Annotated in this window: 48 protein-coding genes and 1 pseudogene (2 of these 49 cut by a window edge); 22 read left to right on the forward strand and 27 right to left on the reverse strand. The window is 65.4% G+C overall.

Annotated elements, in window-relative coordinates:
* Positions 1 to 221, forward strand: partial view of a winged helix-turn-helix transcriptional regulator gene (locus WOA58_RS15390; RefSeq protein ID WP_340605154.1) — the 3' portion only. Its footprint begins 535 nt before the window's first position; 221 of the gene's 756 nt are visible here — the last part of the coding sequence; its start codon lies off the left edge, out of view; the stop codon is at positions 219 to 221.
* Between the two features lie 18 nt (positions 222 to 239).
* On the opposite strand, the gene WOA58_RS15395 is transcribed toward WOA58_RS15390, so the two are convergent.
* Entirely contained in the window at positions 240 to 386 is a 147-nt protein-coding gene (locus tag WOA58_RS15395; RefSeq protein ID WP_340605155.1) for a hypothetical protein, read from the reverse strand.
* A 319-nt stretch (positions 387 to 705) separates the two neighbouring features.
* Here WOA58_RS15395 and WOA58_RS15400 point away from each other — a divergent pair, with 319 nt between their 5' ends.
* A complete protein-coding gene (locus WOA58_RS15400) occupies positions 706 to 3,027 on the forward strand; it encodes an amino acid permease (RefSeq protein ID WP_340605156.1) in 2,322 nt (773 codons plus the stop codon).
* An 88-nt stretch (positions 3,028 to 3,115) separates the two neighbouring features.
* Here the strand turns inward: WOA58_RS15400 and trkA are convergent, their stop codons facing one another.
* A complete protein-coding gene (gene trkA / locus WOA58_RS15405; RefSeq protein WP_340605157.1) occupies positions 3,116 to 4,450 on the reverse strand; it encodes a Trk system potassium transporter TrkA in 1,335 nt (444 codons plus the stop codon).
* A 165-nt stretch (positions 4,451 to 4,615) separates the two neighbouring features.
* On the opposite strand from trkA, the gene WOA58_RS15410 reads away from it, so the two are divergent.
* Positions 4,616 to 6,148 carry a TrkH family potassium uptake protein gene (locus WOA58_RS15410; protein WP_340605158.1) on the forward strand — a complete coding sequence of 511 codons (1,533 nt, stop codon included), beginning with the start codon at positions 4,616 to 4,618 and terminating at the stop codon, positions 6,146 to 6,148.
* A gap of 79 nt (positions 6,149 to 6,227) precedes the next feature.
* Here WOA58_RS15410 and WOA58_RS15415 read toward each other — a convergent pair whose 3' ends face one another.
* The 4 genes from WOA58_RS15415 to WOA58_RS15430 form a co-directional block, all read right to left on the reverse strand.
* Positions 6,228 to 7,775, reverse strand: a complete 1,548-nt coding sequence (locus WOA58_RS15415; RefSeq protein WP_340605159.1) for a TrkH family potassium uptake protein — start codon at positions 7,773 to 7,775, stop codon at positions 6,228 to 6,230.
* The gene (locus tag WOA58_RS15420; RefSeq protein ID WP_340605160.1) at positions 7,772 to 8,443 is read right to left on the reverse strand and encodes a potassium channel family protein; all 672 of its coding nucleotides are present in this window, start codon (positions 8,441 to 8,443) and stop codon (positions 7,772 to 7,774) included. The genes WOA58_RS15415 and WOA58_RS15420 overlap by 4 nt, the downstream gene beginning before the upstream one ends.
* 2 nt (positions 8,444 to 8,445) lie before the next feature.
* Entirely contained in the window at positions 8,446 to 8,964 is a 519-nt protein-coding gene (locus WOA58_RS15425) for a universal stress protein (RefSeq protein ID WP_340605161.1), read from the reverse strand.
* Positions 8,965 to 9,043: 79 nt separating this feature from the next.
* Positions 9,044 to 9,544 carry a hypothetical protein gene (locus tag WOA58_RS15430; protein ID WP_340605162.1) on the reverse strand — a complete coding sequence of 167 codons (501 nt, stop codon included), beginning with the start codon at positions 9,542 to 9,544 and terminating at the stop codon, positions 9,044 to 9,046.
* Between the two features lie 245 nt (positions 9,545 to 9,789).
* Here WOA58_RS15430 and WOA58_RS15435 point away from each other — a divergent pair, with 245 nt between their 5' ends.
* Positions 9,790 to 12,015, forward strand: coding sequence for an amino acid permease (locus WOA58_RS15435; protein WP_340605163.1), 2,226 nt, complete (start codon positions 9,790 to 9,792; stop codon positions 12,013 to 12,015).
* Between the two features lie 78 nt (positions 12,016 to 12,093).
* Here WOA58_RS15435 and WOA58_RS15440 read toward each other — a convergent pair whose 3' ends face one another.
* Positions 12,094 to 13,791 (reverse strand): potassium channel family protein, encoded by a 1,698-nt coding sequence (locus WOA58_RS15440; protein ID WP_340605164.1) that lies wholly within the window; start codon positions 13,789 to 13,791, stop codon positions 12,094 to 12,096.
* A 186-nt stretch (positions 13,792 to 13,977) separates the two neighbouring features.
* A complete protein-coding gene (locus WOA58_RS15445; RefSeq protein ID WP_340605165.1) occupies positions 13,978 to 14,313 on the reverse strand; it encodes a hypothetical protein in 336 nt (111 codons plus the stop codon).
* A 270-nt stretch (positions 14,314 to 14,583) separates the two neighbouring features.
* On the opposite strand from WOA58_RS15445, the gene WOA58_RS15450 reads away from it, so the two are divergent.
* The 3 genes from WOA58_RS15450 (at position 14,584) to WOA58_RS15460 (ending at position 17,405) form a co-directional block, all read left to right on the forward strand.
* On the forward strand, positions 14,584 to 14,988 hold the full coding sequence (locus tag WOA58_RS15450; RefSeq protein WP_340605166.1) for a DoxX family protein: 405 nt from the start codon (positions 14,584 to 14,586) through the stop codon (positions 14,986 to 14,988).
* Between the two features lie 99 nt (positions 14,989 to 15,087).
* A complete protein-coding gene (locus WOA58_RS15455) occupies positions 15,088 to 15,828 on the forward strand; it encodes a haloacid dehalogenase type II (protein WP_340605167.1) in 741 nt (246 codons plus the stop codon).
* A gap of 194 nt (positions 15,829 to 16,022) precedes the next feature.
* The gene (locus tag WOA58_RS15460; RefSeq protein WP_340605168.1) at positions 16,023 to 17,405 is read left to right on the forward strand and encodes an APC family permease; all 1,383 of its coding nucleotides are present in this window, start codon (positions 16,023 to 16,025) and stop codon (positions 17,403 to 17,405) included.
* 770 nt (positions 17,406 to 18,175) lie between these two features.
* Here the strand turns inward: WOA58_RS15460 and WOA58_RS15465 are convergent.
* The gene (locus WOA58_RS15465) at positions 18,176 to 18,568 is read right to left on the reverse strand and encodes a cupin domain-containing protein (protein WP_340605169.1); all 393 of its coding nucleotides are present in this window, start codon (positions 18,566 to 18,568) and stop codon (positions 18,176 to 18,178) included.
* A 211-nt stretch (positions 18,569 to 18,779) separates the two neighbouring features.
* Between WOA58_RS15465 and WOA58_RS15470 the strand changes: the two genes are divergently transcribed.
* On the forward strand, positions 18,780 to 18,926 hold the full coding sequence (locus tag WOA58_RS15470; protein ID WP_340605170.1) for a hypothetical protein: 147 nt from the start codon (positions 18,780 to 18,782) through the stop codon (positions 18,924 to 18,926).
* A 38-nt stretch (positions 18,927 to 18,964) separates the two neighbouring features.
* Here the strand turns inward: WOA58_RS15470 and WOA58_RS15475 are convergent.
* A pseudogene (locus WOA58_RS15475) lies at positions 18,965 to 19,366 on the reverse strand (P-II family nitrogen regulator); the annotation flags it as partial.
* A gap of 159 nt (positions 19,367 to 19,525) precedes the next feature.
* Between WOA58_RS15475 and WOA58_RS15480 the strand changes: the two are divergent.
* Positions 19,526 to 19,738, forward strand: coding sequence for a hypothetical protein (locus tag WOA58_RS15480; protein WP_340605172.1), 213 nt, complete (start codon positions 19,526 to 19,528; stop codon positions 19,736 to 19,738).
* A 189-nt stretch (positions 19,739 to 19,927) separates the two neighbouring features.
* Here the strand turns inward: WOA58_RS15480 and WOA58_RS15485 are convergent, their stop codons facing one another.
* From WOA58_RS15485 to WOA58_RS15500, 4 genes are all read right to left on the reverse strand, one after another.
* Positions 19,928 to 21,286 (reverse strand): cytochrome P450, encoded by a 1,359-nt coding sequence (locus WOA58_RS15485; RefSeq protein ID WP_340605173.1) that lies wholly within the window; start codon positions 21,284 to 21,286, stop codon positions 19,928 to 19,930.
* Between the two features lie 929 nt (positions 21,287 to 22,215).
* Positions 22,216 to 22,977, reverse strand: a complete 762-nt coding sequence (locus WOA58_RS15490) for an IclR family transcriptional regulator (protein WP_340605174.1) — start codon at positions 22,975 to 22,977, stop codon at positions 22,216 to 22,218.
* A gap of 186 nt (positions 22,978 to 23,163) precedes the next feature.
* Positions 23,164 to 24,033, reverse strand: coding sequence for a fumarylacetoacetate hydrolase family protein (locus WOA58_RS15495; RefSeq protein WP_340605175.1), 870 nt, complete (start codon positions 24,031 to 24,033; stop codon positions 23,164 to 23,166).
* Positions 24,034 to 24,191: 158 nt separating this feature from the next.
* On the reverse strand, positions 24,192 to 26,195 hold the full coding sequence (locus WOA58_RS15500; protein ID WP_340605176.1) for a beta-galactosidase: 2,004 nt from the start codon (positions 26,193 to 26,195) through the stop codon (positions 24,192 to 24,194).
* A 101-nt stretch (positions 26,196 to 26,296) separates the two neighbouring features.
* Between WOA58_RS15500 and WOA58_RS15505 the strand changes: the two genes are divergently transcribed.
* Both WOA58_RS15505 and WOA58_RS15510 read left to right on the forward strand, forming a co-directional pair.
* Complete coding sequence (locus WOA58_RS15505; RefSeq protein ID WP_340605177.1) at positions 26,297 to 26,488, forward strand: hypothetical protein; 192 nt, start codon at positions 26,297 to 26,299, stop codon at positions 26,486 to 26,488.
* 58 nt (positions 26,489 to 26,546) lie between these two features.
* A complete protein-coding gene (locus WOA58_RS15510) occupies positions 26,547 to 28,193 on the forward strand; it encodes a TCP-1/cpn60 chaperonin family protein (RefSeq protein ID WP_340605178.1) in 1,647 nt (548 codons plus the stop codon).
* Positions 28,194 to 28,201: 8 nt separating this feature from the next.
* Here WOA58_RS15510 and WOA58_RS15515 read toward each other — a convergent pair whose 3' ends face one another.
* The 6 genes from WOA58_RS15515 to WOA58_RS15540 form a co-directional block, all read right to left on the reverse strand.
* Complete coding sequence (locus tag WOA58_RS15515) at positions 28,202 to 28,891, reverse strand: hypothetical protein (RefSeq protein WP_340605179.1); 690 nt, start codon at positions 28,889 to 28,891, stop codon at positions 28,202 to 28,204.
* A 48-nt stretch (positions 28,892 to 28,939) separates the two neighbouring features.
* Positions 28,940 to 30,139: an ABC transporter ATP-binding protein gene (locus WOA58_RS15520; protein ID WP_340605180.1), complete on the reverse strand. Its 1,200-nt coding sequence runs from the start codon at positions 30,137 to 30,139 to the stop codon at positions 28,940 to 28,942.
* A 104-nt stretch (positions 30,140 to 30,243) separates the two neighbouring features.
* Complete coding sequence (locus tag WOA58_RS15525; protein ID WP_340605181.1) at positions 30,244 to 31,131, reverse strand: carbohydrate ABC transporter permease; 888 nt, start codon at positions 31,129 to 31,131, stop codon at positions 30,244 to 30,246.
* Positions 31,132 to 31,133: 2 nt separating this feature from the next.
* Complete coding sequence (locus WOA58_RS15530) at positions 31,134 to 32,063, reverse strand: carbohydrate ABC transporter permease (RefSeq protein ID WP_340605182.1); 930 nt, start codon at positions 32,061 to 32,063, stop codon at positions 31,134 to 31,136.
* Positions 32,064 to 32,084: 21 nt separating this feature from the next.
* Positions 32,085 to 33,653 carry a sugar ABC transporter substrate-binding protein gene (locus WOA58_RS15535; RefSeq protein WP_340605183.1) on the reverse strand — a complete coding sequence of 523 codons (1,569 nt, stop codon included), beginning with the start codon at positions 33,651 to 33,653 and terminating at the stop codon, positions 32,085 to 32,087.
* Between the two features lie 155 nt (positions 33,654 to 33,808).
* On the reverse strand, positions 33,809 to 35,368 hold the full coding sequence (locus tag WOA58_RS15540; RefSeq protein WP_340605184.1) for a sugar ABC transporter substrate-binding protein: 1,560 nt from the start codon (positions 35,366 to 35,368) through the stop codon (positions 33,809 to 33,811).
* 167 nt (positions 35,369 to 35,535) lie between these two features.
* Here WOA58_RS15540 and xacF point away from each other — a divergent pair, with 167 nt between their 5' ends.
* The 3 genes from xacF to WOA58_RS15555 all read left to right on the forward strand — a co-directional run bounded on the left by xacF (position 35,536) and on the right by WOA58_RS15555 (position 39,897).
* Complete coding sequence (xacF, locus tag WOA58_RS15545; RefSeq protein WP_340605185.1) at positions 35,536 to 36,984, forward strand: 2,5-dioxovalerate dehydrogenase; 1,449 nt, start codon at positions 35,536 to 35,538, stop codon at positions 36,982 to 36,984.
* A gap of 52 nt (positions 36,985 to 37,036) precedes the next feature.
* Positions 37,037 to 38,575: a glycoside hydrolase family 43 protein gene (locus tag WOA58_RS15550; protein ID WP_340605186.1), complete on the forward strand. Its 1,539-nt coding sequence runs from the start codon at positions 37,037 to 37,039 to the stop codon at positions 38,573 to 38,575.
* 86 nt (positions 38,576 to 38,661) lie between these two features.
* Positions 38,662 to 39,897 carry a mandelate racemase/muconate lactonizing enzyme family protein gene (locus WOA58_RS15555; RefSeq protein WP_340605187.1) on the forward strand — a complete coding sequence of 412 codons (1,236 nt, stop codon included), beginning with the start codon at positions 38,662 to 38,664 and terminating at the stop codon, positions 39,895 to 39,897.
* A gap of 77 nt (positions 39,898 to 39,974) precedes the next feature.
* On the opposite strand, the gene WOA58_RS15560 is transcribed toward WOA58_RS15555, so the two are convergent.
* The 3 genes from WOA58_RS15560 to WOA58_RS15570 form a co-directional block, all read right to left on the reverse strand.
* Entirely contained in the window at positions 39,975 to 40,640 is a 666-nt protein-coding gene (locus WOA58_RS15560) for a ThuA domain-containing protein (protein WP_340605188.1), read from the reverse strand.
* 77 nt (positions 40,641 to 40,717) lie between these two features.
* A complete protein-coding gene (locus tag WOA58_RS15565; protein WP_340605189.1) occupies positions 40,718 to 42,790 on the reverse strand; it encodes an alpha-glucuronidase family glycosyl hydrolase in 2,073 nt (690 codons plus the stop codon).
* Between the two features lie 60 nt (positions 42,791 to 42,850).
* Entirely contained in the window at positions 42,851 to 43,825 is a 975-nt protein-coding gene (locus tag WOA58_RS15570) for an endo-1,4-beta-xylanase (protein ID WP_340605190.1), read from the reverse strand.
* 91 nt (positions 43,826 to 43,916) lie between these two features.
* Between WOA58_RS15570 and WOA58_RS15575 the strand changes: the two genes are divergently transcribed.
* A complete protein-coding gene (locus tag WOA58_RS15575; protein ID WP_340605191.1) occupies positions 43,917 to 44,156 on the forward strand; it encodes a hypothetical protein in 240 nt (79 codons plus the stop codon).
* 62 nt (positions 44,157 to 44,218) lie between these two features.
* Positions 44,219 to 44,896, forward strand: coding sequence for an RraA family protein (locus WOA58_RS15580; protein WP_340605192.1), 678 nt, complete (start codon positions 44,219 to 44,221; stop codon positions 44,894 to 44,896).
* 10 nt (positions 44,897 to 44,906) lie between these two features.
* On the opposite strand, the gene WOA58_RS15585 is transcribed toward WOA58_RS15580, so the two are convergent.
* The gene (locus WOA58_RS15585) at positions 44,907 to 45,155 is read right to left on the reverse strand and encodes a hypothetical protein (protein WP_340605193.1); all 249 of its coding nucleotides are present in this window, start codon (positions 45,153 to 45,155) and stop codon (positions 44,907 to 44,909) included.
* Between the two features lie 134 nt (positions 45,156 to 45,289).
* Between WOA58_RS15585 and WOA58_RS15590 the strand changes: the two genes are divergently transcribed.
* Entirely contained in the window at positions 45,290 to 45,499 is a 210-nt protein-coding gene (locus WOA58_RS15590; RefSeq protein ID WP_340605194.1) for a hypothetical protein, read from the forward strand.
* 23 nt (positions 45,500 to 45,522) lie between these two features.
* Here the strand turns inward: WOA58_RS15590 and WOA58_RS15595 are convergent, their stop codons facing one another.
* Together WOA58_RS15595 and WOA58_RS15600 are read right to left on the reverse strand one after the other, a co-directional pair.
* Positions 45,523 to 46,689: an ABC transporter ATP-binding protein gene (locus WOA58_RS15595; protein WP_340605195.1), complete on the reverse strand. Its 1,167-nt coding sequence runs from the start codon at positions 46,687 to 46,689 to the stop codon at positions 45,523 to 45,525.
* Positions 46,686 to 47,747, reverse strand: coding sequence for an ABC transporter ATP-binding protein (locus WOA58_RS15600; RefSeq protein ID WP_340605197.1), 1,062 nt, complete (start codon positions 47,745 to 47,747; stop codon positions 46,686 to 46,688). The genes WOA58_RS15595 and WOA58_RS15600 overlap by 4 nt, the downstream gene beginning before the upstream one ends.
* A 605-nt stretch (positions 47,748 to 48,352) precedes the next feature.
* Between WOA58_RS15600 and WOA58_RS15605 the strand changes: the two genes are divergently transcribed.
* From WOA58_RS15605 to WOA58_RS15620, 4 genes are all read left to right on the forward strand, one after another.
* Positions 48,353 to 50,167, forward strand: a complete 1,815-nt coding sequence (locus WOA58_RS15605; protein WP_340605198.1) for an ABC transporter substrate-binding protein — start codon at positions 48,353 to 48,355, stop codon at positions 50,165 to 50,167.
* Between the two features lie 123 nt (positions 50,168 to 50,290).
* Positions 50,291 to 51,475: a mandelate racemase/muconate lactonizing enzyme family protein gene (locus WOA58_RS15610; RefSeq protein ID WP_340605199.1), complete on the forward strand. Its 1,185-nt coding sequence runs from the start codon at positions 50,291 to 50,293 to the stop codon at positions 51,473 to 51,475.
* A gap of 144 nt (positions 51,476 to 51,619) precedes the next feature.
* The gene (locus tag WOA58_RS15615) at positions 51,620 to 53,683 is read left to right on the forward strand and encodes an ABC transporter permease subunit (RefSeq protein WP_340605200.1); all 2,064 of its coding nucleotides are present in this window, start codon (positions 51,620 to 51,622) and stop codon (positions 53,681 to 53,683) included.
* A 77-nt stretch (positions 53,684 to 53,760) separates the two neighbouring features.
* The gene (locus tag WOA58_RS15620; RefSeq protein WP_340605201.1) at positions 53,761 to 54,843 is read left to right on the forward strand and encodes a Gfo/Idh/MocA family protein; all 1,083 of its coding nucleotides are present in this window, start codon (positions 53,761 to 53,763) and stop codon (positions 54,841 to 54,843) included.
* A gap of 14 nt (positions 54,844 to 54,857) precedes the next feature.
* Here WOA58_RS15620 and uxaC read toward each other — a convergent pair whose 3' ends face one another.
* Complete coding sequence (gene uxaC / locus WOA58_RS15625) at positions 54,858 to 56,219, reverse strand: glucuronate isomerase (RefSeq protein WP_340605202.1); 1,362 nt, start codon at positions 56,217 to 56,219, stop codon at positions 54,858 to 54,860.
* 146 nt (positions 56,220 to 56,365) lie between these two features.
* On the opposite strand from uxaC, the gene WOA58_RS15630 reads away from it, so the two are divergent.
* On the forward strand, positions 56,366 to 57,671 hold the 5' portion of the coding sequence (locus tag WOA58_RS15630) for an endo-1,4-beta-xylanase (RefSeq protein WP_340605203.1). 425 nt of this gene lie beyond the right edge of the window; only the first 1,306 of its 1,731 coding nucleotides appear in the window; the start codon lies at positions 56,366 to 56,368; its stop codon lies beyond the right edge, outside the window.

Here is a 57,671-nt window from a genome sequence, read left to right on the forward strand (position 1 = left end):
AGGACGAAGCACCCGTCACGGGCTCCACGGTCGCGGAGGCCGTCGAGGACGGGATCATCGACAATCAGATCCTGCTGATCGCGATCGAGCGTGAAGGTGACATCCTCACTCCACACGGCAACACGACCATTCAGGCCAAGGACGTCGTGACGCTGTTCTCACGTGGAGGGGTTGACGAACCGATGCTGACGGGGTTCCGGGGCGACAGCACGCCGGCCTGATCGGACGGGGCTCCCCGCTCAGACCGACCGATCGAGAACGCGAAAGGCGGCCCAGATCACCCAGACCCAGACGACGACCCCGACGACGACGAGCTCCTGGCGGATCAAGAGGTCGCCCGTGATCTGCAGCGTGAAGTATTCCAGGGCGCCATAGAGAGCTATCACCGCAAGAACGTCCCAGATGGAACGTGGGTCCCTGATGCGTGGATGTCTCATTGAACGGTCGTCTCGTTAGCTCCAAAGCGTGTGGTCTCACTCCGTTTCCCGACTCGCCTTCCCCGAGTACGCTACTTCCGGTCCCCGTAACCGGTTTACGGTTGCAACATACAAATAGGCATTTGCTATTCATACCGTAAAAGCACGAGGGTAATACTCAGCCAAGCCGAACTCTATCGGTGTATTTATCTGACTGTGCCCATCCCTTTCGAGTACGGCAGTCGAGTAATCCGATATCAGACGGGCCGTAGTAATCCGTGATACAACAATGAGTAGTAGTGATCAGGAACTCGCACGTGATCTTGGCTTCTTGGAGGCGTATACCCTCGGATTAGGGACGATGATCGGAGCGGGGATCTTCGTTCTCCCGGGGATCGTCGCCGAAAGCGCCGGTCCGGCGAGCATGGTTTCGTTCACGCTCGGCGGTGTCGTTGCGCTCCTGGCGGCCCTCTCGCTTTCGGAACTGGCGACCGGGATGCCGAAAGCCGGGGGTAGCTACTACTACGTGAACCACGCCCTCGGGAGTTTCTTCGGGACCATCGTCGGGTGGGGGATGTGGGCCGGCCTGATGTTCGCGACGGCCTTCTACATGCTCGGCTTCGGCCAGTACCTCACCAACCAGCCCTCCGATGCGCTCATCGTCGTCGCCGCGGGGCTGGTGATGGCCTCGCTCCTCGTCGCGGTCAACTACCGGGGGGTCAAGGAGACGGGCTCGCTCCAGAACGTCATCGTTCTCGTGCTCATCTGTCTGATCGGCGCGTTCATCGTCGTCGGTCTCGTCCGGATCAACACCGACCTGCTCACGCCCTTCGCACCGGCCGGCTGGGGCGCGGTCGGTGCGACCACCGGAACGGTGTTCGTGACGTTCATCGGCTTCGAGGTCATCGCGACCAGCGCCGAGGAGATCAAGGACCCCGGACGGAACCTCCCGCTGTCGATGATCGCCGCGGTCGTGACGCCGACGTTGCTCTACGTCCTCGTCATGCTCGTGAGCACGGGTCTCCTCCCGGTTCCGGACCTGGCCGGCTCGGACGTGCCCGTTGCGGACGTCGCCGCCGAGGCAGTGGGGGTGTTCGGTGCGCTCAGCGTCGCCGGTTACAGTCTGGAGCTGGCGACGGTCGGATCGGTCATCATGATCGCTGGCGCGATCCTCGCGACGGTCTCTTCGGCGAACGCCTCGATCCTGTCCGCGGCCCGCGTCAACTTCGCCATGGGCCGCGATCGCATCCTCACCAACTGGCTCAACCAGATCCACGAGCAGTACCGGACGCCGTATCGAGCCATCGTCGCGACCGGTGCGCTCATCCTCCTGTTGATCGCAAGCCCGTTGCCGATCGACACGCTCGCCGACGTCGCGAGTTTCATGTTCCTCATCACGTACGCGCTCGTCCACATCGCGGTGATCGTTCTGCGCCGGGCCGACCCCGACGAGTACGAGCCGGACTTCCGGATCCCAGCCGTCCTCTACCCGGTCGTTCCGATAGTGGGCTCCCTGGCCTGTCTCGTCATCATGGTCCAGATGGCGTGGGTCGTGCAGGCGATCGGCCTCGGGATCGTCGGTGCCGGCGTCCTCTGGTATCAGTTCTACGCCAAGGACAAGGCGATCGCGACGAGCCTGGTCGGGGAAGCTATCGCGGAGCAACCCAGCCGACCGCCGGCCGACGAGCAGCTCTATCGCGTGGTCGTTCCGGTCGCGAACCCGGAGACACAGCGCCATCTCCTTCGGCTGGCGGCGGCCAGTGCACGGGAAAGCGCGAACTCGGAGGGGATCGACCGCGCGGAGATCGTCGCGGTCAACATCACCGAGGTCCCACCCCAGACGTCGCTCGAACAGATCGAGTTCGAGGAGGAACGCGTCGAACGGCAGAGTGCCCTCCTCGAAGGGGCGAGGGACAGCGGCGAGGAGTTCGACGTCGGTATCCGAACCCGTGCGATCGCCGGCCGCGACATCGGCAGCACGATCCTCACCGTCATCGACGAGGAGGACGCCGACGAAGTCCTCCTCGGCTGGGATGCACACCGCTCCCGGCGTGAGCATCTCTTCGGCTCGAACCTCGATCCGATCATGGGGCGGGCGCCCTGTGAAGTGACGTTCGTGCAGTACGGAAGCGATCGGATCGGGGACGTCGTCGTGCTGGTCAGCGGCGGGCCCCACACTCCGGCCGCCGTCAGACGCGGTGCCGAGTTCGCGGCTAGCGAACCCGACGCGACGCTGACGCTGCTCAACATCCAGCGCCCTGCCGAAACGAACGAGGCTGCCGACGAGGACGCATCCGAACCGCTCGACCCGATCGCGGAAGGGGAGTCCGTCATCGAACGGATCGCAACGGAGGCGGGACTCTCCGCGGACGAGTATACGACCCGGGTCGAGGTGAACGAGGACATCGAAGCGGGGATCCTCGGGTCGGTCAACGATTACGAGACGATCTGTGTCGGGACGACGCGCGACGGCGTCATCTCACAGGCGATCTCGGGAGCGATTCCCGAACGGATCGGACGGGAGGCGACGGGTACGGTCGCGATGGTTCGCGGCGAGGAGACCTCCCCGCGGTCGATCCGGGAGGGACTCATCGAACGGCTGAGCTCCTGAGCCCACCGGACGCTTACAGTGCTGTCCGTCCGGCAACTACAGTCGAAAAGAAGGAACGGTGGCCCGCTATCGGCGGCTCGACGCCCCGTTATACGGCTTCCGTCACCGCATCGAGGACCTCCGTATCCACGAAAATCACCAAGTGATCACCCTGCCGGACTACTGTATCGCCGCGCGGCGTCACGAACTTGCCGTCTCTGGAGATCGCACCGATCACGACCCGTTGTGGGAGATCGGTCATGGCGTCGGCGATCTCTCGGTCGACCAGTACGGATTCACGCCCGATTCCTACCTCTACGACCTCCGCGCGGTCGTGTTCGAGCATCGCGATCTTCTTGGTTCGATCGTGCCGAGTAAACTGAATGATCTCTTCGGCCGCTTCCTCAAGCGGACTAATCGCGACGTCGATCCCGACCTGTTCGAAGAGGTCCGCGTAGTCCGTCGATTCAATGACAGCGACCGTCCGATCGACCCCGAGGTGGGTCGCCAGTATGCACATCAGCAGGTTCTGCTCGTCCCGACCCATCGTGGCGACCAGGAGGTCCGCCCTCCCGATGTGCTCGCGTTTGAGAAAGTCTAGATCAGTTGCGCTTCTCTCCAAGACCGTCGTTTTCGGAAGCGCCTCGGCGATCGCACGTGCCCGGGCGGGATCACGCTCGATCAGCTGAGGGCGATACCCATGCTCCTCGAAAATCCGGGCGGTCTGAAAGCCGATCTCGCTTCCACCCACGATGACTATGTTCTCGAGGGACTCTCCCGCCTTCTGTCCGATCTCCTCCGAGAAACGTCTGATGGCGTCCGGGGCGCCGATCGTGACGATCCTATCACCGGATCGTAAGACGGTGTCCCCCTTCGGAACGAGCAGATCATCGTCCCGAAAGACTGCTGCGAACCTGAGGGCGTCATATCGATCCACGTCCCGAATCGATCGACCATCAAGCGGGCTTGTAGACGAGATATCGAACTCCGCCATCCGAACCACGCCCCCTGCGAACGAATTGACGTCATGAGCGCTCGGTAGCCCGGAAACACGGAAGATCGACTCGGCCGTCAACAGGTCGGTACTTATCAGGAGGTCGACGCCGAACGCCCCTTCTAAGCGAGTCCACGTCCGCAGGAAGTTTCGATGTTTGACACGCCCGATGGTGAATATGTCCCCGATCGCTTTGGCGATGTTACAGACGACGATGTTCGCCTCGTCGATGTCGGTACAGGCGATCACCATCTCCGCTTCGGCGATTCTCGCCTCTTCGAGGATTTGAAGGTCGGTCCCATCCCCCTGAACCGCTAATACGTCCATTGAATACGTCAGATCCTCGACCTTCTCGCCGTCCCGATCCACGACGACGACCTGATGGACTTCCGCGAGATCGTCCGCGATTGCCCATCCGACTTCGCCGGCTCCAACGATGATCACGTGCATGTAGATCCCTCGCAGTTCATTGGAGCGTAATCGCACAGGAGAACTGAAGTGTATTCCGGAACCTGTAATCTCCTTATAACTCTACTGCGTACTACGTATCTCATAGCGGTGATTTATGAACGCCCGGAACGAATCGCCGCTACTGATGGAACGGAGGAGACGTACATGAGATGGCTCGTCGACTGGCGCTCGAGTGTTAGTCTTTTGGGGACCGTCATCAAGTACCTCGCCCTGTCGATGACGATCCCGCTCTTCATCGCGATGTTTTATCAGGAAGACGTCTGGGTGTTTCTCCTCTCGATCCTCGTTACTGTCGGGCTCGGTTTCACCCTGGAGCGGCTGGAACCCGAACCCGATCTAGGTCCTCGTGAGGCACTCGTAGTAGTCTCGTTGGCGTGGCTCGGGGCCGCAATCATCGGTACCATTCCGTATCTCCTTGCGGGCTATGGCACCGCATCGACGCTCGCTCATCCGGTCAATGCCTTTTTCGAGTCGACCAGTGGCTTCACGACGACGGGTGCGACCGTCATGGGCGAAATCAGTCTTGATCGTCACTCCCACGCGTTGCTCATGTGGCGCCAGCTCACCCAATGGCTCGGCGGAATGGGGATCATCGTCCTCATGATCGCTATTCTCCCGGAACTGTCCGTTAACGGCGCTCAGCTGATGAGTTCCGAGGCGCCCGGTCCCGAACTCCAGAAACTGACGCCGAAAATCGCGGAAACCGCTCGTGCCCTCTGGCTCGTGTATTTCGGATTCACCGTTCTCTATATTCTGCTCCTCTATGGACTGCATGTGGCAGGTCTGGCGCCGAACATGGACCTGTATAACGCTGTTGCCCACGGCTTTACGACCCTGCCGACAGGTGGTTTCTCCCCACAAGCTGATAGTATCGCTGCGTTCTCTGCGGCCGTTCAGTGGGTCGTAATCCCGTTTATGGTCGTTGCGGGAGTGAACTTTGCACTGTTCTGGCGTGTCCTTCAGGGCGAAGCCCGAGCCATCGTTCGGGACTCCGAGTTTCGGACGTATGCCGGCGCGATAGCCGTCTTGATCGCGGTTCTGTCAGTGGTCCTGTTCCGCGGTGCCGCCCCAGTACTCGAGATCGGTGGTGCCACCGAAGGGGTAACCGAGAACACCCTCCGGCAGGCGGCATTTCAGATCGGGTCGCTCATGAACTCTACAGGGTACGCAACGAGCGATTTCGCACACTGGGATACGAACGCTCAGATGATACTGCTCTTTACCATGTTTATCGGTGGATCCGCCGGTTCGACCGGTGGGGGGATCAAGGTCATTCGGTGGCTGATCATCCTCAAAACAGTCCGACGTGAGCTGTTTGTCGCCGCAAACCCTGACACCGTTCGACCCGTTCGATTGGCCAACCGTACTGTCGACGAGGACGCGATCAAGGGGATCTTCGCCTTCACGCTGATGTATCTCATGCTGTTTGCCGTTGCTGCGGTACTCCTCGCGCTCGATTCGGCCCGGATCGGCTACGACCTCACTGCTCTTGAGGCGATCAGCGCCTCGCTCGCGACTCTCGGAAACATCGGACCCGGGTTCGGATCGCTCGGCCCGTTCGGGAGCTATCTGGAGTTCTCCAACGTCTCGAAGCTGCTGATGGTCTTCCTCATGTGGGTCGGCCGTCTCGAGATCGTTCCCGTTCTCGCGCTCTTCGTCACGGGTCTGGAACGCTGATCTTCCCGGTAGAGATCGTAAGCGAGCAGTATCCCCGCTTGCCGTCTGTAGCGAGGTCTCGGGGATCCTATCGCGAAAGTCACCGATAGAGATCGAGGCTCCGGAAGACCGCACCCAGCAACACCGCAACCGGGATGATCTCCAACCGACCGATCCACATGTTGAAGATCAGCATCAGCTTCGCCGTGGCTGGCATCTCGGGCCCAGTGATACCTGCATCGAGCCCGACGTTGCTCTGTGCGCTCATGACGTCGAAGACGACGTACTCGAGCGGATGGTCCGGTGACAGCACCCACAGTAATACCGTGACCCCGACGATCAGGAACAGAATCCAGAGGACGAACACGACCGTCGCCTCCGTGTATTCCCGCTGGACTTCCGATTCGCTGAGCGTTCGCTTCCCCATCCGGAGGCGGCGGACCGCCGTTCGTGGCGCGAAGACGCCCTTGACCTGCCAGACGGTCCCTTTGATCAGGGTGAGGACGCGAACGAGCTTGAGCCCGCCGACCGTCGATCCGGCGGCGGCCCCGGTAAGCATCCCCAGACAGATCAGGAGCGTCGGACCCGCCGTCCAGGCGACGTCGGTCCCGTCCCCGATGGTCGCGGTGCCGAACCCGGTGTTCGACGTGGCGGAGACGAACTGGAACAGCGCGATCCGGAACGTCTCCTCGAGCGACCCGTACTGGCCGTTGAGCCAGAGGAGCACGGTCAACGCTATCGAACCGGCGCTAAACCAGATGAAGACCCACCGCGTCTGGATGTCCGCATAGAAGTTCCGTAGCTCACCCCTCAGGATCAGATAATGGACCGGGAACGCGATGCTTCCGGCCACCATGACGGGAACGACCGCGTATTCGATCACCGGGCTCCCGTAGTGGCCGATCGAGTCCGCATGGATCGAGAACCCGCCAGTAGCGATGCCGGTCATGGCGTGGTTGATCGCCCCCCAGAGGGGCATTCCCACGGCGAGAAACAGCGCGATCGATGCGAGCGTGAAGCCGAGGTAGATCGTCCAGATCTCCTTGACCGTCGAGACGATGCTCGGATGGATCTTCTCCGAGCGGGCCTCGCTTTCGAACAAGGTGAGCGACCCGCTGCCGGGTCGGGCGAGGATCGCGACGGTGAGAACGATCACCCCGACCCCACCGATCCACTCGGTGAAGGAACGCCACCAGTGTAGCGAGCGGGGCAGCTCGTCTTCGACTGCCGCCATAGTCAGCCCGGTGCTGGTGAACCCGCTGATGCTCTCGAAGATCCCGTTCACTGGGTTGCGGAAGACGTCGGTGGTCTCGTCGACCGGCGGCGTGTTCATCCAGGCGGGGAACGGATCGACGCTGATCGTCCAAGCGATGAGCACGAACGGCAGCCCACCGAGGACGCCGACCGTAGCCCAGGTGCTCGCCGCCGTAACCATCGCCTCGAGCTTGCCCGATGGGGACGCGTCGCTGTAGCGCCGGGCCAGAAGCACACCGATGCCAGCCATCAGAACGGCCGAGACGACGAAGGTGGGAACTGCGTAGAACTCACGGTTGGCGATGGCGACCACGACCGAGACGACCAGCATAAGCGAGACCACCTGCAGGATGCGGCCGACGTCCCGCCCGGCCGTCCGGTACTGGACCTTCATGGATAGTCGCCCGTGAACGCAGTGACGGCCCCGCGAAGCGTCGCGTCGTCCGTGAACACCGTGACCTGATCGTCCGCCTGGATGACGGTGTTGCCCTGTGGTGCTCGTACGTCCCCGTCACGACTGAGCGCGACGACGAGACACCCGTCGGGGAGGACGTCCCCTTCCTTGGCCGCGTTCAGGGACCTCCCGGCCATGTCGGCGTTCTCGGAGACAGTCAGTTCGATCAGCTCCGTTCCGTCCTCGAGCTCGATGAAGTCATGGACGTCCGGATACCGGACGGAGTGGTAGAGGTGATCCGCGATCAGTCGCTGCGGGGTCTCCATCAGGTTCACCCCGATCTTCTCGAAGACCGGCAGGTGTTCGGGATCGTGGACGACGCTGACGAGGCTCGGAACGCCGTGTTCCTGTGCCAGGAGCATCACCATGATGTTCACCGCGTCGATGTTCGTCGTGCTGATGACCGCGTCGGCACGATCGACGTCGGCGTCCCTGAGTGCCCCGTTGGTCGTCGCGTCGGTGTTGAGGACGAGACAGTCGTGGCGTCGACTAACCGCCTGCGCGCGTGCCTCGTCCCTCTCGATCACGACGACGTCGTTCCCGTCGTTGACCGCCATGTCGATCAGGTTGGACCCGATCTTCCCCGCGCCGACGATGATCAGGTACATCGTCAGCCCCGCACCTCCCGGCGGACCCCGCTGTCGGCCTCCGGTATGGCCACTACCGGGCATGGGCTCTCCGTGACGAGACGGTGCTCCTCGTCGCCCGAGAGAAGTCTCGTCAGCCGGTTCGTTCTGCGAGGCGTGAAGAGGATCGCCGTCGCATCGATCTCACTGACCGTTTCGAGAATCTCCTCGACGACGTCACTCCCGTACCGTAATCGTGTCTCGAACCCCGGGGCCGTCCCTAGCTGCTCCTCAGCGATGTCGAAGAGACGGTCGGCCTGTTCTCGACGAGCCGCGAGCGGCGCCTTGTCCATGAACGTGCTTCGAGTTTCGATGACGTGCACGACTACGAGCCGTTCCGTTACGTCGGAGAGGTAGGGCGTCATCGCTCGACAGGTGCTTGCCGTGTCCGCTTCGCTCGCAACGGGAACGATCAGCCGCTCGAAGAGCAGAGCGGTCGTTCGCTTTCCCTCCCTGTTCGAATGACGGTGCGTATGATCGTCCGGGTTAGTTTCTGATGGCATTGTATCGACAGCCCACTGTTCAGGATACAGTAATATAAGTACCTAGTATTACGGATTAAGCAATATCGATGGCCGTCCTTCACGTCCAGAGTCGACGATATCCGCTCCCGGAGGACGTCTCACGAGGCTGACTTCGAGACGGAACGCCGGCAAGGAGGGCTTGGATCGGGGATCCCCAGAGATAGATCCCGATCGCGGTAACGAGGAGACAGGACCCCGTCGCGGTGATAGCGACCCCGAGACATAGGTTGCGACGGTCGGAGTGGGATATCGGAACGGGAACGGTCGAGACGAGCTCCTCGTAGGACAGCTCCGATCGGTGCTCCCGAACGTACAGTACGAGGTTCGTGTACGAGACACCGATCGATATCAGGAGATAGCCGAGAAGGGAGATGGAGAGAACGACCACCGGATCGTCGAACCACGGATCCGAAACGAGGACAAGCGAATAGTCCAGTCCAACCGCGGTCACCTTCACTACCAGATAGCCGTTGAAAATAGCGATAACGTAAATCATACGCTGTATAGATCTGTTTACTTCATTTGTAAGGCTATTAATTTCGGAATAGTCAACAGCCATTGGAGTGCCATTATGACTAACCCCACTATACTGTTTCGACCGTTGGAACCGGAAACCGGACATGAGAACGACCGTACTCCTCCCGTACAGCGTTCTTCGTCGCTTCCGGTTCGGGATGATGGAACACGTGCTCGTCCTCCTCGTAGAAACGATCATAGCATGACTGTCCCCCGCCCGGGGCTACCGGGTGTGAGATCCCGACGTAACCACAACCCCCTTGAGGGAACAGTAATAACCGGGGGCACATGCCGAAGGATCTAGAACGGGACTTGGGCCTCTCTGCTGTCATCGCAATCAGCATGGGTGCGATGATCGGTAGCGGGATCTTCATTCTCCCGGGATTGGCGATGGCCGAGGCGGGTCCCTCGGTCGTTCTCGCGTTCCTGATCGCCGGTGTTCTCGTGATCCCTGCCGCGCTCGCGATCTCGGAGCTCGGAACCGCGATGCCCGAAGCGGGCGGCGACTACGTGTTCATCGAGCGTGGAATGGGACCGGGCGTCGGTACCGTGGCCGGGATCGGGACGTGGCTTACCCTTCTGTTCAAAGGTGCGCTCGCGCTCGTCGGCGGAATGTTCTATCTAGATCTCCTCTTTCAGCTCCCGAACCTGACGGCTACGGCGCTGGTCATCGCGTCGCTGCTCATCGGGATCAATCTGGTCGGGGTCAAACAGACCGGCCAGCTTCAGACGTATATGGTCGTCGTCATGGTCGTCATCCTCGCGGGATTCATCGCGATGACCATCACTCAGGTCGAGGGGGGAAGCTACGAGCCGTTCTTCGCCGACGGTTTCGGTGGTCTCACGAGCGCGATCGCGCTCGTCATCGTCTCCTACGCTGGGGTTACGAAGATCGCGAGCGTCGCCGAGGAGATCAAGAACCCGGCTCGAAACCTCCCGCTTGGCCTCCTCATCTCGCTCGTCATCACCACCTTCCTGTACGTCTTCATCGTGTTCGTTCTCGTCGGCATCGTCGATGCCGAGACGCTATCGGGGACCAACGTTCCGATGGCCGATGCGGTCGAACCGCTCTTCGGCTTCTGGAGCGTCGGGATCATCGTTCTGGCAGCGATCCTAGCGCTCGTCTCGACCGCGAACGCCGGCATACTCACTGCCTCTCGCTATCCGCTCGCGTTGAGTCGTGACGGTTTACTTCCCGAACAGTTCGAGTACGTCCATCCGCGGTTCCGCACACCCATCGTGTCCATCCTGCTCACCGGTGGCGTGATGCTGTTCATCATCGCAGTGCTCCCGGTCGAGGAGATCGCCAAGATGGCGAGTGCGTTCCAGATCCTCGTTTATGCGTTGGTCAACGTTGCACTCATCGCGTTTCGGGAGGGCGACCTCGAGTGGTACGATCCCGACTTCCTGACGCCGTTCTATCCTTGGATGCCCCTGTTCGGGGTCGTCTCCGGTTTCTACATCATCACGCAGATGGACCTGCTCCCCCTCATCGGAGCGATCGGCATCATCGTCTTCGGGACGGTCTGGTATTTCGTGTTCGTCAAGGACCGCGTCGATCGAGAAGGGCTTGCCGTCGATGCCGTTCGACGCGAGGCCGGGCGTCAGTTTCTCGACGAGACCGCGACACAACTGACTACCGCTGCCACCGGAAACGAGGTGCTCATCGCGCTACGTCGGGACGTGAGCCGCCTGGAGGAGGATCGTCTGCTGCGGATCGCCGCACCGATCGCCCGGTTCCGAGATAGCCGGCTTCGGGTCGTTCGCTTCGACGAGGTTCCCGATCAGTACCCGCTCGATCGAGCGACCGCCCAGTCCCCCGGCGACCTCGAGTTCGAGGAACGAACGGACGATCTGGCCGAGGAGCTCGATGTCCCCGTCGAAGTCGCCGAGGTCGTCAGTCACGACACCAAACAGGCCGTCGTCAATTACGCTGAACGCCGTGGCGTGGACCTCCTCCTCACTCGTGCGGATCCCGTGAGCCGTCTCCGGACGCTGTTCGGGCGCGACAGTGACTGGATCCTCGAACACGCTCCCTGTAACGTCGTCTTCGTCCAAGCGGGCAAACTGGATTCGCTCGACGAGATCGCGATCGTCACCGATCAGAGTCCGTTCAACGATCCGCTGAAAGTCGAGCTCGCGGACTCGATCGCGAGCATCGCCGGCGGGCGAATTCGGTTCCTGTTCGCAGCCGGTTCCGGGGCCTCGGATTCGTCCATTCGGACGATCGAAGCGTATCACGCCGAACTCGACGAGCAGTGCTCGGTACCGGTCGAGGGGACGATCGTTCAGTCGGACGCGAAACTCGATGCGCTGCTGGCGGAGCTTCGATCCGCGGACGTCGTGATACTCTCGACGACGACACATCGGCTCCTTCCCGACCTCCTCTTCCAACGTGATACGGATCGGGTCGCGACCCGCCTCGAACAGCCGGTGTTGCTCGTCCATTCACGGAAATCCCGCCGGGCGACGTTCCTCGAGCCGCTCGTCGAACGACTTCTCTTTCGTGACTAACCTGCGGTCTCGCTACTGGTGAGTTCTCTCGTGGGTGCCCGGGAACGGTTCGGCTCGCTACTCGCCGTCACCTCGGACCTAGTAGACTTCGGGAGACGCCTCGCGTTCGTGATCCCGTTCGCCGACGAACTCCAGGAACTTCTTCGTTGCCTCCTCGCTTCCTGCGGCGATGAGGATGTCACCCTCCTCGACGGTGAACTCCGCACCGATCTCGGTCACCAGCTCGTCGCCGCGTTCGGCGGCGACGACCGTACAGCCCGTCTCCCGTCGAAGATCGACCTCATGGAGGCTCCGGCCTACGATCGCCGGTGTCTCGGTTCGAACGAACTCCGTTTGGGGCGTCAGGATCTCTGTACTGTCGGCCAAGAGGGAGGCGAGTATCTCGCCGGTTACGGTCGGCAGCGACAGCACGAAGTCGGCCCCTGCGTTATAGAGCTTCCAGACGTTCTCCGAACGATCCGCGCGCGCGATGATCTCAGTTTCGGGTGCGGTCTCCTTGATCATGAGCGACGAGTAGATGGTGGGGCTGTCCTCGTCCATCGTCAGAACGACCGCGCGTGCGTTCTCGATATCGGCCTCCGCTAGTGTTTCAGGGTCATTGACGTTCCCGACGACGTCGACCCCCTCCTGGGCTTCGAGATCGATCGTCGTAACGTCGATTCCCTCGTCTCTCAGCGCCTTGACGACTGCCCGCCCGGTCGCACCGTAGCCGGCGACGACGACGCGTGTACAGTCGTCGTTGTGGGGCGGAAGCGGGCGGGCTTCGACCTGCTCAAGTGCACTGTGGTTCCCGGCCGCGAGCAGGATCGTGTTCTCCTCGATCCGCATCGCCGGATCGGGGGAGACGACGAATTTCCCGCCGACCCAGACGCCAAGAATGGTGATCCCGGTTCGATCGAAGATCGATGCGTTCTCGATCGTCCGTCCGACGAGCGGACTCGTTTCCTCGACCAACAGCTCCGTGATCTCGAGGTCGGTGTCGACGTCGATCACCTGTCTGAGTTTCTCCGAGAACGATCGCATCGACCGAATCGCGAGCGCCTCTCCGAGCTGTTGGCGGGCTTGGACGACCTCGTCCGCGCCAGCATAGCGATGGTACGGCGCATCGGCGTGGTCCCGCACGACGCTGACGATCTGTAAGTCGGGGTTGACACGCGCTGCCGACAGGATCACTGTCGGGTTGGTCTCGTCGTCGACGTCTGCAACGAGCGCTTGTGCTTCCGGTGCGTTGGCCGCACGGAGCGTTGCGACTCTCTCGGGGTCGCCTTGGATAGCGTTTATCTCCTGTTCCCGGAGGTCGGTGACTACGTTCGGATCCTCGTCGACGATCACGTACGGGACGTCGACCTCCTCGAGCTCCTTGCGAAGTACATCGTCCCGAGCGGTATACGAACAGATGATAACGTGATCCGAGAGGTCGCTCGATTGTGGCGGTCCCGATTGGACCGCTTGTCGGAGCATCGGAACGGCGAAGATCGGGAGGGCAAGGAACATGAGGAGAACGCCGGTTACGTTCATCGCGAGCATGAGGAAGTTCAACTGAACGCTCGACCATGGAGCGTGTCCGCCGAACCCGGCGGTAGTGAGTGCTTCGATCACCACCTGGACTGCTTTGTAGATGGGGACCGCTTCGTTTTCGAAGGTGCCCATCGCCCAGCGATAGACGACGGCGTACACGGCGACGATAGCAGTGACTACGGACAGTGCGAGTGCGATCCGTCGGCGCCAATTGCTCACCGACAACGACTGTATGGTCCGCTCCCACCAATCGCTCATAAATACGTAGTGGGGTATGACCAGTTAAGAACCTATCTTTCTCGGATAACACGAAACCCCCCGCCCACGATCCGCGTCGAGGGTCGTGGAAACGGCGATCCGCAGCGGGGACGACGCTCCGGGCAGTCCCCTCGCCATCGGGTTCGAGAGGGAGGTGACGCGGATCCGGCCACGTCGGGGGGACGGTCAGGCGCGGTCGAGTATCGGTTGGATTTCGGCACGGGCGAACTCCTCCAGCTGGTCTTCGGTGGCGGTGACCGAACTGGTCCCTTCCGGGACGGTGAGTACGACCCTGTAGATCGTCGCCTCATCGGGGGAGTGCGGTGAGAACGCTATCGCTTCGTCATCACCTAGTTGACATCCGGACAGGCTGGGCTCGGACAACGCTCGCTCGATACACTGTTGAAGCACGGCGAGCTTTCGAACGCTACAGGAGAGTTGTATTTCCGTATCAGAGTCACGTATCAGGATTCGGCAATCAGATCCCTCTTCAGCTGCTGTTTCGACTACGAACTCCCCCATAGATGGTAGCGACAAGGATAGATAATAAATCCGTCGAACGAACGGCCCGGAATAACGAGGGAGGTATCAGAGTAGCGGTCTCCGTCGAGGGTCCGTCGTTCGCAGCGGGATTGTCGTCAGTGCCTTCGAAGTAGTGGTCGCTGACGTCGATCGGTACGAGACCGGATCCATACCGGAGCCGCTTTCGATCGGTTCTCCGCGAAAGTCGTCCCCGGAGCGGGGGTCGGTGACGGCGAAACCGTTTCGGCGCCACGAGGAGTATTCGGTACGATGATCGAGGTCCTGCGCCGGCTCAAGCGCCCGGTGCTCTCCGTCATGGCCCCGGCGTACGTCGTCGCGGGCGTCCTGCATTTCGTCGTGCCGGAGCTGTACGTCCGGATCGTGCCGCCGGTCCTCCCGGCGCCGCTCGCGCTCGTCTATCTCTCCGGCCTCGCCGAGATCGCCGTCGGGATCGGGCTCCTGCTCCCTCGGACTCGACGGTACGCGGCGTGGGCGACGGTCGCGTTGCTCGTCGTGGTCTTCCCGGCGAACGTCTACATGGCGACCCACGGGGTCGTCGAGGGGATGCCGGGCGGCGGCGACCCCTCCGACCTCGTTCGCTGGGGCCGACTCCCGCTGCAGGGCGTGTTGGTCCTCCTGGCGCTCTGGTACACCCGACCGACCGGAACGGAATAGCGCAGCTCTCACGGGGTCGACCCTACGATCCCGTCCGTTTCCGTTCGGGGTGTCGCGGAATGCGACAGTTGTTAGTAGGGAACATGAGACTCGATGGGTATGAGTCGTTCTTCGGTCGTGGACGTGGAGGCGCTCGTGTTCGACGTCTTCGGGACGGTCGTGGACTGGCACGGCGGGGTCGTGCGCGACGGCCGGGCGCTCGGCGAGGAGAAGGGGCTCGACGTCGACTGGGCGGCGTTCGCCGAGGCGTGGCGCGAGGAGTATCAGCCGTCGCTGGCCCGCGTCCGACGTGGCGAGATTCCGTGGCGGAACCTCGATGCGCTCCACCGCGAGTCGCTCGATCGCCTCCTCGATCGATACGGGTTGGACGAGCTATCCGAGGCGGAGAGGACGCACCTCAACCGCGTCTGGCACCGGCTCGACCCGTGGCCGGATGCGATTCCGGGCCTCAACCGGCTCCGATCGGACTACGTCGTCGCCCCGCTGTCGAACGGCCATCTGCGGCTCCTCACGAACATGGCCAAGCGCGCCGGCATCCCGTGGGACGCGATCCTCTCGGCCGAGCTCTCGGGACACTACAAGCCCGACGAGGAGGCCTACCGCACCGCCGTCGAGCTGCTCGATCTCCAGCCCGAGGAGGTCGTGATGGTCGCGGCCCACGAGCGGGATCTGGACGCGAGCCGCGAGCTGGGGCTCCGAACGGCCTACGTCCACCGACCTCTGGAATGGGGTCCCGATCGGGCTTCGGAGGCCGAGATGCCCGAGCCGTCGGCGTACGACGTCGTGGCAACGGACCTCGTGGACCTCGCGAAACGGCTCGGCGCCGAGCCCCTGATCTAGCGCCCTCCCACCGGGGCCACGACCCGCCGACGAACGAACCAAACGGGTGGACGCCATCGTGAGAATCCGCCCCTCTAGTTAACAGTGGGTAGGTGTGGATTCCTTGTTTTAACGCTAGTTGCTGAAAATCGTCTATGAACACCAACGTTGAAAAATTAGGTAGTTTTATGTCCCGTGTTATCGACGTGCCGTTGATGGCCCAGTACAACATTATTGATTCTGAAATAGGGCTCGTCGGCGCCACCGTGCTCATCGTCGGCAACGTCATCGGGATCAGCGCGTTCGTTCTCCCCGGGCCGCTCGCCGGCGACACCGGTCCGAGCGTCGTCCTCGCGTTGCTGCTCGCGATGGTGCCCCTCTCCTTCGGCATCCTGATGTCGCTACAGCTGGGGAGCGCGATCCCGGCGGCCGGCGGCAGCTACGTCTACGCCTCGAGACTCGTCGGCCCGTTCTGGGGGTTCCTGCTGCCGTGGATCGTCATCCCCGGGGTCTGGGCGGGGATGCTCTTCATCGGCGTCGGCTTCGCGGAGTACGTCGGCTTCGTCTCGGCGACCCTCGCGTCGGTCCCGTCGATCCCCGAGACCGTGCTCGTCTACGCCCTGCTCGTCCCCTTTCTCGTCGTCAACCTGCTCGGGATACGGATGGCCGCCATCGTCCAGTTCCTCATGGTCGCGTGTATCATCGTCGGGATGCTCGTGTTCATCGTTCCCGGCGCGTTCCTCGTCGATCCTGGGAATTACCGCCCGCTGTTCCCCCGCGGCATCAGTCCCTTCGTCATCGCCGTCGTCTCGCTGTACTTCCCGCTGCGCGGGTTCCGCCTGGTCCTCGAGTTGGGCGAGGAGATGGAGGACCCGGCGCGGAACATCCCACGGGTCCTCGGACTGTCGGCGGCGATCTCGCTCTCGTTGCTCGTCGGCGTCGTCGCGGTGCTGGTCGGGACGACCGACTGGCGGCTCCTCGGCGGGATGGACGCGGCCGTGGCCCAGGTCTCGCTCGCCCACTTCCCGGCACCCCTGACCGCCCTCGTGCTGCTCGCGGCCGCGATGGGCGCGCTGACCTCGATCAACATGACCTACACCGCCTATTCGCGAGTCCTCATGCGGGCCGGCCGCGACGACATCATCCCGATGGCGATGGCGCGGGTCGATAGCCGAACCGGCTCCCCGTACGTCGCCATCACCGCCCTCGGCGTCCCCCCGTTGCTCGTCGCCCCGGTCGCCCCCGATACCGTCACTCTCTCGATCGCGCTGTCGATGACGATCCTGTTCGGCCTCGCCGTCGCCGGCGTCTCGCTGTGGAACCTCCCGAAGGTCTTCCCGGAGCGCTACGAACACTCGCTCTACAAGCTGCCGCCGTGGGCGCTCAAGCTGACCGCCATCGGAGCGGTCGGCTCCGCGGCGATCCTCTGGGTCCTGACCGCGACGCAGCTCCCGGTGATGGTCGCCGTGCTGCTCGGCTGGCTCGTCGTCGGCTATCTCTTCTACCGAATCCGAGTGAGCTGGTACGAGCGCAAGGGGATCGACCTCGAGACGCGGATGAAACGGCTCCACGAGAACGAACGGCTCGACGCCGACTGACCGTCGGCGCGCGAACCGGGCGGACCCCCTCCCCCGAGCGCCCGTCGGGGAATACCATCCGCCCGAGGGGTACGTACGAGTAAAAAACCGCAACGTATTCGTAATGGTTCTGCATAGCCTCTAGTACGACGCCGGTCACCCGAAAAAGGGACTGCGCTCATGGTCGGACGCACCCCTGCTGGCGTCGTATGGGTGCCTCTGACGTCTTTTCCCGTGTCCGGCCAGCGGGGTGTTCCCACACACGGGAGCCTCGCTCATTAGTGTTTCCGTCCCTCATTACCGTCGGACGGTCCGCACCACCGCGAGCCGCCGGTCGTTGCCATCCGCCCGTCTCCGACCCGCACCCTCGCGAACGTCGGGGAACAGGTGTTCGTTACATATTCCTGTTACAGGTAGTTATTACAGACGTCACTGTAGCCACAGGGGCTTGCCGTAGTAGGGCAACGGCGTCGACGCCACCGAGGGCGGCTCAGAAGGGCCCAGGGTCGCGCTCGTGCTCCTCGCTGCGCCGGTGGCGTGCGGTCGCTGTAGCCCTCCTGCCCGATCGGCACAACGGGTCGTCTCAGTAACGGCGTTCGCCGCCGTTGATCTTCTTCGCGGCCCATTTCTTCGTGTCCAGTGCGAACAGCCGGTAGCGCTGTGCTTTACTCATACGAGAGTAAATAGTTCGCCGGCGCGTAAAGCCGTTGTGGCCGGCCAGCCCGTCGACAGTTCGGGACCGTCCGCACGGGATCCGTGACGGGCCCGGAGGGGTGATCCGCGGCCAGGCGCTACGGGTCGGGGAACTCCTCCTGGTAGGCCGTCCCGTCGAGCCGGTCCTCCCGGAGCGGCCAGAAGGCGAGCAGCGTCGCGCTCTCCCCGTCGACCGCCCGCGACGTGTGGGGAACCTCCGGCGGGATCGCCAGCGTGTCGTACGGCTCGAGCTCGACGCGATCGCCGTCGACGAGGAAGTCGAGGCGTCCCTCGACGAGCATGTTGGTCTGCTCGTACGGGTGGGTATGTGGCTCGCCGTCCGCCTTCTCGGGGCCGATCCGGGAGAAGCCGATCGTCTGGTCGACGCCGCGGAAGACCACCTGCTCGAAGCCCGGCTCCTCCCGATAGGGGGCGACCTCCCGCAGGTTGTGGACGGCCGGGACCGCGGATCGGTCGTAATCGCGTGGCATGAGGATACGTCCCGACCAGTGGGGGATAAACGTGCTCGTTCCCGGCTGCCCCGCTTCGGACCGGAACCCAGCGTCCAACCGTCACGGTCGCTACAGCCCTCCGGACGGACGCCGCCACGCGCTTGCCCCTTCGGCAATCGACTGTGGCGTGGTATCGATTATCGGCATGATCAAGCAGAACGGTTAGGCGCCTCCGGCGGAACGATCCACCATGGTCAGACTCTCGACGATCGTGATCGCGCTCGCCATCGTTCTCGGGATCGGTCTCATCCCCATTCCGGTCGTCCCGGGTGTCGGGATCGTCGTCGGTCTCTCGGGGATCGTCCTCGGCATCGTCCTTCGAGTTCTCGGCTACTGACCGGGTCCGACGGGCTGTGGGACCACCGGCGGACGCGCTCAGACCGCGTCGGGACCGCGCTTGCCGGTTCTGATCTGTACCGCGTCCTCGACGGGGGTTACGAAGATCTTGCCGTCGCCCGGATCGCCGGTGTTCGCGCCCTCGCGGATCGCCTCGATGACCCTGTCGACCGGGATCTCCGCGACGACGCACTCGATCTTGACCTTCTGGTGGAGGTCGACGGTGTACTCCTCGCCGCGCCACTGGCCCTTCTGGGCGGGCTGGTTGCCACGCCCGGAGACGTTCGTCACCGTCAGCGAGGGCGCGCCCGCCTCCGCGAGCGTTCGCTTGACCTCGCCGAGGCGGTCGGGCCGGATGATCGCCGTGATCATCCTGATCTCCCCGTCGGCGTTCGTCCCGTCCTCGGCGTCCGATCGGCCGCCGTCGGTGAGGACGGCGGGGTCGTTCGTATCGGCGTTCCGAGCCATGAGTGATCACATAGAACGGCGGTATTTAGGGTTTGTCGTCGGCCGTGTGAACAACGCTCACGATTCGAGCGCCGTAGCGATCGAGGCGACCGGCGGGGAACGATTGACCCGTCCGGAGCGAGTAGCCGGCGTATGGTCGAGGTCACGTACGAGAACGCGGACGACGAGGTAGCGACGATCCGGGCCGAGGAAGCCAGGGTGAGCCCTCAGGAGCGCTACCTACAGGTGGTCGTCACCGAGGGCGAACGACAGCTCGACATCCCCACGCGGCGGGTGATCGCGGTCGAGCGGGACCCGACAGAGGAGGACGACGACTCCTGGACGGCAAGCGCCCAGTATCTCTGAGGCGCTCGCGACGGCAACCCGTATCGAACGGGGCCGACAGCCGGTCGCTCACGTCGACAGGGCGGGTCGCGCGGAAGCCGCCTCGATGCCGCCTCCATTTAAGACCTTCACGCAACAATGTAGTAAATCGGTCTTCGGAAGGCCGTAATCGGGATCGGCTCGGCTCCCGGACGCTTCGATCCCGGGCAGTCAGGACCGGTCAACCGCCCGAACCGTCGCGGAGACGCCGTCGGCCGGCCGGAGGGTCGGCGTGGGCCGCAGGTCACGCAGTTCGGCGCTCGCCACGTCGATCTCGAACGCCTGCGTGAGCCGGGCGACCGCCAGAACGGCTCCCGACAGCGCGAACCGCGAACCGATGCAGGCGTGTGGTCCCGTGCTGAACGGGAAGTACGCACCCACCGAGCTCGGCGAGCGACGCTCCCACCGACCCGGGTCGAACCGGTTCGGCGCGTCGAAATACCGCTCGTCCCGGTGGACCGACCACTGGGGGAGGATCACCGCGGACCCCTCCTCGACGCGGTAGTCGCCGAGCCGTACCTTCCGACTGGCCTGCCGGAACACCGCCCAGGCGGGCGGGTATAGGCGGAGGGCCTCGCGATAGACGTGCCCGGCGTACTCCAGCTCGCCGACGTGCTCGTATCGCGGCCGTTCGTCGCCCAGCACGGCGTCGGCCTCCTCGCGAACGCGCTCGCGCATCGAGGGATGGCGGGCGAGGAGGGCGAGCGTGTAGGTGAGGCTGAGGGCCGTGGTCTCGTGTCCGGCGATCAGGAACGTCGCGACCTCGTCGCGGATCTGGTTCTCCGAGTACGTGACGTCCGGGTCGTCCTCCGCCCGGAGCAGCAGCGCCAGCATGTCCCGCGGCGGCCCCTCTCGCTCGTCGCCCGCGTCCGCGAGCGACGCTCGGCGCTGCTCGATGATCCGATCACTGAGTTCCCGGATGCCCTCCGCGGCGCGCCGGAACTCCGGCGACGTCCGCTGTGGGAGCCAGCTCGGACGGACGCTCGTCGGCGAGAACTCGAGCTCGGCCCCGGCGATCCGCATCCAGTCGTGGAACTGCTCGGCGTTCTCGCGCCCGATGTCCTCCCCCAGGAGGATCTCCGAGGCGACGCGTATCGTCAGCGACGTCATCTCCTCGTGGAGATCCCGAGCCTCGGGGTCGTCGGCCGCGTGCCACTCGTCGACGAGCCCGTCGACCGTCTCGCCGACCGTGTTCGCGTACGCCGTGACCTGCTTGCCCCTGAACGCGGGCCCCATGATCGAGCGCTGCTGGCGCCACAGCGCCCCCTCGCTCTGGACGAGGCCCTGTTCCGCGATGAGCGCCGAGGGCTCCCGAGCGGGAACGCGGCTGAACGCCCCGGGACGCGCGAGGGCGTCGTGGATCAGGTCGGGGTCCGTCACGATGACCAACGGGGCACGGCCGGGGATCGGCACAGCGACGATCTCCTCGAAGCGGGCCTGCATCCCCTCGAGGAACCGGAACGGATCGGTGCCGAACCGGACCGCGTTGACGATCCCGGCACGGGGCGGGTGGGGAATCTCCTGTTGCATATGACGATATACGGTTACCCATGCTTGACTCTACCGCCGTTCCAGTCCGCCCCTGCTGGCGAGCCGAGCGACCCATCCGAGCCGTTCAGTCATCGACCCGGCAACCGGGAACCGAGTATCGGTCGGCCGACGAGCGGTTCGGCTCGCCCCGCCCGACCGGTTCCCGGATCGAACCGTCCGGTCGGCGCCGATCGAGTCGGTGCGAGACGTTCCGACCGCGTCCTAAATCATATTAGAAAGAATGTGAATACTATACGAGAACGGATATGTGACGAACCGCGGCTCTGGCATCAGGAGCGGGAACGGGAAGCGAACGGATGTGGTGTGTTCTCGTGGGCAGTAGGAACGGACGGTTCGGTCGTATAGTACGGATTTGGGACGGAAACGGTTCGAAGAGAAACGACCCCGGTCGTCCTACGTGCGTCGAGCCATGTGGGGTCGTTCCACTTTACGTATGTAAATATACTAACTCATATGTCATATGTGAGAGGGACGTTTTCAGAGTGACAGAACGGAAGTTGTGATGACTTGCCTAGTGTCCTGATATAGAGAACGGAAAATCTCCGGCGCCGAAATATAATTACAGACGTACCGTCGTAAGGAACTGATCCCTCGTTCTGGGCGAGCGGCCCGCCGCACGACGGTACGAACGCTCGACGGCCGCAGGACGCCGCTTCGGGCGGTTCTCGATCCGCTCGTGTCGCGACACGCGGTTCCCGGGGGAAACCGGCGGGAACGCCGTCCGCACATCGGTTCGAACTAATAAAGAATACTGTTCTCTATATCAGAAAAGACCTCGATCGTTTCGACACTGGAGTGGGACCGTCGAGTGTCGGCAGGCAGTACCGACGGTGGAGCCGTGGCCGCGGTACGTCGAACCGCTCGTCCCGCAGGAACGGTCTCTGGGGATCGAAGCCGTATCGAGCGGGCTACGAGTAGTTGTACTCCAGCTCGATGACGTTCGCCGTGCCCAGAACGGAGTTCGGGAGATCCTCGTGGAACCGCTCGTCGCCGACGCGGTGAAGGGGACAGGCGACGCTGATGGCACCGATGCTCCGGTCCTGGTCGTTGGTGATGGGGGCGGCGACACAGCACAGCCCCATGAGCCGCTCCTCGCGATCGGTCGCGTACTTGCGCTCACGGATGACCTCGAGTTCGTCGAAGAACTCCTCGCGGTCGGTGATGGTTCGGTCGGTCATCCCGGGCATGCCATGGGTGTCGAGGATCTCCTCGACCTCCTCGCGCGGACGGAAGGCGAGTATCGCCTTGCCGAGCCCCGTACAGTGCAACCTGACGCGCTTTCCCTCGTAGGTGTCGAGCTCGACCGCGTTCTCGCCCTTCGACTGATAGAGGTAGATCCCGGTCCCGTTCTGCTCGATGAGGAGGTTCGCGAGCTCCCCCGTCTCGTCCGCGAGGTTGTCGACCTCGTGCCGGGCGGCGTTGTAGATCCCCGTTCGGTTCCTGGCGTACGCCCCGAGACCCAGAAACGAAAGGCCGATCTGGTACTCGTCGCCCTTCTTCGAGAGGTACTCCTTGTTCACCAGCGTGTTCAGGTGGTTGTGCACCGCGCTCTTTCCGATGTCGACGCGCTCGGACACCTCGGATACCCCCGCACCGTCCAGCTCCTGGACGATCTCGATGATCTCGAACGCCCTGTCGACCGTTCGAACGGGGTGTTTCGGTTCTGCCATAGTAGTACATTATAATGAATGTGTATATATTTTTCTGTGGAGAACGGACGTGGCTACAGGAAGAACGACGCCGGTGTCAGCCAGTACGGCACCGTCGCTTGACGGGGTCGATCGTTTCCGGTACCGGTAGGAGGGAGGGACGTATCTCCGGGTTCTAGACGTGGCCCTGTGTCCGGGAGCCGCGTTTCAGACCTCGACGACGGAGTTGGTCAGGGTGCCGATGTCGTCGATCTCGATGTCGACGACGTCGCCCTCCTGGAGCGTGAACCCGTCGTCGGGGACGAGCGAGGTCCCCGTCAGCAGCACGGACATCTCGGGAACGGCGTTGTGTCTGGCGTAACACTCGACCAGCTCCGGGACCGTCCGGACCATTTCGGCGGTGCTGGTTGCCTCCTCGTAGAGCGTTCGACCGTCCCGGGAGATCTCCATACTCATCTCGAGATCGTGGGGATCGTCGATCGAATCGGCCGACCTGACGCAGGGGCCGATCGAACAACAGCGGTCGTAGACCTTCGCCTGGGGGAGATACAGCGGGTTCTCGCCCTCGATCGAGCGGCTGCTCATGTCGTTGCCGATCGTGTAGCCGACGATCTCGCCCTGATAGAGGACGACGGCCAGTTCGGGCTCGGGGACGTCCCAGTCGGAGTCCGATCGGATGCCGACCTGATCGTTCGGCCCGACGACCCGGCTGGGCGTGGCCTTGAAGAACACCTCGGGGCGGCTGCTGTCGTAGACGTTCAGATACATGTCGGGCATCGTGCTCTCTTCCTCGCGGGCCTGCTCGCTGATGCTGTAGGTGACGCCGGCCGCCCAGACCTCGTCGGCCGCAACGGGCGGCCGGTCAGTGCCCTCGACGGCGTCGGGATCGAGGGGGTCGAGCTCGCCGAGCAGCCGGTCGGTGACGTCGTCGATCGGAACGTCCGAGATCGAGGAGGCCGAAACGAGGTCGCCGAACCCACGAATACCCCGGTTGGCCGACGTGAGGTCGTACACGTCGCCGCCGGTTTCGACACAGAGCCGTCCGTCATCACCCGCCGCAAGCTGGTAATACCGCATACTGTTTCATGTTCACATCCTCACGTATAGATCTTTGGTATCGGTTACCGCGTTTCGTCGGGCGGACGTCGAGTCCCGGGCCCGAGCCCGAAACCGAAAACGCCCCTCCCGTTCGTAGCGGTCAAACGGCCGCTGGTCGGCGGAGATCGATGGGATCCTTACCGGTGCTCGACGCCGACGTCGGTCAACGGCGCGTCGACGACCGCGAGGCCATATCCGGGAACCGTTTCGGACCCCTGCAGCATCGACGCCCCGTCCGGAGGCTTGACGAGGAGTTCGCGATCGGAGAAGTTCGTGACCCAGGTGAGGCCGTCGCGCTCGACGACACGGACCCGCGGCGGAAGCGGTTCGGCCGTCGCCGGAACTCCCGCGTCCGCGAGCAGGTCGGAGACGATCGCGTCGGCGAGCGAATCGCCGGGCCAGACGCCACAGTAGCGGGCATGGCCGTCGCCGACGGCGTTGGCCGTGATCGCGGGATGACCCGCCGCTCGCCCGGTTCGGTACTCCCCGACGGCGAGCGCCGCGTCCGTGCTTAGTCGCTCGTTCCAGACGCGGTACTCGAACGGATCGCCATCGTACCGGAGCTCCCGCTCCATCTCCGGGTGTGGCGTCCCCCAGTCCTCGACCGTCGCGCCGACGAGCCCCGAGAGCGGACCCGGGGCCGGCTCGTTCAACAGCGCGTTCGCGCGGTCCTTGACGCCGGAGCGCATCGTCAGGAGGAGCTCGCCACCCCCCTCGACGTACGTCCCGAGCCGGGCCGCGACGTCGTCGTCGACGAGATGGAGCGTCGGCGCGACGACGGCCGCATAGGGTTCGAGGTCGCGGGTCGGCGGGACGACGTCGACGGCGACGCCGCGGGCCCGAAGCGCCCGGTAGTAGGTCTCGAGGTGGTCCCAGTAGTCGAACTCGGGGGCGTGTGGCTGGGCCTCCAGCGCCCACAGGTTGTCGTACTCGTGGAGGAGTGCGACGGAGGCCTCGTTGCCGTCGAGCCCGGGGAGGCTCCCGAGCTCGTCGGCGGCCCTGGCGGCCTCGTCGTGGCCCCGATCCGGAGTTCCGTCTGCCTTCAGCAACCCCGCGTGATACTGCTCCTGGCCGAACCGGCAGCGTCGCCACCGGAAGTACGAGACGACGTCCGCGCCGTGAGCCACGGCGTGGTGGGCCCACAGCCGCATCGCGCCGTCGGCCGGCTGGGTGGAATAGGGCGGCCAGTTCACGTCGCCGGGCTGCTGTTCCATCACCCAGAACGGCTCGTCGGTCACCGACCGGTAGAGGTCGTGGTTCAGCCCGATGACGTCCGGGTCGCCGACCAGCAGGTCCTCGACCGCCGGGTCGTCCCCTTCCCGCTGGGAGTGGCCGGTGGGATACGAGTCCCAGGAGGCGAAGTCGAGGCTCTCGCTCACGTCGTAGCTGTCCAGCGCGGAGAAGTGACCCATGAAGTTGTGCGTGACGAACCAGTCGTCGTTGGCCGCCCGCAGGAGCTCGACCTGGCGGTCGTTGTAGTCGACGACGCTATCGCTCGCGAAGCGGGCGTAATCGAGCAGCAGCGACGGGTGGTGCTCGGCGACGGTGTGTCGAGGCGGCTCCACCTGTTCGAAGTCGTTGTAGCGCTGGCTCCAGAACGCGGTCCCCCAGGCGTCGTTGAGCGCGTCGACGTCGCCGTAGCGCTCGCGGAGCCACTCGCTGAACGCCGCCGAGCAGTCCTCGCAGTAACACCGGACCGTCCCGTGGCAGCCGAACTCGTTGTCGGTCTGCCAGCCGGCGACGGCGGGATGGTCGGCGAAGCGCTCGGCCATTCGGGTGACGATCCGGTCGGTCTCCTCGGCGTACGCCGGCGAGTTGAAGCAGTAATGCCGGCGGCTGCCGAACTGCCGGGTCGTCCCGTCGGGCTCCTCCTGGAGCATCCCCGGGTGCTCGTCGACGAGCCATCGGGGCGGCGTCGCCGTCGGCGTGCACAACACGGCCTCCATGCCGCGTTCGTCGATGTGATCCAGCGCCGTCTCGAGCCAGCCGAACTCGAACTCGCCGCGCTTTGGCTCCAGTTCGGACCAGGAGAACTCCGCCATCCGGACGTGTTCGAGACCCAGGTCGGCCATCCGTCGAACGTCCGCTTCCCATCGCTCGCTCGGCCAATGCTCGGGGAAGTAACAGACACCGAGTGACATACACTACCAACCGTGCTGGCCCCCTTATTCGCTCCGGTTCTCCGTACCCGCCCGATCGATGGTGATCGTTTATTAGGCTGCGGGACGACCCGACGAACGTCATGACAGTTAGACAGCTCTCGTCACGGATGGTGGGCAAGATGGGCGCGATGCTGATCGCGTTCGTCGCCCTCGCGTACTTCGGCGTACAGTACATGCTGACGCAGGGGTGGGGGTTGGTGTTCGAGGTGGCCTACATACTGGTCCTGCTGATCGTCTTCGCGATCGTCGCCGATCGGCTGTTCATCCGCTGATCATGGACCGAGGGTTACTACCGAAGCCGCGAACGCCTGACCGCGGCCCGCTATAGCGATGCCGGGAAACGACGCGACCACGCCAGTCGGCTGGGAGCAGCTGTCGCCGGCCGAGACGAGACGAGGGATACGGCAGGCGGCACGGGAGATGGGTGGGCTGGTACGGAGCACGCTCGGCCCGCTGGGCGTCGACAAGATGGTCGTCCGCCGGATGCAGGACGACACCATCCGCACGTTCGTCAGCAACGACGGCGTGGCGATCCTCGAGGAGTTCGAGGGCGAGACCGACCACCCGATCGCGAACCGTTTCATCGCGCTCGCGGAGGACCACGAGGACGCGCTGGGCGACGGGACGACGACGACGACGCTGCTGACGAGCGAGCTGCTGGCGACGGGCATCGACCTGATCGAGGAGGGCGTCCCCCCGACGGCCGTCGTCGAGGGGTTCTCGATCGGCGCCCAGCGAACGCTCGAGGTCTGGGACGAGCTCGCGATCCCGGTCGCGGAGAGCGACCGTCCGACCGTCCGATCGGCCTTCGATCGGGCACGGCTCGAACGCATCGCCCGCGGCGGGATGACGAACGGTCGGGCCGGCGCCTGGCCGCTCGCGGGGCTCGCCGAGGACGTGGTCGACGCCGTCCTCCGCGTCTGGGAGCCCCGGCGGGGGACCGTCCATCTGGGCTACGTCGCGATCGAGACGTTCCCCGGCGGCGACGTGACCGATAGCGAACTGATTCCCGGAACCCTGCTGCCGTACGACCCGATGACGGCGGACGATCGCCTCCCGGTCGAGGGCGGGGTCCTCCTGATCGACGGCGACCTCCAGCCCCGCGAGCTCCGGTCGGGCTCGGTCGCGATCGACGGCGCCCGCGCGGGCGCCGTCGACGAGTTCGACACGGAGAGCGCGCGGATCGCCGAGGCGATCGCCCGATCGGGCGTCGAGGCGGCGTTCGTCACCGGCGACGCGAGCGCCGCCATCGGCGACCGGCTGGCCGAACGCGGCGTCGTCACCGTCCGGAACGTCAAGCGCTCGGACATCGACGTCCTCTCGCGGGTCACCGGCGCCACGAGCCGCGGCCCCGTCACGCCCAACAACCCCCCACTGGACGCCGAACTCGGCGTCGGCTCGGTCGGGTGGCGCGAGGCGACGGGCGGGAAGCGATGGCTCGAGGTCACCGCGCCCGCGGGGAGCGAGCCGCGGAGCGTCGGGCTGGTCGTCCGCGGCGGCACCGAGAGCTCGGCCGGCGAGGCCGAACGCCGCATCAAGGACGGGCTCAACGCGGTCCGTGCCGCGATCAAGCGACCGGCGGCCCTCCCCGGGGGCGGGGCGGCCGACCTCGCGGCGGCACGGGCGGTCCGGGAGCTGGCGCCGAAGTTCGACGGCCGCGAGCAGCTTGCGGTCGAGGGGTTCGCCGAGGCGATGGAGGTGGTCCCGCGGACGCTCGCGCGCAACGCGGGCCGCGACCCCATCGACTCGATGACCGATCTGCGGGTCCGCCACGACGCCGGTCGTTCGAGAGCCGGGATCGACGCCGACGGGCGGCTCGTCGACGACGTCGTCGCCGCGAGCGACGCGCTGAACGCCCACCTCGTCCGCACCGGCGGCCTGATCCGCGGCGTCGAGTTCGCGAACTCGCTGTTCACCGTCGACGGCGTCGTCTTCAACGACGGTCCGCCGGTCCCGTTCGGCGACGACGGGCAGTGAGGCGCTAATCAGAAGAGGAAGGCGGTGATCACGCCCGCGAGCGTCACCGGCAGGACGCTCGCGACGCTTCGCTTCTCGTCGATCTCGTAGAGCCGCTGGACGACCGGCAACATCAGGAAGCCCGTCAGCACCCAGGCGCCGGCCTTGAGCGCGCGGACGGCGTGCATCTGGGGGGTGTCGTAGACGAACGAGTACGCCGACAGCGCGAACTCGGCCGCGTCGCCGTCCTGTGTGGCCGCCTGCGCGGCCGCGCCGTCCGGGACCGCCACCGTCGAGATCAGGACCGATCCGATCACGAAGACGGGGACGAACAACACCGTCAGGTAGCCGCCGATCTTGAACGTGTCGAGCTCCATGACGTGGTCCTCCGAGAGATAGCCGGCGATGACGCCGATGAGGCCGAAGTAGACGAACCACGAGAACGCCACCACGAACGCGCCGAACAGGAAGTTGATGAGCAGCGCGGCCGGCCAGCCGGGAAAGAGGTAGCCTTCGGCGACGACGAAGGGCTCGCTCAGGTACTCGAACGCGCCGCGCGCAAGCGCGTGCAGCGCGAGGCCCGTCAGGGCCGGCAGCCATCCGTACCGGCGGACGACGCCAATCATCCCCTCGATGTCGTCGGACCGGCCGAGCTCGCGCCAGGGGCGGAGCACCGCCCACCCCGACGCCCGCCGGTCGTGATCCGCGTTCCGAGCCATACTCGGTGGACTCGCCAGCCGGTCAAAAAGTTGGCGTCCGAGCGGGCATCAGGCCGAGGGCGCCACCTCGCGACGCTCGTCGGCGTACGCGAGGCTGAGGCCGGAGTCGGCGTCGAAGAGGTGCGCCTGATCCAGGTTCAGGTCCAAGAAGACCTCGGCGGTGTCCTGGGGGATCGCCTCGGGCTCGATGAACGCCTTCCGTTCCTCGACCTCGACGTCCGGCGCCGCCTCCCCCTCCTCGTCGGGGTCCGGGATCCCCTCGTTGACGATCCCGTCGTCCTCGCCGATGTCGAAGTACAGCAGGTCGCGCGCGCCGAGGGGTTCGACGATGTCGACGCCGGCGCTGATCGTGCCCTCCGTGCGGGTCTCGCTGACGCTGATGTCTTCGGGCCGGACCCCCAGCTTCATCCGGTTGAAGCCGGCGGCCTCGATGCGTTCGGCACGCTCGGAATCGATCGGGAGGTCGATGTCGCCGACGAGCCGGCCGCCGTCGTCAGTGGGCTCGTACTCGATGTCGAAGACGTTCATCGACGGGCTCCCGATGAACTGCCCGACGAACAGGTTGCGCGGCCGGTTGTAGACCTCGCGCGGCGTCCCGACCTGCTGGAGCTCGCCGTGGTTGAGGATCGCGATCCGGTCGGACATCGTCATCGCCTCCTCCTGGTCGTGGGTGACGTAGATCGCCGTCGTCTCGAGCTCCTGCTGGATGCGCTGGAGTTCCGTGCGCATGTGTTTCCGGAGCTTCGCGTCGAGGTTCGAGAGCGGTTCGTCGAACAGGAACACGGCGGGTTGGCGGACGATCGCCCGTCCGGTCGCGACGCGCTGTTGCTGGCCGCCCGAGAGCTGCTTGGGCCGGTCGTCGAGCAGCTCCGGGATCCCCATCAGCTCGGCGGCCTCCTCGACGCGGTCGTAGATCTCGTCGTCCGGGAGGTCGGTCGAGCGCTTGAGCCCGAACGCCATGTTCTCGCGGACCGAGAGGTGGGGATAGAGCGCGTAGCTCTGGAACACCATCGCGATGTCGCGGTGGCGCGGCGGGAGCTTGTTGACCCGCTCGCCGCCGATCGAGATGGTCCCGCCGGTGATCTCCTCGAGACCCGCCACCATCCGCAGCAGCGTCGACTTCCCGGAGCCACTCGGTCCCACCAGGGTGAGGAATTCGCCGCCCTCTATCTCCAGATCGAAGTCCTCCACCGCCACGACGTCCCCGTCGTAGACCTTTCTCACTCCCTCGAACTCGATAGAGCTCATCGATCGTGACGTACGGAACCGGCACCTAATATTCTTTGGGTGTCGTTGTCGCGGGACGGACTATCAGATCCGACGACGAACGGCGCCACGGGGAGCGGGGCCGACTACGATTTGACGGCGCCCTCGGCGAGCCCCTTGACGATGTAGTTCTGTAGCAGGAAGAAGACGATCAGCATCGGGAGCGTCGCGCCGATGGCGCCGGCCATCAGCATGTCCCAGTTGAGCGCGAACTGGCCGACCCACTCGCCCATCCCGGGCGGGAGGGTCTGTTGCTGGGAGTCGTTGATCAACACCAATGCGAAGATGAACTCGTTCCAGGCCAGCACCCACGTGAAGATCGCGGTCGTCGCGATCGCGGGCGCCGACAGCGGGAGGATCACCCGAACGACGGCGCCGAGTCGGGTGCTGCCGTCGATCATCGCCGCCTCCTCGAGCGACTGGGGTAGGTTCTCGTAGAACCCGCGCAGCATCCAGATCGCGAACGGCAACGTGAACGCGACGTACGCGATCACGAGCCCGCTGAGCGAGTTGACCAACCCGAGGTCTTGGAAGACCAGGAACAGCGGGATCGCGAGCAGGACCGCGGGGAACATCTGGGTGATGAGCAGGAACGTCGCCATCGCCGTCCGGCCCTTGTACCGGAGCCGGCCGATGCTGTAGGCACCCAGCGTACAGACCCCGATGCTCAGCGCGGTCGCGCCGAGGCTGACGATCAGGCTGTTGCGGAACCAGTAGGGGAAGTCGGACTCGTACCAGACCCGGAAGTAGGCCGAGAAATCCGCGCCCGCGGCCCAGGCGGCGGGGTCGTCGATGAACGACTGGAACCCGATCTGGTTGACCGAGACGATGAACATCCACAGCACCGGCGAGAGGACGATCGCGATCAGCGACCACAGCAGGGCGTGAAAGCCCGCCCGCCTGGCGAGATCGGCCCGCCGCTCGGTCAGGAAGCCGGTCGATTCCTCCGACGTGGTGTGTGTGTCAGTTGCCATGGTCATTTCCCCCCGACGTCCTCACGGTAGAGGCGCAGGTAGATCAGGCCGTAGGTCAGCATCACCGCCAGCATCGCGACCGCGATCGCGCTGGCCAGTCCCATCTCGCCGAGGTGGAACGCCCGCTCGTAGATGTAGACCGGCAGCACCATCGACGAGTTGCCGGGCCCGCCGCCGGTCATCACGTAGATCAGCGTGAAGTGGTTGAGCGACCAGAGGCTCATCAGCAGCGTCATCACGACCGCGACCGGCTGGAGGAACGGCAGCGTGATGTGGCGAAACGAGTCGATCCGCGAGGAGCCGTCGACGTGGGCCGCCTCGTAGAGATCGCCCGGGATCCCCTTCATCCCCGCCAGGAAGGTGAGCATGAAGAACGGGAAGTTCCGCCAGACCCACGCGAGCATGATCGAGAACAGCGCGTAGCGCGAGCTCGCGATCCAGGGGAGCCCCTCGCTGATCCCGGCCAGCCTGAGGAAGCCGTTGAGCGGACCGAGCTCGAAGTTGTACAACAGCCGCCAGTTCAGCGCGATCGAGATGAACGGGATCGCCCAGGGCAGCAGCAGCAGCGTCGTCGCGATCGACCGACCCCGGAAGTCGCGGTTCAGCAGGATCGCGAAGCCGAGCCCGATGAGGGCCATGATCACGACCGACGCGAACGCCCACACCAGCGTGTTGCGCATGATGAGCCAGAACTCCGTCCAGCCGAGGATGAATGCGTAGTGGTCGAGCCCGACCCACTGGGGCTCGCCGATCCCGTCGTACTCGAAGAAGCTGAGATAGATCCCGCGCAGCAGCGGGTAGACGCTCACCAGCCCCAGAGCTATCAGCGAGGGCAGGAGGAACAGCCATCCCCAGACGCTCTCCTTCGAGAGCCAGTGGTAGTACTCGCGCGGGAGCTCGAAACCTCGTAGTTCTCCTATTTTAGTTGCCATTTTGGATGTGAACGGTCGGTGTCAGGGGGTCCAGATCTGCGGCGTGTCGCCGTCGCCCTCGATCCAGGGCTGCAGTTCCTCGGGTGCGTCGTCGAGTTCGGGCGGGTCCGTGCTCTGCTCGAGTTCGTAGTCGACGTCGCCGCTGATCGTCTCGCGCATGTCGTTGGCCAGGCTGAGGAGCGTCTCCTGGGGGTCCTGTTCGGCCCCGAGGATGCCCGAGATCGCGACCGAGTACGCGTCCGTGGCGCCCTCTATGTCGCCGAGGAACGGCGCGTTGCGCTCGGATCCGGTGACGCCGTAGCGGGCGACGTCTTCTGCCTGTTCGAGGCGCGAGGCGATCCACTCGTCGGGGATCTCGGTCTCGTTCTCGGTGAACGGCGGGATCTCCTCCTGGGCCTCGCGCACGGGGAGGAAGTTCGGCGTCGCCTCCGTGAAGTACTCCTCCATCGTCTCGGGTTCGGTCATGTACTCGATGAACGACATCGAGATGTCGTCGTCGACGTCGTGCTGTGTGTAGTCGGACTCGAACGCCGAGAGACAGCTCCCGCCCATGAATGCGGTGTTCGTTCCCATGGGACCCTCCGGGATCAGCGAGAGCTCGGTCGTCTCGACGGTCTCCTCTTCCTGGTTGACCATCTCGTTGGCGGCGTCGCCGGAGTTGATCATGAAGGCCGCGTTGCCCTCGCGGTAGAGCTGCTCGGCGTCGGTGCTGTCGGTCCCGGCCCAGCCGCCGGGAACGATGCCCCACTCCTCCTGGAGGCTCGCCATCCAGAGGTGGCTGAACAGCGACTCCGGGGAGTCCATCTCGACCGTCCACTCGTCCGCGTCCTCGTCGTAGCCGTAGAAGTCGCCGCCGGACTGGGCGGTCAGACCGTAGATCACCTGCCCGGTCCCCGTGTCCTGTGCCCCGCCCGAGACGAAGCCGGCCGAATCGGTCTCCGACTGGACGTCCGTCCCCATCTCGATCAGCTCCTCCCAGGTCTCGGGGGGGCTGTCGTGGCCGGCCTCCTCGAGGATGGCCATGTTCGTATAGAAGCTCCGCACCTCGATGAACCACGGGAACCCCCAGACCTCGTCCTCGTAGTCGCCCCAGTAGGAGGGGACCTCGTACCAGTCGTCGTACTGCTCGAACAGCTCCGTGTTCGGCCGGACGACCCCCGAGGCGCCGTAGTCGACGGCGTGCTCGTTGGCCATCTCGCTGACGTTGGGCGCGCTCTGGCCCTGGAGGGCGGCCGTCCACTCCTCGAAGACCTGGTCCCAGGTGACGACGTTGGTGGTGACGTTGACCTCCTCGTCGGCCCAGTCCTCGAAGCCTTCGGCGGTCTCCTGGATCGCCTGCGTCTCCTCGGGGATGTAGCCTCGCATCGTCCACCAGACGAAGTCGCCCTCGCCGGTTCCCTGGCTGTCGTCCCCGCCGATACAGCCCGCCAGCCCGGCGCTCGCGCCCGCGGCGGCCATCGTCCCCGCCGTCTCCATGAACCCCCGCCGCGAGTAGTCGTCGGGATCGGGCTCGGAACCCGAAGACGCCGGGTCCTCGTCGTGTCCGTCCTCCGCAGTCGTTCCTCCCCTTTCCGTGTCTCTATGTGTCATGGGTGACCTCGTCTCTGGTAGAGTATGTTCTGACATAAATAACCCTGTGGTTGAGGGGAGATACCGCTTCGAGAGCCAGTGGTAGTACTCGCGCGGGAGCTCGAAGTCGCGCACGTCTCGTTCAGTGGACGTTTGCCGATGATCGTGAGTGGCTTCTATGGGTTCCAGATCTGGGGTACTCCGTCGCCCTGAATCCAGGCTTGAAGCTCGTCGGGCGCGTCGTCGAGGTCCGGCAGGTCCGTGTTCTCCTCGAGTTCGTAATCCACCGCATCGCTGACGCCTTCGCGGACCCGGTTCGCCTGATCGACCACGGAATCACGGGGGTCCTCACCCCCACCGAGGATAGCCGAGATAGCGACCGAAAACCCGTCCGTTGCGCCCTCGACGTCGCCGAGGAACGGTGTGTTCTGCTCGAGGCCGGTGATCCCGTAGGCGGCGACGTCCTCGGCCTGTTCGAGCCGGGAGTCGATCCATTCGTCGGGGATCTCGGTGGAGTTCTCGGTAAACGGCGGGATCTCCTCCTGGGCCTCGCGCACGGGGAGGAAGTTCGGCGCCGCTTCCGGGAAATACTCCTCCATCGTCTCGGGCTCGGTCATGTACTCGATGAACGACATCGAGATGTCGTCGTCGACGTCGTGTTGCGTGTAGTCGGATTCGAACGCCGAGAGACAGCTCCCGCCCATGAAGGCGGTGTTCGTTCCCATGGGACCCTCCGGGATCAGCGAGAGTTCGGTTGCGTCGGCGATGTCCTCGTCTTCGTTGATCATCTCGTTTGCCGCGTCACCGGAGTTGATCATGAAGGCGGCGTTGCCCTCGCGATAGAGTTGTTCGGCGTCGGTACTGTCCATACCCGACCACCCACCCGGGGCGATGTCCCACTCCTCCTGGAAGCTCGCCATCCAGAGATGCGCGAACAGCGACGTCGGTGAGTCCATCTCGACCGACCACTCGTCTCCATCGCGACCGAAGAAGTCACCACCGGACTGGGCGGTTATACCGTAGACCACCTGCCCGGTTCCGGTGTCCTGTGCCCCACCGGAGACGAAACCGGTCTCTCCAGTGTCGTCCTCGACGTCCATCGCCATCTCGATCAGCTCCTCCCAGGTCTCGGGCGGACTGTCGTGGCCGGCCTCCTCGAGGAGAGCCATGTTCGAGTAGAAGCTTCGGATCTCCATGAACCACGGGAAGCCCCAGAACTCACCGTCGTAATCGCCCCAGTAGGAGGGGACCTCGTACCAGTCGTCGTACTGCTCGAACAGCTCCGTGTTCGGCTGTACAGCGCCAGCGGAACCATAATCGACCGCATGTGCGTTCGCCATCTCACTGACGTTGGGTGCGCTCTGGCCTTGGAGGGCGGCCGTCCACTCCTCGAAGACCTGGTCCCAGGTGACGACGTTGGTGGTGACGTTGACCTCCTCGTCGGCCCAGTCCTCGAAGCCTTCGGCGGTCTCCTGGATCGCCTGCGTCTCCTCGGGAATGTAGCCTCGCATCGTCCACCAGACGAAGTCGCCCTCGCCGGTTCCCTGGTTGTCGTCTCCGCCGATACAGCCCGCCAGCCCGGCGCTGGCACCCGCGGCGGCCATCGTCCCCGCCGTCTCCATGAACCCCCGCCGCGAGTAGTCGTCGGGATCGGGCTCGGAACCCGAAGACGCCGGCTCCTGATCGAATCCGTCCTCCGCAGCCGAGCCTCTCCTTGCCGTGTCTCTACGTGTCATGGTGGCCTCGCCTCTGGTAGAGTGTATTCTAACATAAATAACCCTGTGGCCAGGGACACTGCTGGACCCGTTCGGGGACCGTAACCCGAGGGGTCGTCTCGTATCGACCCGACACCGTTATCGGGTGAACCGAAACAATAGAGTGGGTGGGCATCGACGACACATGCGTGAGCGAGTCCAAGCAGAACTACATCGACGGAGAGTGGAGCGAAGCATCGACCGGGGAGACCTTCGAGACGACGGACCCGGCGGCACCCTCGGAGACCGTCGCCGAGTACCAGCAGTCGGGCGAGGAGGACGCCGAGGAGGCCGTCGCCGCGGCGGCCGCGGCCCAGGACGAGTGGGCGGCGACCCCCGGTCCCGAGCGCGGCGCGATCCTGCGCGAGACGGGGTCGATCCTCGAGAGCAGGAAAGACGAACTGACCGAGCTCATGACCCGTGAGGAGGGCAAAACTCACGCCGAAGCCGGCGGCGAGGTACAGCGGGCCATCGACATCTTCTATTACTTCGCCGAGAAGACCCGCGACCTCGGCGGGAACGTCAAAGCCGCGAGCGGGCGGCGGACGAACCTCTATACGGTGAACCAGCCCGTCGGCGTCGCCGCGCTGATCACGCCCTGGAACTACCCGATCGCCATCCCCGCCTGGAAGGTCGCGCCCGCGCTCGCGGCGGGCAACACGCTCGCCCTCAAGCCGGCGTCGGTCGCGGCCGGCACCGCCGTCGCGATCTTCGAGGCGCTCGACGAGGCGGGACTCCCCGACGGCGTCGCGAACATCGTCACCGGCCCCGGCAGCACGGTCGGCGACACGCTGATCTCCCACGACGACGTCGACGCCGTCTCCTTCACCGGCAGCAGCGAGGTCGGCGAGATGGTCTACTCGAAGGCCACCGACGACGGAAAGCGCGTCCAGACCGAGCTGGGCGGGAAGAACCCGACGGTCGTCTCCGACACCGCGGACGTCGAGGAGGCCGCCGAGATCGTCGCCGGCGGGGCCTTCGGCGTCACCGGCCAGGCCTGTACCGCCGGCTCGCGCGCCATCGTCCACACCGACGTCCACGACGAGTTCGTCGAGCGCGTCGTCGAGGAGGCCGAGGCCCTCGAGGTCGGCCCCGGTGACGAGTACGACATGGGACCGCAGGTCACCGAGAGCGAGCTCGAGAGCAGTCTCGAGTACATCGATATCGCCGGCGACGAGGGCGCCACCCTCGAGACGGGCGGCGGCCGCCCCGAGGGCGAGCGCTTCGAGGAGGGTTACTACGTCGAACCGACCGTCTTCAGCGACGTCGAACCCCATGACCGCCTCGCCCAGGAGGAGGTCTTCGGTCCCGTGCTGGCCGTGCTCGAGGTCGAGGACTTCGAGGACGGGCTGCATGTGGCCAACGACGTCGACTACGGGCTCGCGGCGAGCATCCTCACGAACGACCACACCGAGGCCGAACGGTTCGTCGACGAGATCGAGGCGGGCGTCGCGAAGGTCAACACCGCGACGACCGGCCTCGAGCTCCACGTCCCCTTCGGCGGGTTCAAGCGCTCCTCGAGCGAGACGTGGCGCGAGCAGGGCGACGCGGGCCTCGACTTCTACACGATCGAGAAGACCGTCTACGACAGCTTCTAAACTACCCATCCGGTCCCGAAGTTTTAGGACCGGCGGGGTGAATCGAGGAGTCATGCAGTACGAGAACCCGGTGCTTCCGGGCACGCATCCCGATCCGACGGTCTGTCGCGTCGGCGACGACTACTACCTCGCGACGAGCTCCTTCGAGTATTTCCCGGGCGTTCCGCTGTATCACAGCAACGACCTCGTCTCCTGGGAGCACATCGGCCACGCGCTCGACCGCGAGAGCCAGCTCGATCTCGAGGATATCGAGTCCTCCGACGGCATCTACGCGCCGACGCTTCGCCACCATGAGGGGACCTTCTACCTCGTCACCACGCTCGTCGGCGGCGAGGGCAACTTCGTCGTCACCGCCGACGATCCCGCGGGCGAGTGGTCCGATCCCGTTTCCCTCGACGCGCCGGGGTTCGATCCCGACCTGTTCTTCGAGGGCGACACCGCCTACCTCTCGTACGCCGCCGGGCCGACGCTGCCCGAAACGACGATCAAGAACGCAACGGTCGACCTCGAAACGGGGGACGTGGGCGAGCCCCAAGAGCTGTGGGAGGGGATCGAGGGGACGTTCTGCGAGGCCCCGCACCTCTACGAGGTCGACGGGACCTACTACCTCCTCACGGCGGAAGGAGGCACGCACGTCAACCACATGGTCGTCGCGGCACGGGCCGACGATCCGATGGGACCGTTCGAGCCCTGTCCCCGGAACCCGATCCTCTCGCATCGCGGCCACCCGATGCGCTCGATCGACGCGACGGGCCACGGCGACCTGGTCGACGCCCCCGACGGTTCGTGGTGGCTCGTCTTCCTCGGGATCCGCCAGCGGGGCGGCCACCCCGGCTGGCACCATCTCGGCCGAGAGACGTTCCTCGCGCCCGTGGAATGGGACGGGGGATGGCCCGTCGTCAACGGCGGCGACCCGGTCGAGATCGAGACGACGGTCGACTCCCTTCCCGGCGAAGGGACACCGAGACCGTCGGCGCCGGCCCGCGCCACCCGCGAGGCGTTCGACGGCGAGCGCCTCGACGGCGCGTTCGAGTACCGCCGCAACCCCGATGCCGACGCCTATTCGCTCGACGGTGAGGAACTGACCCTTCGCCCCCGAACGACGTCCCTCGACGAACCGGGCGCGACGTTCGTCGGCCGTCGGCAGGCACAGTTCGACTGTCGGGTCGAGGCCGATATCGCGTTCGACCCCGATCCCGGTGAGGAGGCCGGCCTTGCGCTGATCGCGGACGAACGGCACCACTACGAGATCGGGATTGCCGGCCGCGAGGGGAACCCGATCGCGTTCGTCCGATTGCGCGTCGGCGACCTGTGTGACGTCGTCGCCGAGCGGCCGGTAGAGGGCACGGACCACCGGCTCGCTGTCGACGCGACGGCCGAGGCGTATCGCTTCCGTATCGGGACCGACGACGAGGGAACGGAGGAGCTCGCGTCGGCGGCGACGCGGTATCTCGCCACGGAGGTCACGGGCTGTTTCACGGGCGTCTACGTCGGACCCTACGCCACGGGCAGCTCGGACGCCCGATCCGACGACCGGGAGGGCGAGAGGGCGGCGCGTTTCGAGCGGTTCGCCTACGAACCGTCCGAGTGAGGGACGCGGGTCGCGGTGGTCCGAGCGGGTCCGGGGCGTCCCTCGATAACAAACGTGAAATACCTTGCTGTAGATATCCCGTTCGTATGCCGAACTACCGGGAACTCCACGATCCCAACGCAGAGTATACGATGCGGGACCTCTCGGCCGAGACGATGCAGCTCGACGCCGACCGCGGCCCCCGAAACGTCGAGATCACCGACGTCCAGACGACGATGGTCGACGGCAACTACCCCTGGATCCTCGTCCGGGTCTACACGGACGCGGGGATCGTCGGCACCGGCGAGTGCTACTGGGGCGGCGGCGACGCCGCGATCATCGAACGGATGGCCCCCTTCGTCATCGGCGAGAACCCGATGGACATCGATCGCCTCTACGAACACCTGATCCAGAAGATGTCGGGCGAGGGCTCGATCTCGGGCAAGACCATCTCGGCGATCTCCGGGATCGAGATCGCGCTGCACGACATCACGGGCAAGATCCTCGACGTGCCCGCCTACCAGCTCGTCGGCGGGAAGTACCGCGACGACGTTCGGGTCTACTGTGACCTCCACACCGAGAACGAGGCCGACCCGCAGGCCTGCGCCGACGAGGGCGAGCGCGTCGTCGAGGAGCTGGGCTACGACGCCATCAAGTTCGATCTGGACGTCCCCTCGGGCCACGAGAAGGACCGCGCGAACCGCCACCTGCGCGCCCCGGAGATCGACCACAAGGTCGAGATCGTCGAGGCGGTCACCGAGCGCGTCGGCGACCGCGCGGACGTCGCCTTCGACTGCCACTGGTCCTTTTCGGCGGGCTCCGCGAAGCGGCTCGTGACCGCGCTCGAGGAGTACGACGTCTGGTGGCTCGAGGACCCCGTTCCCCCGGAGAACCACGACGTCCAGCGCGAGATCACCCAGTTCACCTCGACGCCGATCACCGTCGGCGAGAACGAGTACCGGACCCACGGCCAACGCCGCCTGCTCGAGGAGCAGGCCGTCGACATCCTCGCGCCCGACCTCCCGCGGGTCGGGGGAATGCGCGAGACGATGAAGATCGCGATCCTCGCGGACCTCTACTACGTTCCGATCGCGATGCACAACGTCTCCTCGCCGATCGGGACGATGGCGAGCGCGCAGGTCGCCGCCGCCATCCCCAACTCGCTGGCGCTGGAGTACCACTCCTACGAGCTCGGCTGGTGGGAGGACCTCGTCGAGGAGGACGGCCTCATCGAGGACGGCCGCATGGAAGTCCCCGAGAAGCCGGGGCTCGGGCTCACGCTCGACCTCGACGCCGTCGAGGAGCACATGGTCGAGGGCGAGGAACTCTTCGACGAGGCGTAAGCAAAGCAAAGCTCGCTGAGCTCTGCTCAGCGGTGTTCGACGAAGCGTTCGTCCCGGTCCGCGCGGGCTGCCGTCTGTTACTGCGGTTCCATCCCCGCGGCCCATTCGACGCCGTTCACCAGCAACGAGCGAAAGCCGTCGGTCTCGAAGACCTCCTCGGTGTGGCCCAGCGAGAGGTAGTAGACCCGTCCCTCTCCATAGCGCTTCGTCCACGCCACCGGGTACTCCGCTAAGTCGGGGTGGTCCATCCGGGCGAGGACGGAGACGTCGTCGTCGCACTCCACCTGGTAGGGCTCGTCGAAGACCGTGAAGTCGTCGACGCCGGCGGTGATCGGGTGGTCGTCGACGATCCCGACGCCGAACTCGCTCTGTTCGGGATGGTCGAGGAAGTGACCGCTGAGCAGCTCGCGCAGCTCCGGAAGGGGCTCCTCGCGGGTGTCGAGGACGTCGTCGGGGTCGTCCGACGCAGTGCTCGTGAGGTCCGCGGCGCAGTGGACCCCGACGTAGCCGTTGCCCTCACGAACGAACGCGAGGAGCCCCTCGCGCTGTTCGTCCGACAGCGTGCTGTCGGTCAGGTAGTCGAGGACGACGTCGTATTCGTCGAGGTCCGAGAGGGCGTCCTTGTCGGTCGTGAGCGTGAGTTCGATCGTGTTCCCGAGGACCTCCTCGAAACGCGGTCCGACCTCCTCGAAGTCGTGGAACGGGAACGCTGTCTCGCCGATCGCGAGCACGCGTAGTGACATGCCTCTTCGATCGACGTGCCTTCACAAAAATGCAGGGTATACGGGAAGGCTCTGCTCGGGGTGGGAGAGCGGCCGCGTCAGTCGAGCGGGACCCGCCCGCGTTCGTCGGCGACCCCCGAATGCTCGTGGAAGAACGTGACGAGCGTGTCTCGCCACCGCTCTGCCTGCAGGACGTGCTCGTCGAACCGCTCGGCGACGTGGCGGTGGCGCCGGTCGTCGATGTCCCCCTCGAGCGAGCTCCATCGATCGTGAAGCCTCCGTACCTCCTCGACGCCGGCGAAGCAGTTGTCGTAGAGCCGTTGGATCACGGTCGTCCCGTCGGCGAGCTCGTGCTCCCAGGGGAGGCGATGGAAGAACAACAGCAGCTCCTCCGGGCAGTCCTCGGGGGAGGCGTAGCGCTCGGCGACCGGCTCGCGGTACTGCTCGACGTAGCCGCTCCCCTCGCTCGTGCGGTCGATCCCGATTCCCTCCCCGTCGGCGACGTGGTACTCGGGCCACTCGCCGGGCGAGGGGTCGTAGTGGTTCTCGAGGGCGGCCTCGCCGTTGTACATCATGTGCATCAACCCGATGCCGCCGGTGTGATAGTCGATCGAGGCCTCCCACGAATCGAGCAGGATCTCGCTCACTGTCTCGACGGTCGTCGGATCGTCGCCGAAGCTCTGTCTGATCCACTCGTCGGTGACCGTTTCCGAGTCGAGGTCGGGATCCCAGCAGAGCCGCCCGTAGCCGTAGAGGTTCGCTCCCGCGAGGTGGTGGCCGAACCAGTTGGGGTCGTCACCGACGACGCCGACGCCGGCGATCCCCTGGCCCTCGGTCCCGCCGAGGACGTCCTTGACGGGCGAGCCGTTCCCATCGGTATCGAACTCGAGGACCTCCTTCCACTGGGGGACGAGATAGCACGCGTGAACGCCCTGGCCGGTGTACTCGCCGGTAATCTGGAGCTCACAGCCCATCGCCGTCTCGGGCATCGCGCCGAACAGCGTCGAGACCGGCTCGCGGGGCTGGAAGTCTATGGGCCCGTTCTTGATCTGGACGGTGACGTTCTCGTGGAACTCGCCGTCGAGCGGTTCGAACGTCTCGTAGGCCTGCACCGCCCGGTCCTCGTGCTCCGAGTAGACGAACGCGCGCCACCAGACGCGCCCGCCGTGGGGGGCGAGCGCGCGGGCGATGACGTTCGCGCCCTCGGCGTGGTCCCGGTCGTAGTCGTAGGGTCCCGTCTGGCCCTCCGAGTCCGCCTTGACGACGAACCCGCCGAAGTCGGGGATCCGGTCGTAGACTTCCTCCGCCTTCCCGGCCCACCACTCCTCGACGGCGGGGTCGAGGGGATCGGCCGTCTCTAATCCTCCAATGAGCATCGGGGAGGCGTAGTTCACCGACAGGTAGGTCTTGATCCCATACTGGCGGAACACGGACGCGAGCGCGGCGACCTTCTCCAGGTTCTCGGATTCGAGCAGCTGCCAGCCCGCCTGCCCGGAGACGACCTCGTTGGCGCCCTCTCGCCCGGGGATCTTCGTGTTGACGTTGTTGACCGAGACGCCGTTGATCCCGACCGAAGCGAGAAGCCGCGCGTAGTCGTAATAGCGCTCCTTCAGGTCGGGCAGGCGCTCCCAGTCGAAGAGCGTCCGGCCGGCATAGCCGCGCTCGACCGACCCGCGGAACGGGTCGTCCCAGTGGTTGATCATCCGCGTCTCGTTGGCGGGCTCCTCGACGACGTCGAGGTCAATGATCGGCTCGCCGGTCGCCATCAGCCGGAGCAGGTGGAAGGTGCCGTAGACCAGTCCTCGATCCCGTGGCGCCGTGAGGACGGTACAGTCGCTCCCCTCCCACTCGACCGATCGGATCAGGTAGCCCTCGTCATGGAGCCCGCGGACCTCGTCGGGATCGACCGACTCGCTGATCGGGCGCATCTCGTCGGGAAGCCCGATCGCGAGGAAGCCATCGACCGACCGGGGCGGGTGCTGCCAGAGGTGTGGCTCCCGCCCGAGCAGCCCGCCCAGCCCGCGTCGGAGCTCCTCGCGGACGGCGCCCAGTTCGGGGGCGCCCTCGGAGACGTAGGCGTGGGTGCAGTGTCTCCGATAGGCATTCGATAGTTCCTCGTCCTCGACCGGCTCGTAACGCAGCCAGCAGTCGTCGTAGTCCTCGACCGGCATGACCCGTCGTTGACCGGCGTCGATCAAAGTCCTGCCGGTCGGTCGATTAGGAGGCCTCGATCAGTCCTCCACGAGCGCCTCCCGGACGGCGTGATATGCGGGCTTGGGGTCGCAGCCGTCGTCGAACAGTAACGGATCGCCCGTGAACCGCTCGGGGAAGTCCTTGAAGCCCCGCAGCCAGGAGGTCGCGTCGTTGACGCCCCACTGGACGAGGGTATCACACCCCGCCTCGAGACAGGCCTCGGTGATCGCCCGGTAGTACTCGGCCTGCTGCTCCAGAGCGTCCTCGGGCCGTTCGTCGGCCGGAAACGCGACGTCCATCTCGGTGATCTGCACGTCGAGGCCGAGCTCGCGGAATCGCCGAACGTTCTCCGCGACCGAGTCGGGGTCGGGCCACTCCCCGAGCGCGTGACACTGGAGGCCGACGCCGTCGATCGGGACGCCCCGATCGAGCAGGTCCGAGAGGAGGTCGTGGATGGCGTCGGACTTCCCGTTGACCGCGTCGGCGCCGTAGTCGTTGTAGTAGAGGTCGGCGTCAGTGACCTCGCGGGCCCACCGGAACGCCTTATCGAGGTACTCCTCACCCATCGCGTCGGCCCACACCGTCTCCCGGAGCGTGCCGTCGTCGGCGACCGCCTCGTTGACGACGTCCCAGGCGTCGATCTTCGCGCGATACCGCCCCGCCACCGTATGAACGTGGTCCCGGAGGAACGTTTCGAGCTGTTCGTCGGTGTAGTCCCACGCCTGGAACCAGTCGGGCTTCTGGTTGTGCCAGACGAGGGTGTGCCCGCGGACGTACATGTCGTGGGCGCGCCCGAAGTCGACGATCGCGTCGGCGTCGGTGAAGTCGTAGGTCTTCCGCGAGGGGCGGAGCGGCCCCATCTTCAGGGCGTTCTCGGGCGTGATCGCGTTGAACTCGTTTCTCGCGGCCTTCCAGTAGCTCGGGTCGCTCCGGAGCGACCGGGCGTTCAGCGCGGCGCCGATCCGGAAGCCGCGGTCGTCGGCCGTCTCTCTAAGGGACGAATGGGTCGACATCGCTCTACCGAACACACGATTACGGAATAAATCTGTAGGTACCGGCGGCTCGGGGCGTAACGCCTGTATAGCTGGCTTTCGAAGCCGGGGTATGGATTCCGCGCAGCGACAACGACGCCTCGCCCGCCGGGCGCTCTGGGGGTCGGTCGTCATCGGTCTCGGCGTCATCGGCTACTTCGGCCTGCAGGGGGAGTTCGTCACGGCGACCGTGGTCGGCGCGCTGCTGATCGGCGGGGGCTACTTCGAGTATCGCCGTCGGCTGCGCGACCTCGAGATGATCGACGGCGACGCCGAGGAGGACCCCTTCGAGCGCCGCGAGCGCTTTCGCTGACGGAGCTCGGGCGACCCGAGCGGTACGCTTATGGCTCGACCCCGAGTCTGTTCGCCGGTAGCATGACAACGGAACTCACGGCAGAGCAGCGCGATCGCCTGACGCAGCTCCACAGCGCGCTGATCAACGACATCACCGACGAGATGGGCATCGACGACAACGTGATCCCCGGGACGCGGATCCGGCCCGTCTGGGGCCGCGAGCCGGTCGTCGGGACCGCCTGCCCCTCCCAGCGCGTCGAGATCGGCTACGAGGAGGAGGGGTCGGACGACCCCCGGGACTCCGAGTTCTTCCAGTACCTCGAGAGCGTCGAGGAGGGGGACTTCGTCGTGATGGCCGCACCCCCGGAGACCGAGGTCGGCCTCTGGGGGGAACTGCTGAGCACGATCGTCCAGGAGAACGGCGCCGTGGGCGCGCTGATCGACGGGCCGACCCGCGACTCGCGGCTGATCGAGGAGCACGCCTTCCCCGTCTGGTCGGACGGCCACAGCTCGATCGAATCGTTCGGCCGCGTGAGCTTCCGGGAGTACGACGTCCCCGTTTCCGTCCACGGCGTGACGATCCGTCCGGGCGACGTCCTCTTCGCCGACTACGAGTCGATCGTGGTCCTCGATCCCGGGATCGTCGAGGAGGTACTCGAACGGGGCGAGGAGGAACTCGAGACCGAGAACGCCGTCCGGGAGGACATCAGATCGGGCGACAGCGTCTTCGAGGTCTGGGACCGGTACGGCACACTCTGATCGACCGTTCTCAGTCCATCCCCGAACGCCCGATGCGCCACTCCTGGAGCTTCTGGGTGCTGTAGGTGAGCGTGATGATCGCACCGTAGCCGATGGTACAGATGATCATCGCGACCATCGCGTACAGCGCCAGGAACCCGGCGGCCTGGTAGGAGCCGAGCGACTGGGCGAGCGCCGAGAGCCCCAACAACCCCGCCGCGATCGGGACGAGCGCCAGCAGGTACGGGTGCTCGAACCGTTGCATATAGACGTCCAGCATGGAACAGTGGTCTCGGTCCACCTATATCAATCATGTGGTCCAGTCGGGAACCGATCGCCCGTCCCGTAGAGAGGGCGAAACCGCCGCTCGATGGACCGTCGTCTTTATTGACTCAGGTATGGTACTCGTGGGCAATGGCCCGTCGTCCCTCGAGTCTCAGCCACCAGATCTGGCTGTCGATCCTCGCCGTCAGTATCGCGATGCTGCTGTTGCTCGGCTGGTCGTTCCTCCATCTCGAGCCCGGGACGCCCTCCTACGTGATCGGGCAGGTGAGCGCCGTCGTCGTCGTCGTCACCATTCTCGGTACGCTGCTCGCGCTGACCTCCGACTGGGTTCCGTTCTGAAGTCGTAGAAGGAACGGAACGCGTCAGCTCCGCGCCTCGTCGGTAGCCGTCGTCCCGTCGGCCGTCGTCGCCTCCTCGGCGTCGTCCGTAATCTCCGGGCTGCGCCAGTACTCGTGGTCCTCGAGTTCGCGGAAGCACTTCGTCCGGTGGTGCTCGCCCTCCTCGGTCTCGTAGAGCTCCGGGGCCTCCTGGCGGCAGGCCTCGCGCGCCTCCGGACAGCGCGTGTGGAACCGACAGCCCGACGGCGGGTTGGTCGCGTCGGGGATGTCGATCTTCCGGACCGGCGGCGACTCGCGCATGGCCTCCTCGGCCTGCTCGGGGTCGAGTATGGGCGTCGCCCACCGCAGCACCTTCGTGTAAGGGTGTTGGGGGTCGTGGATGATCTCGTCGGCGGTCCCGATCTCGACGATCTCCCCGAGATACATCACGGCGATCCTCCCGCCCGACTTCCCCGCCAGATACCGGGCGTTCGCGAGGTCGTGGCTAATGAAGACGAACGAGGTGTCGAAGACCTCCTGCATCTCGAGGAACAGGTCCATCACGCCGATCCGCAGCGAGACGTCCAGCGCGCTGACGGCCTCGTCGGCCAGGATCACGTCGGGTTCGACCAGCAGCGCGCGGATGAGCGCTACCCGCTGTTGCTCGCCGCCCGAGAGCTGGTGGACGTAGCGCTCGGCGTAGTCCTCGGGCGGGCTGATACCCGTCCGTTTGAGCATGTTGAGGATCCGGTTTCGCCGTTCCTCGTAGTTGAGATGCGGGCTCCAGCGCTTCAGCGGCACCGCGAGGTTGTCGAGCACCGACCGATAGGGGTTGAGCGCGGCGCCGGGATCCTGGTGGATGATCTGCAGCGAGCGGCGGATCTCCTCGAAGGTGATGTCGGCGTCCGATTTCCCTTCCCTGATGTCCCAGATGTCGTTGCCGCGGTACTCGATCGACCCGCCCGTGGGCCGCTGGAGGCCCACTGCGGCCTTCCCGAGGGTCGTCTTCCCACAGCCGCTCTCGCCGACCAGGGCGATCACGTCGTTCTCGTCGATATCGAGCGAGATGTCGTCGACCGCCCGGACGGTCGGCTCCGCCTCGATCCCTATCCGGTCGCCGAGCCAGGAGGGGACCATCGCGTTCATCATCGAGGTGTCCTCGAAGTGGACCTCCAGGTCCGAGATCGAGACGAGGGAGTCGTCGGCGCTCATCGCTCCCCACCCCCGAAGGAGAGGGGGACCGCCTCGTCGGCCTGTTCGTGGTAGTGACAGCGCACCTCGTGTTCGCCATCGACGTGGTAGAAGCCGGGATCGTCCGCCACGCAGCGCTCGTCGCCCAGCGGGCATCGCGGGTGATACGAACAGCCCTTCGGATGGTTGACCGGGTCCGGGCTCTCGCCCTCGATCTGTCTCATATCGTCGAGCGGCGTCTCGAGGTTGGGCGTGGACTTGAGCAACGCGCGCGTGTAGGGGTGAGAGGCGTTCCCGAGGATGTCGTTCGCCTCCCCGATCTCGATGAACTCGAAGGCGTACATCACCGCCATCCGGTCGGCGAACCCGGAGACGATCGGCAGGTCGTGGCTGATGAACACCATCGTGAGGTCGTACTTGTCCCTGATGTCGTAGAGCAGGTTGAGGATCGAGCGCTGCATCAGCAGGTCCAGCGCCGCGGTCGGCTCGTCCATCACCAGGACCTCGGGCTCGAGGATCAGGCTGAGGGCGATCAGCGCGCGCTGTTTCTGCCCGCCGGAGAGCTCGTGGGGGAACGACCGGAGCATTCGGTCGGGGTCGAGGTGGAGGTCCGTGAACAGCTGCTCGGCCCGTTCGAGCCCCTCGTCCTTGTCCCAGCCGTGGGCGTCGAGCGTTTCCTCGAAATGCTCGCGGATGTTCATCGTCGGGTTGAACGCGCTCATCGCGCCCTGGAACACCATCGAGACCCGTTCCCAGCGGAACTCGCGCAGCTCCCAGGGCTTGAGGTCGAGGAGGTCGAACGGCTCGCCGTCCTCCGGATGGTACGTGATCTCCCCGTCGACGATCCCCGGCTCGACGACGGCGTCGAGAAGCGAGTCCGCGAACATCGACTTGCCGCTGCCGCTCTCGCCGACGACGCCGAGGGTCTCGCCGCGATAGATGTCGAGGTTGACGTCCTTCAGGACGTGCGAGGCGCCCTGATCCATCTCGAACCGGACGTCCGTGTCCCGGATCGTGATGATCGGGTCGTCCGTCGATCGTGTGGCGGCCGGCGAGACGTCGATCGCTTCGTGTGACATCGTCGGTTACCCTCCGTGCCGCTCGCTCGGCTCGAACGGCCCTGCTCGGGACCACCGCGGTACACCTGTGTGAGTCATTCACTATAGCATCGAGACCAACATCATAAATAACCTTCTATCCGTGCGGTCGGGTTCGAGCCCCGATCGACGCCCTTCTCACAGAACCTGATTCCATCCTGGAGAATAGAGTTCTATGTTAGTGAAGCGTTTTCCCCGTCGTAGAACTTCGTTCTCCGACATCGGCCACGTTTTATTACAAAAGTATGCTTGTAATGAGAGTGAAGGTGTCGGGGATCGGCGATCGAGTTCTCGGGGCTCGTAGGGGTTTCCAGCGGGATCGAGGTACGAAACGGCCGGAGGACCGCTGTGACGGACGGAGCGTTCATCCTCTCGAAACCGAGTTCTCTCCTCCAGAACGGAGCCAGTAGCCGACCGAATCCATCAGGTGGCACCATGGCCGAGATCCGGTGAACCACACGGTTGGTCCCGGCTCCGGAGTGACCTGTCGGGAACGGGTGCCGATGCCCGCTCGCGTTTTCCGGCCTATCAGTTCCTTGGTCCCCTTCCCGATACATTTATTATGTATTATCACTCCTCTGTAGAGGATGCCAGAGAACCACAGGCGGCCGGTAGCCGTCTCTCGGAGAAAGGTACTAGCACTGACAGGAGTTGCGGGCGTCGGTGCGGTCGCCGGCTGCCTCGGGGGCGACGACGACGATAGCGACCTTCTCAATGGGGAGTTGGACACCGTCGACGTGGACTACGACGAGAACTACGAGGAGGAGATGAACGAAGCGGTTCCCTCCGGGGCGGTCAACCCGTTCAACGCGGAGTACATCTTCAACCCGTATCACACCTCCTGGAACCAGGGCGACGCCCAGGAGACCTCCTTCGAGTACCTCGCCGTCTACAGCACCGAGGAGGGTGAGTTCCTCCCGCGGGTCGCCGAGGACTGGGAGATCGACGAGGAGACGGCCGCCACGCGCGTCGAGATCAGCGACGAGTACGGCTGGTCCGACGGCTCGCCGGTCACCGCGGCCGACTTTGTGACCGCCCTCAAGCTCCAGGCGTATCTCGACCAGGGGATCGAGACCTACGTCGATCCGGACGACATCGTCGTCGACGGCGACTACGCGTTCGAACTCCAGCCCCGCGAGGGGTACCAGAACGTCGAGGAGGAGCTGTGGCTGAACCAGTGGGCCGAGACGATACTGGACGTCTCGGAGGCCCAGTACGGCGAGTTCGTCGAGCGCTTCGAGGACGCCGAGGACGACGACGAGATCGAGTCGATCCAACAGGACGTCGTCTCCTTCGAGCCCGAGTGGGACGAGGCGCTCTTCTCGGGTCCGTTCGTCTTCGTCGAGGCAAACGAGGAGTACGCCGATCAGGTCCCGAACCCCGAACACCCGATCGCACGGGACTGGGAGTTCTACCTCCGTCACGGACAGGCAGAGGAGGAAGCCGGTCTGCGCGCCGGCGAGGTCGACTGGGAGCACAACGACCCGACGCTCCAGGATCTGCCCGAGAAGTACGACGTGCCGCCGGTCTCGTTCTCCGGGCAGTCCTTCGCGCTGCTGTTCGGTCCCGAGGACGAATACATCAGCAGCTCGCCGCAGGTACGACAGGCGATCGCACACGCCGTCGACTTCGAGAGGCTCGTCGACGAGTTCTCCCCCGACACGCCGGTCGACCCGTACTCCTGTGGCATCGACGCCGGCTACGTCGAGTTCTTCGTCGAGGAGGACGTCCTAGAGGCGATGACGAACTACGTGCCCCAGGAGACCGACCTGGCGGCCGAGCTCCTCGAGGACGAGGGGTTCACGCTGGACGACGGGCAGTGGTACACGCCCGACGACGAGCCCTGGGAGCTCAACTTCCCGGTCGGCGACTGGTTCCCGGACCAGGCCGAGATGATCTACAACAACCTCGACCAGTTCGGCGTCGGGATCGACTACTACGTCGACGAGATGCCGACCTGGCAGGCCGAGGTCGAGGACGACTCCCAGTACGACATCAGCGTCCACCTCAACTACGGGATGGCCCGCGACTACCACGCCCATGCCGACCTCCAGGAGGAGCTGTTCGGCCCCGTCAGGGGGGCCATCTCCGAGACGGGGGTTCTGGAGAACGAGGTCGAGGTCCCCGAGGTCGGCAACCCCGACGGCGAGACGATCACCGTCGACTTCGAGGAGAGCCTCAACGCGCTCGCCACCGCCGAGGACGAGGAGGAGGTCATGGAGCACGCCTCCGAGCTCGCGTGGGCTCACAACCAGCTCCTGCCCGCGGCGATGATCCACCCCTGGAGCGAGCACTACTGGGTCAACGCCGGCGAGTGGGACTTCGACCTCGAGTCGGACGACTGGCTGACCTCGAACCGGATCGTGCACTACTTCCTCGAGAACGGCCTCGAGCCGCAGTAATCGTCAACCGATCGTTTCGACGTTCGCCCCGCGGGAAGCGAGGTTCCGGCAACCGTCCTCGTCGGCGGCCGACGCGGGACTCTGGACGACGGGTTTTATAGTGGTCTCCGCTGCACCCTTCCCATGGTAGGAGATATCGACCCCCGTGAAGTAGCGATAACGGACGTTCGGACCGCGCGGGTGGACTCGGAGTTCCACTGGACGTTCGTCCGAATAGACACCGACGCGGGCGTCAGCGGCATCGGCGAGGCGGTGCTCGGGCCGGCGGTCGATGGCTACATCGAGCACGCGAAGGGGCTCCTCGTCGGGAAGAGCCCGGTCGACATCGACGCGCGCTGTACGGAGCTCTACGACGGGTTGTCCTTCCTCGGCGGGATGAACGGGGTCGGCGTCACGGCGATCTCCGGGATCGACGTCGCGCTGCACGACCTCGCCGGGAAGCTCCTCGGCGTCCCGGCCTACCAGCTCGTCGGCGGGAAACACCGCGAGGAGGTGCGCGTCTACTGTGACACCCACGCGGGCGATCATCTCTTCCGAACGGACGAGAACTCCTACTCCCCGGAGGCGTACGCCGACGCCGCCGAGGCGGTCGTCGCCGACGGGTTCGACGCGCTGAAGTTCGACCTCGACGGGACGGAGAGAGACGAGCTCGACGGCCGAAACAAACACCTGAACGGGCGGGCGATCGAGCGGAAGGTCGCGATCGTCGAGGCGGTGCTCGACCGGGTCGGCGACCGCGCGGACGTCGCCTTCGACTGTCACTGGAGCTGGACGGGCGACACCGGGCGTCGGCTGGCGAGCGCGCTCGAACCGTACGACGTCTGGTGGCTCGAGGACACGGTCCCGCCCGAGAACCACGACGTCCAGCGCTACGTCACCCACAACACCGACACCACCATCGCGGCCGGCGAGAACCTCTATCGGGTCGAGGGCGCCCGCCGGCTGATCGAGAGCCAGGGGATCGACGTCTTCCATCCGGACGTCCCCAAGACCGGCGGGATGCGGGAAACGAAGAAGGCCGCGGACATGGCCAAGGCCTACTCGATCCCGCTCGCGCTCCACAACGTGGCCTCGCCGATCGGGACGATGGCCAGCGCCCACGTCGGCGCCGCGGCGTCGAACTTCCTCGCCCTCGAGTTCCACGCGCGCGACCTGGAGTGGTGGGACGACCTGCTCGTCCGCGACGAGCCGCTGATCCGGGAGGGGCGGATCGCGGTCCCCGACGAGCCCGGCCTGGGGATCGAGCTCGACGAGGACGCCCTCGCGGCGCATCTGGTCGACGGCGAGGAGCTGTTTGACGAAGCGTAGCCTCATCGAGCCAGCAAGCCGATGGTTTGCGCTGTTCGACGAGGCGTGGCCACCGCGACTACGTACACGGAACCGGGTCTCTCACCACCGTCGGAAGCGGAAAATTATTAATAATGGGGGTGTGATGGACAGTAGCAATAACGCATGGCAAACTGGTTAATCAAGCGGCTGGGGCAGGCAGTGCTGACGGTCGTCGTGGTGTTTCACCTGACGTTCGTCTTGGTTCGACTGATGCCGGGGAACCCGCTGGAGGCGATGATGGCGCAGATGCTCGAGCAGTATCCGGGGGACCCGGCGACCGCCCGCCGAGTCGTCGAACTCCAGTTGAACATCAACCCCGACGCACCGCTGCACGTCCAGTATCTCGATTACATGACGGCGGTGCTGCAGGGCGACCTCGGCTACTCGATCTCGCAGAACGCATCGGTCAACCAGATCCTCGCCGAGGCCGTCCCGTGGACGATCTTCTACATGTCCATCGCCATGGTGATCACGTTCGTCACGAGCATCTGTCTGGGCGCGATCATGGCCTACTACGAGGGCACGAAGTTCGACACCGCGATGACCGGCATCGCCGTCATCGAGACCTCCACGCCTTACTACGTCGCGGCGCTGCTGCTGTCGTTCGTCTTCGCCTACCAGCTGGGATGGTTTCCCACGGGGGCGCGCTATCCAGGTGGCGTCGAGATCGGCCTCAACGCCGGGTTCGTGCTCGGGTCGTTACACCACGCGGCCTTGCCGATCATCTCGTTGATCGTCACGGGCGCGGCGGCCTCGCTGAGCATGCGCGGCAACTCGATCAGCGTCCTCGGGGCGGACCACATACGGGTAGCCCAGCTACGTGGGCTCCCCCCGACGCGGATCGCCCTGCGATACGTCATGCGCAACGCGCTGTTGCCCCTCTACACCGGCCTCCTCCTGACGGTCGGGTTCATGATCGGCGGGTCGATCATTCTCGAGGACATCTTCAACTACCGCGGGATGGGCTGGTACATGTTCGCGGGTGTCAACAACCGCGACTACCCGCTGATGGTCGGCGGGTTCATGGTCATCTGTGTCACGGTCGTGATCGCGATGCTCATCGCCGACGCCACCTACAGCCGGATCGACCCGCGGGCCCAGTCGGGCGGCGACAACATGGAGGTCTACGGGAGCTCGACCGGCGTCCCGCTGCGGACCCAGCTCAAGCGCTACGTCCAGCGGCTCACCGGCCGGACAGGCGAGGAGAAGCGGGCCGACGGCGGGACCTCGCGCTACGAGTTCATGGGCGAGGAGACCGCCGTCGACGTCGACCGCAAGGAGGTGCTCTACCGGAAGTTCGACCGGTCGATCTACGCGCCGATGAAGATCGTTCTCGGCGACTGGCGGGGGCTGACCGGCATATCGCTCATCCTCTCGTTCTTCGCGATCGGCTTCATCGGCCCGCGGTTCGTCCACAGCCCGACGACGACGTTCGCGACGTGGGTCTCGCCGCTCGACGCCGGCCTCGCCCACCCGCTCGGCACGACCAACACCGGCGTCGACCTCCTCTCGCTGATGGTTCACGGGACGACCCCCGTTCTGATCATGATCGTCACCGGCGCGCTCGCGACGGTGCTGGTCGGCGTCAGCGTCGGCACCGTCGCGGGGTTCCGGGGCGGGACCATCGACCGCGTGCTGATGACGATCTGTGACATCGTCATCTCGATCCCCGGCCTTCCGCTCATCATCGTCATCGCGGCGATCATCGAGCCACGCCACCCGGCGCTCGTCGGATTGGTGCTGTCGGTCGCCGCCTGGGGCGGGCTCGGGCGCTCGATCCGCTCGGAGGTGCTGAAGGTCCGGGGCTACGAGTACGTCGAGGCCTCGCGCGCGATGGGGATCGGTACCCCGCCGATCATCCTCAAGGACATCCTGCCGAACATCTGGCCGTACATCCTGATCAACCTCGCGAACAACGCCAGGAACATCATCTTCGCGTCGGTCGCGCTGTACTACCTCGGGTTCCTCCCGATCAGCTCGCAGAACTGGGGGGTCGTCCTCAACAACGCCGAGGAGGCCGGGGCGCTCTACACCCTCGGGCAGTCCCACTTCATCATCGCCCCGATGATCTTCATCATCCTGCTTTCGATGGGGCTGATCCTGCTGGCCCAGTCGCTCGACCGGATCAGCAACCCGCGGATCCGGGCCCGCCACGCGAAGTCCGTCGACGACGACGAGCCGCGCTGACCTCGCGGCTCTCCCGTTTCTCCCGATCCCGCGTCGAGCGGCCGGATTTAAGTCGGTGCCCGGTGTCGAGGTCAACGATGACCTATACCGTCGGTATCGTCGGCTGTGGCGACATCAGCGACGCGTATCTCTCCTCGGACGGCCGATTCGGGAACTACCGGATCGTCGCCTGCAGCAGCCTGGATCGGGCCCAGGCGGAGGAGAAAGCAGCGAAACACGGGATCGACGCGCTCGGCGTCGACGAGCTGCTCGCCGATCCGGGGGTGGATATCGTGGTCAACCTGACGCCGCCCGACGTACACGCCGACGTGACGCTTCGGGCGCTCGACGCCGGCAACCACGTCTACACGGAAAAGCCGATCGCGGCCTCCGTCGCCGCCTCCGAGCGGATACTCGAGACGGCCGCCGAGCGGGACCTCCTGGTCGGGTCAGCGCCCGATACGTTCCTCGGGGCCGCACTGCAGACGTGCCGAAGCGTCCTCGACGAGGGTCGGATCGGCGAGCCGATCGGTGCGACCGCGCTCTGGACCTCCTCGGGCCACGAGAGCTGGCATCCGAACCCCGACCTGTTCTATCGGGAGGGCGGCGGGCCGCTTCTCGACGTCGGACCCTACTACCTGACCGCGCTCGTCTCCCTCCTCGGGCCCGCGAGCCGGGTCACGGGGTCGGTAACGCGAGCGCGTGAGGAGCGACCGATCACGAGCGAGCCGCGCCGCGGGGAGACGATTCCCGTCGACGTGCCGACCCACGAGACGGGGATCGTCGACTTCGAGAACGGCGTCGTCGGGAACGTCACGGCCAGCTTCGACGTCCAGGGGTCGTCGCTTCCCTCGCCAGGGTTCGAGATCTACGGGACGGAGGGGACGCTGAGCGTCCCCGACCCGAACCACTTCGACGGGACGGTCTCCGTTCACGAACGCGGCGAGGGCTGGGAGGACGTCCCCCCGACCCACGACTACACCGACGGGCGCGGCATCGGCGTCGCCGATCTGGCGTCTGCCCTCGACTCCGACTGGGACCACCGGACGACGGGAAGGCTCGCCCACCACGTCCTCGAGATCCTCACTGGGGTGAGGAGGGCCTCGACCGAGGGGGAACACGTCTCGATCGACTCGACCGTCGAGCGCCCGAGCCCGCTTCCCCGGACGTTTCCCTACTGACCGGCAGTCCTCGATCAGAAGCCGTAGAGCTCTCGGGGCCGATCGTAGGCGACCGTACGAACCAGATCGCGCGCGACGTCTCGGGGCATCCGTCCCCGTTCGACCTGCCGGCCGACGACGTTCGCCAGGGAACGCCGGAACATCTCGAAGCGCGAGCCATAGGAGAGGAGCTTTCGCGAATCGCTGACCATCCCCGGGGAGTTCGAGAGGAGCTCGACCGTGCCGACGTACTCCAACTGCTCCTCGATCCCGACCGGGCTGTCGTTGAACCACCACGCCGGACCCACGTTGACGTTCGGGAAGACGCGCGCGAGGGTCGCGACCGTCGGGTAGTGGGTCGGATCCAGACAGTAGAGGACGACCTCGAACTCGCCGTCGAAGCGGTTGAGGAAGTGCTTCAGACTCCCCTCGATGTCGAGGTCCTGGGTCGAGACGTCGCCGCCGGAGGCCGGCCCGAGCGCCTCGTGGACCTCCTCGCGGTAGTCGCGGACGGGACCGAGATGGAACTGCGTCGTCCACCCCTTCTCGGCGTTCAGCTCGCCGATGCACTCGAGGAGATACGCCTGCAGGTCGGCCGCCTCTTCCCCCTCGATCGAGCCCGCGAGCGCCGCCTCGTAACACGCCGCTGCTCGCGCGTCGTCGACCGGCCGCGAGACCGGCATCCGGATCCCGACGTCGCTCGCGACACAACCGTGCTCGGCGAAGTGATCGTGGCTCGCGCGCAGCGCGTCGAGGAAGCCCTCGAGGTCCCCAGTGCCGACGTCAGTCGCCGTAGCGAGTTCGTCGACGAACCCGCCCCAGTCGTCGTCCTCGACCTGGAGAACACGATCGGCACGCCACGTCGGCAGGACGTCGACGCCCGAAATCTCCTCTTCGGCCCGTTCGTGGTTCTCGAGCGACGAGGTCGGGTCGTCGGTGCTGCAGACGACCTCGACGTCCATCTCGCGGAGGAGCGCCTGCGGACGCATCGAGTCGTCCTCGAGCTGGGCGGCCGTCTCCTCCCATATCTCGTCGGCGGTCTCGCTCGATATCGTTCGATCGATCCCGAACCGTCGTTTGAGGTCGAGGTGGACCCACTCGTAGGTCGGGTTGCCCGCGAACGAGGGGAACACCTCTGCCAGCGCCTCCCACTTCTCGCGGTTGGTCGCGTCGCCGGTGATCCGCTCCTCGGGGACGCCGCGGTTTCGCATCAGTGCCCAGACGTAGTGGTCGGTCGCGCCCTCGACCTCCCAGACGTCGGACCAGCCGTCGTCCTCGACGATCTCGACCACGTCGGCGTGACTGTGGGGGTCGACGATCGGCAGGTCCGCGATCCCCTCGTAGAGCGTCCGTGCGGTTTCGGTCTCGAGCAGGTAGTCGTCGCCGAGAAAGCTCATGATCGATCGCTCGGCGGAGACTCGCATAAACCTATGGTCTCTCACCCGAGAACCCGCGCCCCGATCCTCGTCGGCCGCCCGCCATACCACTAGTCGATATTATGGAATGATTTATGATCCAGAGCGCTCGACGATAGAACGAAGCCATGCGAAAGGAGAACACAGACCATTCGGCGGGTAGCGACGGCTCGGCTCTCGATCGGCGGCTGTTCCTTGGCATGCTGGGGGCGCTCGGCGCCGGCGTCGGCTTCAGCGGTACGGCCGGGGCCGACGAGCACGAGGAGGAATCAGCCCCGAAACCCGAGGAGGGCTGGGAGGACGAGGCCAACGACCGCATCGGCGAGCATCGGGTCGCCGATCTCGAGGTGTCGGTCGTCGACGCGGGCGGTGACCCCCTCGAGACGGAGGTGGGAGTCGAGATGCTCGAACACGAGTTCACCTTCGGGACGGCGATCGACGCGCCTCGCCTCACCGGCGACGACGAGGACTCCGAGCGCTATCGCGAGCACATCCCCGAGCTGTTCAACGGCGCGGTGCTCGAGAACCACCACAAGTGGCGCTTCTGGGAGGAGAACCAGGCCGGAGCCGACACCTCGTGGGCGCTCGACCACAGCGGGGCGGACGACCTCGACGCGGAGGCGAACCTCTCCGACGTGGCCACCGAGTGGATCCTCGACCAGGGGCTCGACGTCCGGGGCCACGCGGCCCTGTGGGCGAACCGGGGCGTGGACGCCATCCCCGAGGACGTCCTGGAGGCCTTGGACGAGGGAGACGGCGAGTACGTCCGCGAACGGACCCACGAGCACATCCAGCGGATCATCGAGTACTACGGCGAGGACATGCTCCACTGGGACGTCGTCAACGAGGCCATCCACGAGCCCGAGATGATCGAGGTGATCGACGGCGAGGACGTCGACCCCGTCGAGGCGCCCGTCCTGGCAGACTGGTATCGCACCGCGACCGAGGCGGCCCCCGAGGGCGTCGCCCTCGACGTCAACGATTACAACACGCTCGCGGGACCCTACGAGGAGACCAGAGAGCAGTACGAGCGCCAGATCGAGTTCCTGAACGGCGCGGACGGCGTCGAGCTCGGCGGCGCCGGCATGCAGAGCCACTTCAGCGAGGCTGAGACGCTGACCCCGGGCCAGATCATGGAGGGGCTCGACCGGTACGCCGCCCACGATGTCGAGCTCCGGATCACCGAGTACGACATGGCCGATCCGGAATGGGACGAGGAAGACAAGGCGGAGTTCTTCGAGCGGTTCCTGAAGACGGTCTTCAGTCATCCCGACGTCGAGGACTTCCTCATGTGGGGGTTCTGGGACGACGAACACTGGCAGGGCGACGCGCCGTTGTTCTACGAGGACTGGGAGCCGAAACCCACCCACGAGGTCTACACCGACCTCGTCTTCGAGGAGTGGTGGACCGACGAGTCGGGTACTACCGACGACG

The organism is Halalkalicoccus tibetensis, from assembly GCF_037996645.1.
Classification (GTDB): Archaea; Halobacteriota; Halobacteria; order Halobacteriales; family Halalkalicoccaceae; genus Halalkalicoccus; species Halalkalicoccus tibetensis.

Coding starts and splice junctions, on each gene's coding strand:
- WOA58_RS15400 (WP_340605156.1), top strand. CDS start 706: ATGAGTAGTAGTGATCAGGAACTCGCACGTGATCTTGGCTTCTTGGAG.
- trkA (WP_340605157.1), bottom strand. CDS start 4,450: ATGCACGTGATCATCGTTGGAGCCGGCGAAGTCGGATGGGCAATCGCG.
- WOA58_RS15410 (WP_340605158.1), top strand. CDS start 4,616: ATGAGATGGCTCGTCGACTGGCGCTCGAGTGTTAGTCTTTTGGGGACC.
- WOA58_RS15415 (WP_340605159.1), bottom strand. CDS start 7,775: ATGAAGGTCCAGTACCGGACGGCCGGGCGGGACGTCGGCCGCATCCTG.
- WOA58_RS15420 (WP_340605160.1), bottom strand. CDS start 8,443: ATGTACCTGATCATCGTCGGCGCGGGGAAGATCGGGTCCAACCTGATC.
- WOA58_RS15425 (WP_340605161.1), bottom strand. CDS start 8,964: ATGCCATCAGAAACTAACCCGGACGATCATACGCACCGTCATTCGAAC.
- WOA58_RS15430 (WP_340605162.1), bottom strand. CDS start 9,544: ATGGCTGTTGACTATTCCGAAATTAATAGCCTTACAAATGAAGTAAAC.
- WOA58_RS15435 (WP_340605163.1), top strand. CDS start 9,790: ATGCCGAAGGATCTAGAACGGGACTTGGGCCTCTCTGCTGTCATCGCA.
- WOA58_RS15440 (WP_340605164.1), bottom strand. CDS start 13,791: ATGAGCGATTGGTGGGAGCGGACCATACAGTCGTTGTCGGTGAGCAAT.
- WOA58_RS15445 (WP_340605165.1), bottom strand. CDS start 14,313: ATGGGGGAGTTCGTAGTCGAAACAGCAGCTGAAGAGGGATCTGATTGC.
- WOA58_RS15450 (WP_340605166.1), top strand. CDS start 14,584: ATGATCGAGGTCCTGCGCCGGCTCAAGCGCCCGGTGCTCTCCGTCATG.
- WOA58_RS15455 (WP_340605167.1), top strand. CDS start 15,088: ATGAGTCGTTCTTCGGTCGTGGACGTGGAGGCGCTCGTGTTCGACGTC.
- WOA58_RS15460 (WP_340605168.1), top strand. CDS start 16,023: ATGGCCCAGTACAACATTATTGATTCTGAAATAGGGCTCGTCGGCGCC.
- WOA58_RS15465 (WP_340605169.1), bottom strand. CDS start 18,568: ATGCCACGCGATTACGACCGATCCGCGGTCCCGGCCGTCCACAACCTG.
- WOA58_RS15470 (WP_340605170.1), top strand. CDS start 18,780: ATGGTCAGACTCTCGACGATCGTGATCGCGCTCGCCATCGTTCTCGGG.
- WOA58_RS15480 (WP_340605172.1), top strand. CDS start 19,526: ATGGTCGAGGTCACGTACGAGAACGCGGACGACGAGGTAGCGACGATC.
- WOA58_RS15485 (WP_340605173.1), bottom strand. CDS start 21,286: ATGCAACAGGAGATTCCCCACCCGCCCCGTGCCGGGATCGTCAACGCG.
- WOA58_RS15490 (WP_340605174.1), bottom strand. CDS start 22,977: ATGGCAGAACCGAAACACCCCGTTCGAACGGTCGACAGGGCGTTCGAG.
- WOA58_RS15495 (WP_340605175.1), bottom strand. CDS start 24,033: ATGCGGTATTACCAGCTTGCGGCGGGTGATGACGGACGGCTCTGTGTC.
- WOA58_RS15500 (WP_340605176.1), bottom strand. CDS start 26,195: ATGTCACTCGGTGTCTGTTACTTCCCCGAGCATTGGCCGAGCGAGCGA.
- WOA58_RS15505 (WP_340605177.1), top strand. CDS start 26,297: ATGACAGTTAGACAGCTCTCGTCACGGATGGTGGGCAAGATGGGCGCG.
- WOA58_RS15510 (WP_340605178.1), top strand. CDS start 26,547: ATGCCGGGAAACGACGCGACCACGCCAGTCGGCTGGGAGCAGCTGTCG.
- WOA58_RS15515 (WP_340605179.1), bottom strand. CDS start 28,891: ATGGCTCGGAACGCGGATCACGACCGGCGGGCGTCGGGGTGGGCGGTG.
- WOA58_RS15520 (WP_340605180.1), bottom strand. CDS start 30,139: ATGAGCTCTATCGAGTTCGAGGGAGTGAGAAAGGTCTACGACGGGGAC.
- WOA58_RS15525 (WP_340605181.1), bottom strand. CDS start 31,131: ATGGCAACTGACACACACACCACGTCGGAGGAATCGACCGGCTTCCTG.
- WOA58_RS15530 (WP_340605182.1), bottom strand. CDS start 32,063: ATGGCAACTAAAATAGGAGAACTACGAGGTTTCGAGCTCCCGCGCGAG.
- WOA58_RS15535 (WP_340605183.1), bottom strand. CDS start 33,653: ATGACACATAGAGACACGGAAAGGGGAGGAACGACTGCGGAGGACGGA.
- WOA58_RS15540 (WP_340605184.1), bottom strand. CDS start 35,368: ATGACACGTAGAGACACGGCAAGGAGAGGCTCGGCTGCGGAGGACGGA.
- WOA58_RS15550 (WP_340605186.1), top strand. CDS start 37,037: ATGCAGTACGAGAACCCGGTGCTTCCGGGCACGCATCCCGATCCGACG.
- WOA58_RS15555 (WP_340605187.1), top strand. CDS start 38,662: ATGCCGAACTACCGGGAACTCCACGATCCCAACGCAGAGTATACGATG.
- WOA58_RS15560 (WP_340605188.1), bottom strand. CDS start 40,640: ATGTCACTACGCGTGCTCGCGATCGGCGAGACAGCGTTCCCGTTCCAC.
- WOA58_RS15565 (WP_340605189.1), bottom strand. CDS start 42,790: ATGCCGGTCGAGGACTACGACGACTGCTGGCTGCGTTACGAGCCGGTC.
- WOA58_RS15570 (WP_340605190.1), bottom strand. CDS start 43,825: ATGTCGACCCATTCGTCCCTTAGAGAGACGGCCGACGACCGCGGCTTC.
- WOA58_RS15575 (WP_340605191.1), top strand. CDS start 43,917: ATGGATTCCGCGCAGCGACAACGACGCCTCGCCCGCCGGGCGCTCTGG.
- WOA58_RS15580 (WP_340605192.1), top strand. CDS start 44,219: ATGACAACGGAACTCACGGCAGAGCAGCGCGATCGCCTGACGCAGCTC.
- WOA58_RS15585 (WP_340605193.1), bottom strand. CDS start 45,155: ATGCTGGACGTCTATATGCAACGGTTCGAGCACCCGTACCTGCTGGCG.
- WOA58_RS15590 (WP_340605194.1), top strand. CDS start 45,290: ATGGCCCGTCGTCCCTCGAGTCTCAGCCACCAGATCTGGCTGTCGATC.
- WOA58_RS15595 (WP_340605195.1), bottom strand. CDS start 46,689: ATGAGCGCCGACGACTCCCTCGTCTCGATCTCGGACCTGGAGGTCCAC.
- WOA58_RS15600 (WP_340605197.1), bottom strand. CDS start 47,747: ATGTCACACGAAGCGATCGACGTCTCGCCGGCCGCCACACGATCGACG.
- WOA58_RS15605 (WP_340605198.1), top strand. CDS start 48,353: ATGCCAGAGAACCACAGGCGGCCGGTAGCCGTCTCTCGGAGAAAGGTA.
- WOA58_RS15610 (WP_340605199.1), top strand. CDS start 50,291: ATGGTAGGAGATATCGACCCCCGTGAAGTAGCGATAACGGACGTTCGG.
- WOA58_RS15615 (WP_340605200.1), top strand. CDS start 51,620: ATGGCAAACTGGTTAATCAAGCGGCTGGGGCAGGCAGTGCTGACGGTC.
- WOA58_RS15620 (WP_340605201.1), top strand. CDS start 53,761: ATGACCTATACCGTCGGTATCGTCGGCTGTGGCGACATCAGCGACGCG.
- uxaC (WP_340605202.1), bottom strand. CDS start 56,219: ATGAGCTTTCTCGGCGACGACTACCTGCTCGAGACCGAAACCGCACGG.